The organism is Alicyclobacillus mali NBRC 102425, assembly GCF_001570745.1.
Lineage (GTDB): Bacteria > Bacillota > Bacilli > Alicyclobacillales > Alicyclobacillaceae > Alicyclobacillus > Alicyclobacillus mali.
The window spans coordinates 1-57671 of the sequence record NZ_BCSG01000017.1; the positions used below are offsets into that span (position 1 = coordinate 1).

The 57671-nt window shown below is 61.7% G+C and carries 45 protein-coding genes and 2 CRISPR repeat arrays (1 of these 47 running past the window's edge); of the genes, 21 read left to right on the top strand and 24 right to left on the bottom strand.

Going from position 1 to position 57671, the window contains the following annotated elements:
- Together AMA01_RS06475 and AMA01_RS13820 are read right to left on the bottom strand one after the other, a co-directional pair.
- The coding region (locus AMA01_RS06475; RefSeq protein WP_156468421.1) for a hypothetical protein at positions 1-800 on the bottom strand (800 nt) is incomplete at its 3' end.
- 357 nt (positions 801-1157) lie between these two features.
- Positions 1158-1307 carry a hypothetical protein gene (locus tag AMA01_RS13820; protein WP_156468422.1) on the bottom strand — a complete coding sequence of 50 codons (150 nt, stop codon included), beginning with the start codon at positions 1305-1307 and terminating at the stop codon, positions 1158-1160.
- A 242-nt stretch (positions 1308-1549) separates the two neighbouring features.
- Here AMA01_RS13820 and AMA01_RS06480 point away from each other — a divergent pair, with 242 nt between their 5' ends.
- The 5 genes from AMA01_RS06480 (at position 1550) to AMA01_RS06500 (ending at position 13103) form a co-directional block, all read left to right on the top strand.
- Positions 1550-4885 carry an ATP-binding protein gene (locus AMA01_RS06480; protein ID WP_067849130.1) on the top strand — a complete coding sequence of 1112 codons (3336 nt, stop codon included), beginning with the start codon at positions 1550-1552 and terminating at the stop codon, positions 4883-4885.
- On the top strand, positions 4882-5499 hold the full coding sequence (locus AMA01_RS06485; RefSeq protein WP_446698015.1) for a DUF7680 family protein: 618 nt from the start codon (positions 4882-4884) through the stop codon (positions 5497-5499). Before AMA01_RS06480 ends, AMA01_RS06485 begins: the two co-directional genes overlap by 4 nt.
- An 18-nt stretch (positions 5500-5517) precedes the next feature.
- A complete protein-coding gene (locus AMA01_RS06490) occupies positions 5518-8712 on the top strand; it encodes a DUF1156 domain-containing protein (RefSeq protein ID WP_067849133.1) in 3195 nt (1064 codons plus the stop codon).
- Positions 8709-12659, top strand: coding sequence for a helicase-related protein (locus AMA01_RS06495; RefSeq protein ID WP_231862860.1), 3951 nt, complete (start codon positions 8709-8711; stop codon positions 12657-12659). Before AMA01_RS06490 ends, AMA01_RS06495 begins: the two co-directional genes overlap by 4 nt.
- 144 nt (positions 12660-12803) lie before the next feature.
- Complete coding sequence (locus AMA01_RS06500) at positions 12804-13103, top strand: hypothetical protein (protein ID WP_067849138.1); 300 nt, start codon at positions 12804-12806, stop codon at positions 13101-13103.
- A gap of 88 nt (positions 13104-13191) precedes the next feature.
- Here the strand turns inward: AMA01_RS06500 and AMA01_RS06505 are convergent, their stop codons facing one another.
- On the bottom strand, positions 13192-14166 hold the full coding sequence (locus tag AMA01_RS06505) for a beta-ketoacyl-ACP synthase III (protein ID WP_082744034.1): 975 nt from the start codon (positions 14164-14166) through the stop codon (positions 13192-13194).
- A gap of 169 nt (positions 14167-14335) precedes the next feature.
- On the opposite strand from AMA01_RS06505, the gene AMA01_RS06510 reads away from it, so the two are divergent.
- Complete coding sequence (locus AMA01_RS06510; RefSeq protein WP_067849141.1) at positions 14336-15271, top strand: ADP-ribosylglycohydrolase family protein; 936 nt, start codon at positions 14336-14338, stop codon at positions 15269-15271.
- 3 nt (positions 15272-15274) lie between these two features.
- On the opposite strand, the gene AMA01_RS06515 is transcribed toward AMA01_RS06510, so the two are convergent.
- The 3 genes from AMA01_RS06515 to AMA01_RS06525 all read right to left on the bottom strand — a co-directional run bounded on the left by AMA01_RS06515 (position 15275) and on the right by AMA01_RS06525 (position 19004).
- Complete coding sequence (locus AMA01_RS06515) at positions 15275-16123, bottom strand: hypothetical protein (protein WP_067849145.1); 849 nt, start codon at positions 16121-16123, stop codon at positions 15275-15277.
- A gap of 149 nt (positions 16124-16272) precedes the next feature.
- A complete protein-coding gene (locus AMA01_RS06520; protein ID WP_067849148.1) occupies positions 16273-17640 on the bottom strand; it encodes a glycosyltransferase family 4 protein in 1368 nt (455 codons plus the stop codon).
- Positions 17637-19004 carry a nucleotide sugar dehydrogenase gene (locus AMA01_RS06525; protein WP_067849151.1) on the bottom strand — a complete coding sequence of 456 codons (1368 nt, stop codon included), beginning with the start codon at positions 19002-19004 and terminating at the stop codon, positions 17637-17639. The genes AMA01_RS06520 and AMA01_RS06525 overlap by 4 nt, the downstream gene beginning before the upstream one ends.
- A 452-nt stretch (positions 19005-19456) precedes the next feature.
- Here AMA01_RS06525 and aceA point away from each other — a divergent pair, with 452 nt between their 5' ends.
- Positions 19457-20740: an isocitrate lyase gene (aceA, locus tag AMA01_RS06530; protein ID WP_067849154.1), complete on the top strand. Its 1284-nt coding sequence runs from the start codon at positions 19457-19459 to the stop codon at positions 20738-20740.
- A gap of 432 nt (positions 20741-21172) precedes the next feature.
- A CRISPR array of direct repeats spans positions 21173-22297; the repeat unit is 37 nt; unit sequence GTTGATCCGCCGAGATCGTCGGCGGCCCCATTGAAGC.
- A 63-nt stretch (positions 22298-22360) separates the two neighbouring features.
- On the opposite strand, the gene AMA01_RS06535 is transcribed toward aceA, so the two are convergent.
- From AMA01_RS06535 to AMA01_RS06560, 6 genes are all read right to left on the bottom strand, one after another.
- Positions 22361-23584: an MFS transporter gene (locus AMA01_RS06535; protein ID WP_067849157.1), complete on the bottom strand. Its 1224-nt coding sequence runs from the start codon at positions 23582-23584 to the stop codon at positions 22361-22363.
- 196 nt (positions 23585-23780) lie between these two features.
- Entirely contained in the window at positions 23781-24698 is a 918-nt protein-coding gene (locus tag AMA01_RS06540; RefSeq protein WP_067849160.1) for an ABC transporter permease, read from the bottom strand.
- Between the two features lie 42 nt (positions 24699-24740).
- Positions 24741-25814 (bottom strand): ABC transporter permease, encoded by a 1074-nt coding sequence (locus tag AMA01_RS06545; protein WP_067849163.1) that lies wholly within the window; start codon positions 25812-25814, stop codon positions 24741-24743.
- The gene (locus AMA01_RS06550) at positions 25811-27331 is read right to left on the bottom strand and encodes an ABC transporter ATP-binding protein (protein ID WP_067849166.1); all 1521 of its coding nucleotides are present in this window, start codon (positions 27329-27331) and stop codon (positions 25811-25813) included. Before AMA01_RS06550 ends, AMA01_RS06545 begins: the two co-directional genes overlap by 4 nt.
- Before the next feature lie 63 nt (positions 27332-27394).
- A complete protein-coding gene (locus AMA01_RS06555; protein ID WP_067849170.1) occupies positions 27395-28468 on the bottom strand; it encodes a BMP family lipoprotein in 1074 nt (357 codons plus the stop codon).
- A 382-nt stretch (positions 28469-28850) separates the two neighbouring features.
- Positions 28851-30176: an MFS transporter gene (locus tag AMA01_RS06560; protein WP_067849173.1), complete on the bottom strand. Its 1326-nt coding sequence runs from the start codon at positions 30174-30176 to the stop codon at positions 28851-28853.
- Positions 30177-30338: 162 nt separating this feature from the next.
- On the opposite strand from AMA01_RS06560, the gene AMA01_RS06565 reads away from it, so the two are divergent.
- Together AMA01_RS06565 and AMA01_RS06570 are read left to right on the top strand one after the other, a co-directional pair.
- Positions 30339-30908: a cysteine hydrolase family protein gene (locus AMA01_RS06565; protein WP_067849176.1), complete on the top strand. Its 570-nt coding sequence runs from the start codon at positions 30339-30341 to the stop codon at positions 30906-30908.
- Between the two features lie 18 nt (positions 30909-30926).
- Positions 30927-31559 (top strand): MBL fold metallo-hydrolase, encoded by a 633-nt coding sequence (locus AMA01_RS06570; RefSeq protein ID WP_067849179.1) that lies wholly within the window; start codon positions 30927-30929, stop codon positions 31557-31559.
- 53 nt (positions 31560-31612) lie between these two features.
- On the opposite strand, the gene AMA01_RS06575 is transcribed toward AMA01_RS06570, so the two are convergent.
- On the bottom strand, positions 31613-32032 hold the full coding sequence (locus tag AMA01_RS06575) for an acyl-CoA thioesterase (RefSeq protein ID WP_067849182.1): 420 nt from the start codon (positions 32030-32032) through the stop codon (positions 31613-31615).
- A 219-nt stretch (positions 32033-32251) separates the two neighbouring features.
- On the opposite strand from AMA01_RS06575, the gene AMA01_RS06580 reads away from it, so the two are divergent.
- Positions 32252-32671: a hypothetical protein gene (locus AMA01_RS06580; protein ID WP_012809497.1), complete on the top strand. Its 420-nt coding sequence runs from the start codon at positions 32252-32254 to the stop codon at positions 32669-32671.
- Positions 32672-32717: 46 nt separating this feature from the next.
- On the opposite strand, the gene AMA01_RS06585 is transcribed toward AMA01_RS06580, so the two are convergent.
- The 7 genes from AMA01_RS06585 to AMA01_RS06615 form a co-directional block, all read right to left on the bottom strand.
- Positions 32718-33797 (bottom strand): ABC transporter ATP-binding protein, encoded by a 1080-nt coding sequence (locus AMA01_RS06585; RefSeq protein ID WP_067849185.1) that lies wholly within the window; start codon positions 33795-33797, stop codon positions 32718-32720.
- Positions 33794-35443, bottom strand: coding sequence for an ABC transporter permease (locus AMA01_RS06590; protein WP_067849189.1), 1650 nt, complete (start codon positions 35441-35443; stop codon positions 33794-33796). The genes AMA01_RS06585 and AMA01_RS06590 overlap by 4 nt, the downstream gene beginning before the upstream one ends.
- Complete coding sequence (locus tag AMA01_RS06595; protein WP_067849192.1) at positions 35440-36450, bottom strand: extracellular solute-binding protein; 1011 nt, start codon at positions 36448-36450, stop codon at positions 35440-35442. The genes AMA01_RS06590 and AMA01_RS06595 overlap by 4 nt, the downstream gene beginning before the upstream one ends.
- Before the next feature lie 114 nt (positions 36451-36564).
- A complete protein-coding gene (locus AMA01_RS06600) occupies positions 36565-37365 on the bottom strand; it encodes an ABC transporter permease (RefSeq protein WP_067849195.1) in 801 nt (266 codons plus the stop codon).
- Positions 37365-38375, bottom strand: a complete 1011-nt coding sequence (locus AMA01_RS06605) for an ATP-binding cassette domain-containing protein (RefSeq protein ID WP_067849198.1) — start codon at positions 38373-38375, stop codon at positions 37365-37367. Before AMA01_RS06605 ends, AMA01_RS06600 begins: the two co-directional genes overlap by 1 nt.
- Before the next feature lie 80 nt (positions 38376-38455).
- Positions 38456-39451: an aldo/keto reductase gene (locus AMA01_RS06610; RefSeq protein WP_067849201.1), complete on the bottom strand. Its 996-nt coding sequence runs from the start codon at positions 39449-39451 to the stop codon at positions 38456-38458.
- Positions 39452-39511: 60 nt separating this feature from the next.
- The gene (locus AMA01_RS06615; RefSeq protein WP_067849203.1) at positions 39512-40363 is read right to left on the bottom strand and encodes an aldo/keto reductase; all 852 of its coding nucleotides are present in this window, start codon (positions 40361-40363) and stop codon (positions 39512-39514) included.
- A 130-nt stretch (positions 40364-40493) separates the two neighbouring features.
- Between AMA01_RS06615 and AMA01_RS06620 the strand changes: the two genes are divergently transcribed.
- From AMA01_RS06620 to AMA01_RS06640, 5 genes are all read left to right on the top strand, one after another.
- Entirely contained in the window at positions 40494-41444 is a 951-nt protein-coding gene (locus AMA01_RS06620) for an AraC family transcriptional regulator (protein ID WP_197459977.1), read from the top strand.
- Between the two features lie 82 nt (positions 41445-41526).
- On the top strand, positions 41527-42201 hold the full coding sequence (locus AMA01_RS06625; RefSeq protein ID WP_067849209.1) for a response regulator transcription factor: 675 nt from the start codon (positions 41527-41529) through the stop codon (positions 42199-42201).
- Entirely contained in the window at positions 42198-43307 is a 1110-nt protein-coding gene (locus tag AMA01_RS06630; RefSeq protein WP_067849212.1) for a sensor histidine kinase, read from the top strand. The genes AMA01_RS06625 and AMA01_RS06630 overlap by 4 nt, the downstream gene beginning before the upstream one ends.
- A 60-nt stretch (positions 43308-43367) precedes the next feature.
- Complete coding sequence (locus tag AMA01_RS06635) at positions 43368-43559, top strand: hypothetical protein (protein ID WP_067849215.1); 192 nt, start codon at positions 43368-43370, stop codon at positions 43557-43559.
- Between the two features lie 33 nt (positions 43560-43592).
- Positions 43593-44213, top strand: a complete 621-nt coding sequence (locus AMA01_RS06640) for a LysE/ArgO family amino acid transporter (RefSeq protein WP_067849218.1) — start codon at positions 43593-43595, stop codon at positions 44211-44213.
- Between the two features lie 145 nt (positions 44214-44358).
- Here AMA01_RS06640 and AMA01_RS14040 read toward each other — a convergent pair whose 3' ends face one another.
- A complete protein-coding gene (locus tag AMA01_RS14040) occupies positions 44359-46005 on the bottom strand; it encodes a hypothetical protein (RefSeq protein ID WP_231862851.1) in 1647 nt (548 codons plus the stop codon).
- A 44-nt stretch (positions 46006-46049) separates the two neighbouring features.
- A complete protein-coding gene (locus tag AMA01_RS14045) occupies positions 46050-47249 on the bottom strand; it encodes a hypothetical protein (RefSeq protein ID WP_231862852.1) in 1200 nt (399 codons plus the stop codon).
- Positions 47250-47423: 174 nt separating this feature from the next.
- Between AMA01_RS14045 and AMA01_RS06650 the strand changes: the two genes are divergently transcribed.
- Positions 47424-48437, top strand: coding sequence for a LacI family DNA-binding transcriptional regulator (locus AMA01_RS06650; protein ID WP_067849221.1), 1014 nt, complete (start codon positions 47424-47426; stop codon positions 48435-48437).
- Positions 48434-48985 (top strand): glycerol-3-phosphate responsive antiterminator, encoded by a 552-nt coding sequence (locus AMA01_RS06655; protein WP_067849224.1) that lies wholly within the window; start codon positions 48434-48436, stop codon positions 48983-48985. Before AMA01_RS06650 ends, AMA01_RS06655 begins: the two co-directional genes overlap by 4 nt.
- Positions 48986-49003: 18 nt before the next feature.
- Here AMA01_RS06655 and AMA01_RS06660 read toward each other — a convergent pair whose 3' ends face one another.
- The gene (locus tag AMA01_RS06660; protein WP_067849227.1) at positions 49004-50725 is read right to left on the bottom strand and encodes an MFS transporter; all 1722 of its coding nucleotides are present in this window, start codon (positions 50723-50725) and stop codon (positions 49004-49006) included.
- On the bottom strand, positions 50722-51195 hold the full coding sequence (locus AMA01_RS06665; protein WP_067849230.1) for a helix-turn-helix domain-containing protein: 474 nt from the start codon (positions 51193-51195) through the stop codon (positions 50722-50724). The genes AMA01_RS06660 and AMA01_RS06665 overlap by 4 nt, the downstream gene beginning before the upstream one ends.
- 186 nt (positions 51196-51381) lie before the next feature.
- Positions 51382-52813: direct repeats of the CRISPR family, unit length 37 nt; unit sequence GCTTCAATGGGGCCGCCGACGATCTCGGCGGATCAAC.
- 408 nt (positions 52814-53221) lie between these two features.
- Here AMA01_RS06665 and AMA01_RS06670 point away from each other — a divergent pair.
- The 4 genes from AMA01_RS06670 to AMA01_RS06685 all read left to right on the top strand — a co-directional run.
- Positions 53222-54205, top strand: coding sequence for an inorganic phosphate transporter (locus tag AMA01_RS06670; protein WP_067849233.1), 984 nt, complete (start codon positions 53222-53224; stop codon positions 54203-54205).
- On the top strand, positions 54202-54837 hold the full coding sequence (locus tag AMA01_RS06675; RefSeq protein WP_067849237.1) for a DUF47 domain-containing protein: 636 nt from the start codon (positions 54202-54204) through the stop codon (positions 54835-54837). The genes AMA01_RS06670 and AMA01_RS06675 overlap by 4 nt, the downstream gene beginning before the upstream one ends.
- 192 nt (positions 54838-55029) lie before the next feature.
- The gene (glpK, locus tag AMA01_RS06680; protein WP_067849408.1) at positions 55030-56535 is read left to right on the top strand and encodes a glycerol kinase GlpK; all 1506 of its coding nucleotides are present in this window, start codon (positions 55030-55032) and stop codon (positions 56533-56535) included.
- A 153-nt stretch (positions 56536-56688) separates the two neighbouring features.
- On the top strand, positions 56689-57671 hold the 5' portion of the coding sequence (locus tag AMA01_RS06685) for a glycerol-3-phosphate dehydrogenase/oxidase (RefSeq protein ID WP_067849240.1). 712 nt of this gene lie beyond the right edge of the window; 983 of the gene's 1695 nt are visible here — the first part of the coding sequence; the start codon lies at positions 56689-56691; the stop codon falls past the right edge of the window.

Below are 57671 nucleotides of genomic sequence, written 5' to 3' on the forward strand. Positions count from 1 at the left end.
AAATTAACTGAAATTCCAACTAAGCTTGTTTTATACCCATACGTCATTATTTCGTAATTTGCACACACGGATTCACCATTGTTCTTTTCATACTCGAACGAAAGTTTCCGGCGTCGTTCTTCGAGATATTCGCGAAACAGCCTCTTAAATACCCTAAAGTTGCTGCTGCCGAATACGACGATAAGTTCCGGCGCTATGTAGGTTATCAAATCCCTGAGGAAGTTCTGCGCCCATTGATTCTGAAACAAATCTCGTTCCGCCAAACCTCTTATCTGGCTATAGTCACTCACTGTGACAAACGGGAACAAATCTAGATGGATGGCTGTATACTGCACATCTGGAATCTCGTAATAGGATCCATTCAGGTTTTGTAGCAACCGCTCTACTAGATATGGATCTTCCTTTTTTCCAAACCACTTTACGTACGGCTGCTTCTTAAAATAGAAGTTATAACTATTCAAGATTTCGGTGGAAAGAGCCTCGTTTTGCAGAATGTCTTGCAAGGATTCATTGTTCTCCAGGACTCTAAAACGGTTTTCGTTTGGCGGTTCTAGGTAGATAAGCTTCGTCTGATCGCCGGTATCCGCCAACAATTTCAGAGCCTGTTTTTTATTCAGCTTGAGAAATTCACTTCGCGACGGATTTGCCCCGATTGTGACTATCTTCGGTTTCCGTGATTGGGTATTTCCAAACCAAATCACAGGAGGGGCTCTGTCCAAAAGTTCGTGTCCCCACTTGCCACGGAGTTCAATTTGCTTTCTTACGGCGCGGTGAAGCATCTCGATTTCGTAGCTGGACAAGGGAAGTGTCTCCTCTCAAAAAGATTCCAGTTCAATGAGTCCGGTCAAAAAATAATTCGCCAAGAACCAGTGTAGTCGCGTCATGCCGTGGAGGTGATACTCGGCTCATAGAGGCGCGGTTAAACTTCTCTCCACATTCAGTCGCTGATGATAGTTGCCCGAATTCAATTCTATGTAGTATATTAAGCATTCATGCTCCTTTGGATACCAAATCGAATGGTTCTTGAACACTCAGTCCAACAACTTACAGACATTTGTTCCGATATATCTAGGAGAGGCAAATGGCCTCTGTCATTCAACTACTGCTTATTTACCAGTTTCTTTGTCCTGCGGCAAGCTGTTATTTCGTGATTTTCGCTATCTTCTCCAGAAGGACCAGCGCGGAAACAAGTAGCGACCGTCGTTCATGCCACGATTCACGAGATAGCGTTTTAACGCGGGTGATATCACCAGCTTTTCATCGGCCTGCCGAAGTTCTTTGCGCAGGCGAAAGATCTCGTCTTGCATGTCACCCTCGTACGCTGAACTCATATCGTCTTGCCACGTGTTCGACCCTTCTAAGGCGTGTTTCACCAATCGTCCTATGAATTTCTTGCCAAGATAGCAAGGAGAACGTGGAACTGCGGCGAATATACATCTAGGATGTCATTCTTATCGCTGTGTGAAATGCAAGCACGCGATGAGTGCTGATACGCATAAGCGTGACTTGTGTTCGTGAAGCCTACCAGCAAGACAGGAGGACGCTTTGCGTGATCCACGTGAGGGACGCATGTAAACCTCGTCAAGAAATTATCCAGGGAAACCTAAATCTCGAGGTATTTACGGCTTCGCTTCGTCCCGTACTCGAGTTTTACCGCACGGGCGAGCGACGGTTGGACGATGTTTACTTAGATGCTCATCGGTTTTTTAGAGAAGCTACCTATCCAACCAAAGGACTCTTAACGGTACTACGCCAAACGATGCAGCGTCTTGCAGGAGACATGGGGGTCCCAGCCATTCAACGCCTGGAAACGGGCTTTGGCGGTGGCAAGACGCACACTCTCATTGCTTGCACACACGTCGCTCATTTGGGCCGTAACATCGCCGACGTCCTCAAGGCGTCACTTCTGCAGAACTTCGGCGAAGAAGATATGGAAGCTTTCCTTCGCGCGCTGCCGGAGCCTGGTGAAGTGACTGTCGTCGGCGTAGCTGGTGACGAAATCCCCGTACACAAGCCGCAGGGCACAGAACTCGTGCCTTACACGCTTTGGGGAGAGATTGCGCGTCAAGTTGGTGGAGACGCGCTCTATCTTGCACTCGGCGATGAGGCCACCTCGTTCGCTGCGCCAGGCGGTACGTATTTCGATCGCGTCTTTGGCGGTCGCAAGGCGCTCATCATGCTGGATGAGTTAGCACAGTATGCGGCGAGGCTCGAAGCCGCGCGGCCAGATGGTGCATCTCAGTTGGCGGCTTTCCTGATGAGTCTTCATGGATACGCCCGTACACATCAGGGTGTCTCCATCTTGCTGACACTAGCGAGTTCTACGGACGCATTCTCTCGTCAGACCGAGATGTTGAAGCGCCAGCTGGGCGATGTCGCTGGACGCGATATAACTGAGGACGAAGTTGTCGCAATCGCAGAGCGCGCTCAGAAGAGCGCAAGCAGTGTTGTTGCACGGGATGCGGTAGCGGTGACTCCTGTGGATCAAACGGAACTCACAGCCGTATTGGCGAAGAGGTTATTCGAAACCATTGATCGGCAGGCCGCTGAGCAAGTCGCTGTCGAGTACATGCAACTTTACAACAAGAATATGCACATGCTTCCCGCCGATAAGGTGCCATCCTTGCGGGAACGAATGGTAAGCACGTATCCATTCCACCCGACGTTCATCGATTTTCTGAATCACAAACTCGCGGAAGCAGAGAATTTCCAAAAGACGCGTGGCGTTCTGCGAGTGCTGTCTTTGGTTGTGCGCAATCTGTGGATGAGTACGTTTGATGCTCCAATGATCCACGTATGTCACGTGGACCTGCGGTCCCGCGACATTGTCGACGAGATTTTAGGTAGAACGAGCAGTGCGGATCTTCAATTCATCCTTCACGCCGATATCGGGAGTTCACAGTCAAGTCGCTTAGAGAGCGGCCTGAGCAATGCCGAGCGGTTAGACCGCGAATGGATGAGCAAAATCCCGGCATGGGATGGTTCCGGCCGCGGACACATTCCTGTGCACGAGTTTACGTGGAAGACCGTTTTTTTGAATAGCCTTGTGGGCCGGCACGAGGGGCTGAACTCAAACGTATTTGGTGTTACCGAGGCCGAGGCTATCCTGCAAACGGCCTATCCTGGGCTCCCGCCCTACAACGTTCGTCAGGCGCTCGAGGCCATTCGGGAGAATGCGTATTATCTACGCTTCGATCAGGGTAAGTACTTTGCGAGCGAAGAGCCTACGATTAACAGCGTGTTGGCCCGAATCCGCCAATCGTTGCCGCTGGGACAAGTTGAAGGGAGGTTAGACGATGTTGTTCAGCGGATGATTCAAGATCGTACGGGTCTGTTCCGTATTGTTCCTAATGTAGACGCGCCAGAGCAGATACCGGATGATCCGGAACATCTCTTGCTTGGAATTGTTTCGCTATGGACAGACGACTTCGATCTTGATCTGGTCTACACATTTGCAGGTGAGAATCGGCCCCGCCAGTTCCAGAACCACTTGTATCTGCTCGTCCCGAACACGGTCAGGCTGAAGGGACGAGAAGTCGAGCTCTTTGCAGACCAGCAGGCGTTAGAAGCGAGAGATCGTCTGCACGATCTTGCTCGTCAGGTGATCGCAATGGACAAGTTAAATCGGGAGCCTGAGAGCTACGGTGTGAACCCGCGCTACCTGCAGTCGCAAGAATTCACACTGCGCAGAAAGGAGCGCGAACAAGCGCTTCAGAGGGCGGTTGTGGCATCTTATCGGCTGCTCGTGCTGCCTACACGGCATGGACCAGAAACGATTCAGCTATCCGCGTCCTCTGGCGCCGAGAGCGGAGGGGCCATCCTCAATCTGGTAAGAGAACAGCTGATTTCTGCTGGGAAATTGGTTCTATCAAACGCGGTGAAGCGCGAAACGGTCGTCGCGCTATCTCAACTGCTCTTTGGTGATGGATCGGACCATATCATGATTGACCAAATTGCCCAACGAGCAAAGACCAATCGAGCCTGGCCCGTGTTCGAGACAAAGCAGCTTCTTGAGCAACTTATTCGCCACGGGGTCGAAATTGGCCATTGGTGCGTGTTCAGACAGGTCGGTGCTGAAGAGGATCCTCGCGTCGAGCTTTATTTCATGCATTACAAAGACTATCCTGACCAACCTCTGCCGCTGAGTGCAGAGATTATGAATGGCGATTATGGCATTGTGACGTTCCAGGGCGCTATTCAACGCGCTTGGTTAAAACCTCGCATTGACTTACAGGGGATTGCGGCGAGAATCATTCAGGAGAATGGTTGCTTGCGATTGGCAGACCTGAAGGAGAAGGTGTCGGCCGAGATCGCCAAGCAGACCGGAGACGCATCGGAGATACGGGAGCAGAGTATTGAGGCAGCCGTGCAGCAGCTTCTCAGGTCTGGCCAGATTTGGGCGTATGAAGGCTCGCCGGAGCAAACAGAGCGGCCGGCAAAGCAGTGGAAGGCCCATGATGTGCTGTACACGCCATGGCCAGAACACGTTCTCATTCTCCCGGATGAGGCCAAGCGCCGAGGTTGGGATGATGTAGAGCAAGCGCGCGGCCCGCGCATCCTACCGGTTCGCGGTCACGACGCACTGGTCAAGCTGTGGCCAGAACTTCCTAAGCTCGAGAGGATGTACATGCGTGGAGGCTGTAGCAAAATTCAGAGGCTCGAGCTGTCCGAACTCTCTGGTCCGGGCGCGTGCCGCGTCACGCTGTCGTTTGAAGACCTCGATCCTGATGCACTAAAGAGTCTAGGAGCCACGTTCCAGCATCTAAGGGAAGTCTTTGAGATAGATGATTCGTCCGAGATTGACATGCGCATAGAACCGCAGGAAGGTTGTCCATTCGTCCAAAGGCTTGTAGATCTAGGTCTTGTGCACGAGGTGAGGTTGTGAAGGGTACTAAATCCCCCAAATTACACCAGAGAGAGATACAAGAACGGTACAGCCGATATGTAGAACCCCTCGTGCGGCAGATGCCATGGGTGTTAAGAATCACGGAGCGCAAAGGAAAGCCAAGCCCAGTGTTCGTCGTCAAAGAGCGAGTTCATGTTCTAGACGAAGGCACGAATCCGGGCTCGCGCAAGGTTTCGTCCGTGCTTAAGGAGCGGGGGACTTTGTACGGCCCCGCACTCTGGCGATGCAGGCCTGTGTTGCGGCTGATTCTCGCCGAAGTGAAAGATGGACTTGGCATTCCACTCGAACTGCAACAGTTTGTCGCTGACCAACGCGTTTCGTTTCGTGGCAATCTTCCTCTGGATGCAGAAGCTGGTGAAAAGCTTGCCTTGCTATTCAAACTGCAGGAGCGAGTCACCGATATGGATCGCGTCGAGCTCATGGCGTGGCGGATCGAACGATGCACAGCGGAAGAGGCTGGATACTGGTGGTCTCGTATCACACAATTCAACGAGGCTGCGAATCGGTGGGCGCAAGCAGGATTGCGGCTCCTGTTGGGTGGTCAGCCGGGCGATCCCGCCGTGATCGAGATGTTGCAAGAAATTCGGAGATGACGAGAACGGAGGATTTGCATGTCAACGGGTGTGACGATTCAGGACAGGCGACTCATCGAGGCAGGATTTCCTTGTCATCAAGTTGGAGCGGAGACGCAGCGGGAGCGGGACACGGGGCAAGCCCCGCCGACTCATCGTTTGCACGTGTGGTGGGCACGGCGCCCGCTTACGCCGAGCCGCGCCGCCATCCTTGGGTCTATCTTGCCGGCCGATACCGATCCAGATTGGTTCCTGAGGCAGCTGGGCATTGAGAAGGCCGTGGCGATTGTAAATGGGCAGGAGTGGACGTTGGATCCTGACCTCTGGGAAAAGATTCAGGCGACGGCCACGGGCGAGGAATATATCGAGGTAGATGCAGCCGTGGTGCGAGCCTATCACAGGGAGTGTAAGAGAAGGAATGAAAATCAAAAACTGCTATCGGACTTAATCGCCAAGGAGCCGCGACTGGCTTCGGATCCCGTGGTGGTGAGATGGATGCGTGAAGACGCTCCATTACCCGCAGAGCCTCCGTTAGTCGGTGCAAGGTTGGTTGTCCACAGAATCGCCGCTGATCCGAGTTGGGCAAAGCAGAGGATAGAGTGGGAAAACGAGCATGGTATCCGGACAGCTGATGACAAGTATGGCTATCCAAGAGCGTTCACCGTAACTAACAAAAAAGTACTACCTACTAATACTAAGCTTACAATTTTAGATCCAACAGCTGGAGGTGGATCTATACCTTTTGAAGCGCTGCGATTGGGCCAGCACGTGATAGCGAATGATCTCAATCCAGTGGCCGCAGTTATACTCCATGCAACATTGGAGTATCCACTGCGCTTTGGTCGGGAACTTGCCGGTGACATTGAAAAGTGGGGGAATATATTGCGCGAGAGACTCGTGGAGGCTATTGGCGACTTGTTTCCCGCAGCTTCCACTGATGGATTAGCAAGTTCATTGCAAAGCGAAACACCGGATGGCTACATCTACTGCCGCCAAGTCACCTGCCCGCACTGCGGGGGAGAGGCTCCGCTTCTCAACACTTGCTGGTTGTCTAAAAACGGAGATAAGTGGGCCGTGCGGATCGTCCCGGACGGCAAGGCGCAGGGCGGAAAGGTCCACTTCGAAACATATCGATTGACTGGAAACAAGGGACCGAATGGCGAAGATCCCGACTTTGCGACCGTAAAGGATGGCGTCGGGCTTTGCGTGCACTGCAAACAAGCCGTTCCCTCCGAAGAGATCCGGGCGCAAGCACGAGGTGAGTCGCCGAGAGGCAAATGGCGCGATCGCCTGTATTGCGTGGTCGCCGTGCGTTATCAACCGAAGCTCGACAAGAACGGGCAGCCCATACGCTACAAGAGCGGCAAAAATGCGGGCGAGATTCGCACGGAGAAAGTAGTGTATTATCGCCCGCCGAACGAAGCCGATCTCGCCGCTCTCGAGGAAGCTGAACGGCGGCTGATGGAGCACTGGGATGAATGGAACGCCAAGGGGCTCATCCCAACAGAGGCGATTCCAGAAGGACATAAGACGAGCGAACCACGCAGGTACGGCATGACGCGGTGGTGTGACATGTTTACGCCGCGGCAGTTGCTTGGACACTTGACGCTGATCGAGGAGCTTAATCGGCTAAAGCCGCAAATCCTGGCCGAGTTAGGGGAAGAGCGGGGCAAAGCGGTCGTAACATATTTACAGTTCGCGATCGACAAGGGGCTGGATTATAACAGTAAGCAGACGAGATGGCATTACGGACGAGGCGTTATCGTAAATACTTTTGGACGGCATGATTTCTCTCTTAAGTGGACCTTCGCAGAGATGGTACTCACCGGCCCCAATTCGGGTATTGCCTGGGGCCTTACGCAGGTGATAGACGCTTACAAGGGTGTGAGCGGTCTTTTACCTCACAAGGTTGACGGAGGTCTCAGGGATACTAGGGCTCGTGTCCTATGTGGTACAGCAGCTTATTTGGGCGGCGAGTCGAGCTCAGTTGACCTAATATGCATGGATCCTCCATATTACAATAATGTACAATATGCTGAATTGTCCGATTACTTCTACGTATGGCAGCGTAGGACATTGAGAGACCTCTATCCCGGATACCTTTCTCGTCCGCTTACAAATAAGGACGATGAGGCTGTCGCCAATCCGGCGCGCGACGGCTCATCGAGGAACGCGAAAATCGAATATGAGAGGTCCATGTTAGAAATTTTTTCTGAATGTCGGCGAGTCCTAAAGAACCAGGGCATCATGTGTATTATGTTTACTCACAAAGCACAAGAAGCCTGGGAGGCTCTCACGAAGTCGCTCATTGAGACGGGATGGACGATCACAGCCTCCGTGCCCGTTGACAGCGAAGCTAGCGAGTCGATTCATCAGAAGGACAATGCCTCGGCCGCCAGCTCCATCTTCCTCACCTGCCGGAAGCGAGACACGGAGAATCAGGCTCCGTCGGTATGGTCCGGATTTGGCGGCACCGGTGTGGCCGCACAGATTCGTGAGGCTGTGCGCGAGGCTTTGAAGGAGTTCGAACCCCTTCGTCTAAATCCGGTGGACGAGATGGTCGCGAGTTACGGGCGCGCCTTGCAGGTTTTGTCGCAGAACTGGCCGGTACTGGACGGAGACGAGATGGTCAGCCCAATACGCGCGATGAATGAGGCCAGTGCGGTGGTGGCGCAGTACCAGATTGCCCGCATGACCAACGGCCGTATTCGCGTCGAAGACTTGAGTTCCGAAGCGGCCATGGCGCTCACCTTGTTTGGCATTTTCGGTACGCAGCAGTTTCCTTATGACGAGGCGTTAAGCCTGTCGAGATCGCTCAACATGAGCCTTGAGACGAAGACGGGTGGATACCGGGTCGAGCCTCGGATGATTGGTATCAATAACGAGTTGTCCGGGCGTCGCCGGGAAACCACTGAGGAGTCAGGCTACTACGCGCCGCTTGTCAAAAAGGGTTCGAAGCTTCGCTTGGCACTGCCGGAAGAGCGGAATCCGAAACGCCTTCAGGCGCCTCAGACAGAATGGGACATGTTGCAGGGACTCATCATGGCGTACCGAGAGGGCGATATCCCGGGAGCACATACCTACTTGCAGCGACATGCGGAAGGTAGGGCGTCGCTCGTCCTTGATCTCTTGGCCGTTTGGGCTTCGCGCGTCGCGGACGACAAGAAACGAAAAGAGGCAGAGACCATCCTGTACAGTCTGCGCGCTGACTCGGGAGTGGCTTCGGCTTGGTGAGAGAGATGCAGGAAAACGCGAAACGAGGCTTTCAATCGCGTCTATGGCAGCATAGGTACCGCACATCGGCCGTGATCGACGGGCGGCCGATGGATATCCTTCATGACTTCTACCTGCCAGCGCTCGAGCTGGCGACTCGATACGATAGGGTGGCGGGGTACTTCCGCTCCTCGTCCTTGGCCGCGGCTTCCCGCGGCTTTTCGAGCATGGTGGGCCGCAAGGGCACCATTCGGATGGTGGTCGGCGCGGATCTTGACCCGGAAGACGTGCGTGCTGTTCTGCGCGGCGATCAGGCTCGTTTGGCGCGCGCGCTAGGTCGGGAACTGGAAGATAGCTCGCTTTGGCCCGCGCCTGTGCAAGACGGGGTGACGCTGCTGGCTTGGATGGTTGCGCAGGGAGTGCTTGAAATACGCGTGGCTCTGCGCCGCCATGCTGAGACCGGGGAACCCCTTCCGTTTGACAGCACGGAGGATGGGTATTTTCACGACAAGTTTTTTATCCTGACGGACGATGAGGACTGTCGAATTTACGGGACGGGATCGCTCAATGAATCGCGCACGGCGCTCGTGCTCAACGCGGAGAGCATCGACATTCACTGCGATTGGTGGAGCGACATTGACAGGATACGTTGCGATGAGGCGCAGGCGGACTTCGAGAGGCTTTGGGACGGAAAGGCGCCTCATTTTGCCGTCTGCCCACTTCCGGACGCGGTTCGTCGTCGACTGATTCGTCTCGCAGAAGGGGTGACGGTGGTTCGCGAAGTCGACGGCACGGAGGTGGAGGTAGCTCCGGAGCAGGCTTCTTCGCCGAGTGCTCCGTCTGCGCTCGAGTGGCTCCGGTTTGCGGTCATTCGCGACGCGCCGCGCATGCCGGGTGGGGAACAAGTCGGGATTGAAACCGCGCCGGTTGCGCCGTGGCCGCACCAGCGGGTGGTGGCGGAGCGCCTGGTCGAGGACTGGCCCTATAACTACATGCTGTGCGATGAGGTTGGATTAGGAAAGACGATTGAAGCAGGTCTGGCTTTTCGGGCGTTGTATTTGTCTGGCTGGATTCGGCGGATCCTTGTGGCTGCGCCGGCCAGCTTGACCGAGCAGTGGCTGCAGCAGATGAAGACGAAGATGCTCTTGCCGTTCGCCCGGCTGCGCATGTCGCCAAGCCCCGAACATCGTTACTTGCTTCCCTACGAGCACAGTGTTCCAGCCCGAATGCCATACGGTGCGGATCTCCTCATCGTGTCGACCGGCCTCTGGCAACGAGAGGGTGCCGCGCGAGATCTCCTCGCTGCTCCACCATATGATCTCGTCCTTGTCGATGAAGCTCACATGGCGCGGCGCCATAATGCATCCGCTGGAATGGATGAGGCGCCAGACTACAGCAACCTTTATCGGCTGCTCGATTCGTCTGTTCGTCCACACAGTCGTAGCCTGTGGCTCGCCACAGCGACCCCCCTCCAACTGGACATGGTGGAAGTCGCCGATCTCGTCCGGCTCGTCGGTCGGGTGAGCGGATTTCAGTACGAACCGGCGCTCTTCCGCACGTATTATGAATCGCTGGCCAAGTTGCTGCACGAGGAACGATTGTCCGACTGGGAGTGGCGTTTTGTTCGGGATGCGCTCCAAGCATTGAAATCCCATGATCCTGCGCTGTGGCATTTCATCACAGAGCACGTCTTGACGAGGATGCAGACGCGGGCGCTGGACGCTTGGTTTGAACAGCCGGAGGCAGGCGAGCCTTCGCGCCGCGCGCGTGATAAGATGCCCATCGTTGCTCGGATGGCAGCGCCTCTTTCTCGGGTCATGCTTCGGCATACGCGCGAGCTGTTGAAGGTGTACAAACAGCATGGTCAGCTCAATGGATCATTGGCAGAGCGCGAAGTTCGTCCCGTGGAGGCGTTGGAATACACGCCGGAAGAGGCTCACGTGTACAAGTTGCTCAATCGGTATTGTGAAGGGCTTCGTGACAGGCTCGGTTCCGACAGCAGCCGAGGAGCTTCCGCGCGTTTCTCGGTCCGATTCCTCGAGAGCCTACTTCGCCTACGATTTGCATCGAGCCTGTACGCATTCGCCAAGACTGTTGAGAGGCGACTCAAGCGCGTCATCGCGACTTTGGAACACGCGGAACGCGAAGAAACTCCGCTCGCTACGGACCTCGAGACGGAGGATGTCTACGAACCTGAGGTGGAGGACACGGAGGTCTTCGAGGTAGAGCTCTTGGCACATCGCGATCCCGAAGTGTTGCGCTGGGAGCGCCGCCAGCTCGAGCAGTTGAAGCAAGTCCTCCAGGCGATCACGACTACACCTACCAAGACCCGAAAACTACTCGACGTGCTCGATCAACGCCGCCTCGGAGACGGACGTCTAAAGCAGACGGTCATTTTCACCCGGTTTTACGACACGCTTGTCCACTTGCGGGAGAAGTTGTTTGAGCGGATGCCAGGCGTGCGGCTCGGAGTCTACTCTGGGCGCGAGGCTGGTTACTTCGACGTTGAGCTTCAGATGTGGATCGAGACGGATCGCGAGGAAGTCAAAGAGCGGTTCTTGGCGGGAGAGATAGACGTACTGCTGTGTACGGACGCCGCGGCTGAGGGGCTAAACCTCCAGACAGCTGACATGCTGATCAACTTCGATCTCGGCTGGAATCCGATGAAAATCGAGCAGCGTATTGGGCGCATCGATCGAATCGGGCAGCGCCACAATCGAATCTACGTCCTCAACTTGTGCTATGCACAGTCGGAGGAAGGTGAGGTGTACGCTCGCCTCTTAAAACGACTGGCAGAGGCCAAACACGTTGTAGGCCCGCAGCAGCTGTCCCTCTTGCCGGTGCGGACGGAAGAATTCGAGCAATTGGCGAAGGGTGAACTCGCGCTCGATGAGTTGCATCAGCGGGTGATGAGTCGCCTGGAAGCCGAAGAGAGACAAGCTCATCTGATGCAGCTCAGCGCAGACGAGATGTACGAAATGTACGAGCGCATGTTAGCTACGTCCTCTGGACGCACCACGCCCCTGCGCCTGCAAGATATCTGGGACACGCTTGCCGGTTCCGCTTACTTGAAAGGCCTAGGTTGCTACACGGAGGAAACGCCATATGGCCCCGTGTTTGTGGTCCAAGGCGTTCCCGGTGTGGAAGACGGTACACGGCTTACCGTTTCTCCAGAGCTCTATGAGCGGGGACTTCCCGGACACCATATCCATTTCGCCTCCTATGGCGATACCGTCTTCGACACCATTGTCGAGCACGTTCTGTCTCATCCGATGCCGTCAGGTGTGAGACGCGTATCTGTGCCAGGAGGCGAGTACGGGCCGATTGAGCGCTGCGGCTACGTTGTCCTGTGTGATAGTCAGGAGGGACATGAGGCACGTTTTACGGTCCATCACGTCACGAGCTTCCAGGACACCTTGCATGTACGCGATGTCGCGACAGACGTCGACTGGAATGTGGTTGCGCCAGCAGCCGAGAACGTGTTGCGCGAGCGGCTCGCTGACGAACTCAGCAGGGCTATCCGAGTACGACAGGAGAAACGAAACGCCCAATCGGTAAATGAGAAACTGGGGTTCTATCACGCTTGGCTGAGTGTTGTGACCGCGGACCGGCTGTTGCGTGAGGTACGTGGGTCTAAAGATGAAGCGCAGATTCGCGCGACGGCTGCCATCCGCGAATATGAAGAGCGATTTTGTGATCGACACGCCATTCGGATCCCGCTCGTGCCAGTACGTATTCTCGCGTCTTGGTTTCCGCATGCCATGGCGGTGGATAGGGAAAATGCCTGGATAGAAGGAGATCTAACGCAGCTTGTGGTGGGTTTTCCGTACATTCAAGCGGGGTTAAGCGTCGCTCGACGAGCAGTGGACGCCTTAAAAAAAGAAGAGGGTTCGGTCACCTTGCAGAAGCTTCAGCATCGGCTCGTCATTGAGGAAGAGTCGTGGATGCGAAAATTAGCTTCCGGCTGATTCTAGCTCTCCTCCCATCTGGGACACTGAGGTATCCGTTCTACGGCGGGGCGCACATCAACGGGTTGCGCCCCTCCCGCGTGGGACCAGGTTGCTTGTCCGAAGATCCTTTGCAACCATTCTATCGAGAGGATGCGATGGTCCATGTTCAAGGCGAACAAATGGCTGGTCATCATGGTCTGGTTGACGGCCCTTGTCGTGTACGGCGTGTTTGAAATCGACAGGGCGATTCGAGCGACTATAGGTGTTCAAAATTTGCAGTTTTCGGATACGCCTGTCCCTGTAACGGTCAATGACCCTGCCCTTGATAATGTTTCGGTAATCCCCATGGGGGGCAACACGGTTTGGATTCTGAACCGAGCCAACATGGAAGTCACCGTCATTACGAGGGATCGGGACGGCCAGTTCCATATGGAGGGCCCCATGAGCATCCTTACTCACTAACGCCCCTCCCACGAGGCAACGTCCCACGAGTCAACGAGGAGCGACGCGCGAACGAAGACCGTCCTCTGTCGCCGCTCCCCGCTCATACTCAATACTCCACCATCGCGCCGCCCCACACCAAACCGCCGCCGAACGCCACCAGCATGAGCAGATCGCCGCGCTGAATGCGCCCGTCGCGGATGGCGGTGTCCACCGCGATGGGAATCGTCGCCGACGAGTTGTTGCCGATGTTCTGGATGGTGCTCACGACCTTCTCGGGCGGGAAATCGAGGCTCTCCGCCACCGCGTCGATGATCCGCTGGTTGGCCTGGTGCGGGATGAGCCAGTCGATCTCGTCCTTCTGCCTTCCGGTCTTCTGCAGCAGTTCCTCGGCGGTGGCTGCCATCACGTTCACGGCGAGCTTGAAGATCTTCCGCCCGTCCATCACAATTTTAGCCTTCGCACCCTCGCCGTACGGCGTCCGGCTGCCTCCTCCGGGGATGTAAAGATTCTCGAAGTAGGTGCCGTCCGTGTGAATGGCAGTCGCGAGCACGCCGCCGGGTTCATCTGGCTCGCCACGCGACACGACGAACGCGCCCGCTCCATCCGCAAACAGGATGCACGTGCTGCGGTCCGTGTAGTCCGTGAAGCGCGACAGCGTGTCGGCGCCGACGATGAGCACGTGCTGGTGCAAGCCCGATTTCACGAACTGCTCCGCCACCTGGAGCGCAGACAGAAAGCCGGCGCACGTGGCATGGAGATCAAACGCGCCGATGTTGCGGCAGCCAAGGCGCGCCTGGACCTGACAGGCGACGGGCGGCAGCAGGTGGTCTGGGGTCTCCGTGGCGACAATCAGAAGATCGATGTCCTTCGCGTCCAGCTTTGCGTCGGCGAGCGCCGCCTGGGCCGCGAAGTAGGCAAAGTCCGAGGTGGCCTCGTCCGGCCGCGCAATTCGCCGCTCGGCAATGCCCGTGCGGGTCTGAATCCACTCGTCAGAGGTCTCCACCATCTGTTCAATTTCGACATTGGTCAGGCGCGTCTCCGGCAGGTAGGAGCCCACGCCGCGAATGACGGCTTTATACAATCCATTCACCTCTCCGCCAGTATAACAGCCAACGACATGGCCCATGTGGGCCAAAGTGCGCCAGAATCGTGACGAAATTGGCGATCTTACGCGGGTCGCTACCCAAACTGGATAGCGGTTACAATGGAGATCAACGCGGAGCTGAGCTCATTTGGGGGTGGCTGGCTGGATGATCGCACTGGAAGACAGGTTGCGCGGCGGCATGTGGGGGTTGCTTGTGGGCGATGCGCTCGGCGAGCCCTATGTCGGACTTCAACCCGAAGAGATGCCGCCTGAGGGCGAGATAGACATGGAGGGGCCGCCTGGGGAATGGGTGGCCGTGGTGCCCCCGGGCACGTGGACCGACGATGGTGCGCAGGCGCTGTGTCTGCTCGACTCGCTTCTCACGTGCGGCCGGTTCGATCCGGCGGACTTCGCCGCGCGGCTCATCGCGTGGCATGACGAAGGACTTTGGACGGTGGACGGACAAGCATTTGGCATTGGGTGGCAGACCAAACTGGCCATTCAGGAGATGAAGCGCGGCGTGGAACCAGAACGCGCGGGGCTGGTGCTTCCGGAGGGGAAGGGCAACGGCGCCCTGATGAGGGTCCTACCGCTCGCGCTATGGCATCGGGGCGATGATGCAGCGCTTGTCGAAGATGCGCACCGGCAGGCGCGCGTGACGCACGGCCATGTCACGAATCAGGTGTGCTGCGCTGTGTACTGCTTGTGGGCGCGGCGCATGTTGGATGGTCAAGCGCCTAGCGAGGCGTACGAGAACGCCATCGCGGCGCTGCGCGGCCTTTACGGGAAGGAATCGCCGTACCGCCGATCCCTCGAAGATGAGGTCCGTCCAGACCATTCGCCTGTCACGAACGGCGATGGCTACGTCGTGCACACGCTTAACGCGGCTCGCCTGGCTCTAAACGAGACGAGCTACGAGCGGGTCGTCAGGCGCGCCATTCAGCTCGGTCGGGACACGGATACCAACGCGGCCGTGGCGGGCGGGCTTGCCGGGATCGCATTCGGCGCGTCGGGCATTCCGGAGAGGTGGCGTCGCCAGCTCAGGGGGAGGGACAAGGCGGAGCCGCTTGTGGAGTCCCTCGTGCGATGGCGCCTCGGCTGACGATCAGCCGTTGACGGTCGGGTAGATGGCTGTCGGATCGCCCTTGAACTTCGTCTCCGTGTAGAGCGCCGGGTTGGTCAGCTCGTATCCGGATTGGCCCTGATACGTCAGACGCAGCGCGGGCTGGAAGTACACGTTTCGGTAGGCGGATGGCTGGCGGAACGTGCAGTAGAGCGCCAATGTGTGGCCGGGCGGGACGGTGATGGGCGAGACCAGCGTCTTGGCCTGCGTCGGAATCGTGATGGGCGCCTGCTTGGGATCCATGACGTACGCGGTGCGCCCCAGCTCCACGCCGCCACCCACAGCAAAACCATCGAATGTAACGGGGTGCGGGAGCGGGTTTGCAACCACCATGGCGAACACGTGGGACGTCGTGAACGTGCCACTCTCGCCGGCAAAGCTGCGCAACTGAAGCAGCCAATTCACGCGCTTCGGCACGAGGGTGACGTCCATTTCGCCGAATGAGAAGGTGTGCGTCCAATTCGGTGTCGCGATGGTGAGCGTGGGTTCGGCGCCGCGCATGGAGCGCGTCGCCATCGACGTGAAATGCAGCTGAAATTCGATGGAGTCGTTGGTGAGCTCAAGCTCCTGCTGAGAGAAGCTGCGCGTGTGCAGGCCAGGCGTCTGGAGCTGCGCGGACGACACAACGCTCTGCGTCGTGGGATTTGCATCGATGAGCAGGCATTGCAGCGCAAGCGGTGCCTGCTTGGTGGTCACGGCGTCGATCATCCAGTGATTCACGAGCATCCACTGCGAGCTCGCGGGGGAGGAGCCGCAGGCGGTGGACACCGCACAGACACCGACGAGGGCCGCGGAGGCGGCGGCGCGAGAGAACCATGCCCGGAGAGCCACGCTATCATCCTTGTCCATGAAAGGTTGGAGAAATTATAGCACGTGAAGCGCGAGGATGCTCGCGAGCATGCGAGCGAGGGCTCGCGCCAGGACAGGCCCTCGCGCTGGGCGAACGGCGCCGGGGCTTCCCATGGACGGATCGACCGCCGTCACACGTCCCAGGACATGGACGACCAGGCCGTGGACTCGGTTTGAACCGCCAGCACGTCGTCCATCAGGCGGGCGAGTTGCTGCGCCTGCGCTCGGCGGCTGTAGGCCGGATTCCACGTGCGCCGCTCGGTGACAGGCTTCTCCATAAGGTGGAGCATGGCCTGCGCGATGGCGTCAGGATGATCCGGCGGCACGACGATGCCCGCCTGCTCCCGGCGGACGAGATCGGCGGCTTCGCCTTCGCGGAGCATGGCGAGGATGGGGCGGCCGGCGTACAGGTACTCGTACAGCTTGCCGGGCACGTAGTCCTTGGCCTGCGCCGACTGATCGCCGATGAGGAGCGTCGCGTCGGCGGCCAGCATGCGGGCGAGTGCCTCGCGGCGCGGGAGGTAGCCGAGCGGCTCGATCACGGCCTCAAGCCCAAGCTCCCGGATGAGGCGCGCATGGTGATGGTGGCCGGGGTAGTCGAGGACGCCCGCGAACTGAATGCGGAGGCGCTGGGGAGTGATGTGCCCGTTTTGCAGCAGTCGATGCACGGCCTGAAACAGGGCGTCCGCTGACCGCCCGGGGTACAGGATGCCGCCGTAGAAGAACGTGAACGGCTCTTCTTCGCCCTTGCGCCTGGCGGGCGCAGGCGGAAAATCCGCCTCGTCCACGCCGTTTCGGATGACGTGAATGTCGAGCGCGCGATGCGGGTACTTCGCCGCAAAGAGGCGCCAGAAGCCGTCGGTGACCGTCACGATGGCCGATGCGCGGGCGAAGACCGTGCGCTCGAGCCGCCGCTCAAGGGCGGCGCGCCAGCCGCGATGGTGGAAGTGCAGGTTGTCCGTCCACGGATCCCGAAAATCCGCAATCCAGGGCGTCCGCGCAAACGCCGAAGCGATGAGACCTGCAAGCTGCGTGCTCTGCGGCCCCGAGGTGGTGTAGATGCAGTCGACGACGCGCTGCCGCACGATGCGCCGGGCCGCGAATCCGGCGAGCATGGCCCACGCCACGGATTCGTCCGGGATGAGCGCGTGCGCTTGGGCCCACTTCCACGCGCTCCAGGCGAGCCGCTTCCACAGCGGGCGCCGCGCCTGGGCGGACGGCTGCTGCGCCGGAGCCGAGCCGTCGCCCACCATGCGCCCCGACCAGCGGGCGAGCTGCTTCGACACAACATCCGTGACGCGCACAATCTGCACGTCCTCGGGGATCTCGTCGAGAAGCGACGGATCGGGCGTGGCGCTGTAGACGTGATCGGCCGTGAGAACGGTCACCTTCCAGCCGAATTCCCCGAGATATTTCGCGAATTTGAGCGGGCGCTGCACAGCGATCCCGCCGACCGGCGGGAAGTCGTGGCAGATGATGAGGGCGTGGCGGCGCTTCATGGCACCATCTCCACCGCGCAGTCCCGTTCGGCGGATGCGTGGGGCGCGGGCATGGCGATGTAGGGCAGGTGGCTGTCGCCGCGGATCTGCCAACCCGCCTCCTTGAGGCTCGGCACGAGGCGGCGCTTGAGATCCAACACGACGAGAGGCTGACGCGCGAGGGCGAGGAGGGCGGGCCAAGGCGCTGCATCAAACGCCGGCTGCCAGGCTGCGACGGCCACGGCATCCGCGTCCGCCAGGCAGTCTTCGAGCGACGCCGCCTGGAAGGGGAAGTACGGATCGACGGTCGGATCGAACGCCATAACGCCGGCCCCGCGCTCGGCGAGGATCTCCGCGAAGTGGACGGCCGGGCTCTGGCGGATGTCGTTCGATCCGTCCTTCATGCCGAGGCCCAGAAGCGCCACGCGCGCACCCGACAGGCGCTTGCCGATCTGGCGCAGCGCGTCGTCGAGTTGGCGGGCGGCGCGATGCGGCGCCGTCAGGTTGATTTGGCGGGCCAGTGAAAAGAGCGGGATATGCTCGTCGGATGTGAGCGAAGCCGCGAGGTACGCGTACGCGTTCGGGATGCAGAAGCCGCCGACGCCGATGTTGGGCTCGAGCAGGTGCACGCGCGGGTGCGTGTTGGCCATGCGGATGAGCTCATAGACATCGACGCCGTGCTGCTCGGCGACCATCTTGAGCTCGTGCGCCAAGGCGATATTGACGTCGCGCTGCGCGTTTTCCACGACTTTGGACAGCTCGGCGACGCGGAGGCTGGTCTTGTGCAGCCGGCCGTCCGTGAGGCGGGCGAGCACGGCCATGGCGCGATGGGCACACGCGTCCGTGAGTCCCGCGACAACGACATCAAGGGTCTGGAACTCTTTCATTGCGCGGCCCTCGGCGACCCGCTCGGGCGCGTACGCCACGTGGAAGTCCCGGCCCGGCACCAGGCCGCTCGCCGACGCGAGGCGGGGGACAATTTCGTCCTCCATCATGCCGGGGACAAGCGTGCTGCGGATGAGGACGAGGTCGCCCCGGGAAAGGGCCTGGCCAAGGTCGTTGACGCAGGCGAGAAGCGGCGCCTTGTCCACGACGTCGCCCGCCACCGGCAGGCCGACGGTGACGATGAAGGTGTCGGCGCGCTCGGCGGCTTCGGCCAGCGCTGTCGTGGCGGTGAAGCGGCCGCTTTCGAGGTGCCGGCGCAGGATGCTTGCGAGGGATTCGCCTCGGTAGGGCTCCATGACGTGCGTCACGCTGGCGCGGAGTTCGTTCACCTTGCGCTCGTCCACATCGACACCGATCACCGTCTCGCCGCGCTCACAGAGCGCGAGGGAGAGCGGCAAGCCAATATAGCCAAGTCCAATGACTGCAATCTGCGTGCGCATGCGGGTTCCTCCCGTAGGTTCGGATCTGGCATGAGAACGTGCGTGAGGCGTTTATGCGCAGTGTAGCAAGCCAGCATGAACCGACTGTGAGGAGTTTGCAAAGATTTGGTGTACAAGTTGCAAGGAAACTGCAGCGAAGAAGCGCGATCTCGGCGGGCTACAGCAAGCGATTGTTTTCAGACTCGTCACAAATTTGTCACATAAACTGTATCAAAACACTATTCACAAGTACGGTATTGTTTTAATACAATTGTGCCAGAACAGAAACACAGGCCGAGGGGAGATGAGAGAGACAGACACACGGTGATGAGCGAACCACCTCGCATCAGCAATATGCACCTCGCGGACTTGTTCTCGGAATCTTGGCTCGACTTGAGACGGATCGACATGAAACAGGAATGAGACAGGCGCATGGCAAACGCGCCGCATATGGAACCTAGGGGGAATGGAAGATGACATACTTCAAGACGGCTGCGGAACTGGAGCAACATTGGAATTCGGATCCGCGCTGGAAAGGCGTCGAGCGCGCCTACACCGCCGAGGATGTGATTCGGATCAGGGGTTCGGTGCATATCGAACACACGCTCGCGCAGATGGGCGCGGAGAAGCTGTGGCGGCGCCTGCATGAAGACGGCTTCATCCGTGCGCTCGGTGCCCTGACGGGCAATCAGGCTGTGCAGCAGGTCAAGGCCGGCCTGAAGGCCATCTACGTCAGTGGCTGGCAGGTGGCGGCGGACGCGAACCTGGCTGAGCACATGTACCCGGACCAGAGCCTGTACCCGTCCAACAGCGTGCCGAGCCTGGTTCGCCGCATCAACAACGCGCTTCTGCGCGCGGATCAGATTCAGACTTCCGAAGGCAAGGGCGACACCGACTGGATGGTGCCGATTGTGGCCGACGCGGAGGCGGGATTCGGCGGTCCGCTCAACGTGTTCGAGCTCATGAAGATGATGATTGAGGCCGGCGCCGCGGGCGTCCACTTCGAGGATCAGCTGTCGTCTGAGAAGAAGTGCGGCCACATGGGCGGCAAGGTGCTCATCCCGACATCGCACGCGGTCCGGAATCTGACGGCTGCGCGCCTCGCCGCAGACGCGCTCGGCGTTCCCACGGTCATCGTGGCGCGCACGGACGCCAACGGCGCTTTCCTCATCACGAGCGATGTGGACGATCGCGACGCGCGGTTCATCACCGGCGAGCGCACACCGGAAGGCTTTTATCGCTTCCGCGGCGGGCTGGAGGCCGCCATTGCCCGCGGACTCGCCTACGCGCCGTACGCCGACATGATCTGGTGCGAGACGTCCGAGCCGAACATCGAGGAGGCGAAGCGCTTCGCCGAGGCCATCAAGGCCGAATTCCCGGATAAGCTTCTCGCCTACAACTGCTCGCCTTCGTTCAACTGGCGGAAGAAGCTCGATCCGAAGACCATCGAGGAGTTCCAGGAGACCATCGCGTCGTTCGGCTACAAGTTCCAGTTTGTGACGCTCGCTGGCTTCCACGCCCTCAATTACAGCATGTTCGAGCTGGCATACGGCTACAACCGGCGCGGCATGGGAGCGTACTCTGACTTGCAGCAGCAGGAATTCGCTGCGGAGGACCGCGGCTACACGGCGACTCGCCATCAGCGGGAGGTGGGCACAGGCTACTTCGATGAAGTGGCGCAGGTGGTGTCTGGCGGACTTTCGTCCACGACAGCGCTCACCGGCTCCACGGAGGAGGAACAGTTTGTGGAGGCGTGACGGCTCAGCCCGACGGGCTGATGAGCCCCGCGATCTCGGCGCTCTGCGAGGATGGTTCCAACTCGGCATGGCACTCACTTTGGGGCCCGGTGTGGCCCCGTTTTTTGTTGCGTGGTTGCAGGGTAGCAGGTGAGAACATAAGGAGCAGGGGAATTCGGACGGCCCCGTTCGCAGACGAGGTCTGGGGCGAAGCGGGGCGTGTGGTGCCATGGATCACCACACTGAGAAGCGGCGGGGTGAGGAGCGCGAACCTGAATCGATGGCGAAAACCCGGGGGGTTCGCGAAATGCGAGAATTCCGCATGGGGGCTGGATTTTTGAGCATAGACAGGGTATGATGATGGCAGTTGGAAGGCGCGTGAAGGACGCGCGTTGCGTAGGTTCGCGATTTTCGCCCGGAAGGCCGCGCCAGGAGCGGGCTCAGGGGCGTAGAGTTGATCCGCCGAGATCGTCGGCGGCCCCATTGAAGCGGATAGAGTCCGTCTGCTGTTGTGGCTCCAGCAAACGTTGATCCGCCGAGATCGTCGGCGGCCCCATTGAAGCTCCATAATCGCCGCCACATGATCACGCCGCAAAGTGTTGATCCGCCGAGATCGTCGGCGGCCCCATTGAAGCTTGCGTTGCAAGATCGTGATCTCCGCTGTGTTATGTTGATCCGCCGAGATCGTCGGCGGCCCCATTGAAGCCCGGTCTTCCAGACGGCATTCGGGATCAGGATGTTGTGTTGATCCGCCGAGATCGTCGGCGGCCCCATTGAAGCAGCGCGTCGTCCCACATGTCGTAAACCGCGCCCTGTTGATCCGCCGAGATCGTCGGCGGCCCCATTGAAGCTACCCGGCGTCGTAGATGGACTTGGCCGTGGCCTCCGTTGATCCGCCGAGATCGTCGGCGGCCCCATTGAAGCATCTTGTGGGAATATACGTCGTTCCCCGCAGGAGGAAGTTGATCCGCCGAGATCGTCGGCGGCCCCATTGAAGCAATCTCTTGCTCAGCCCGCTTTGCTCGATGTCCCACGTTGATCCGCCGAGATCGTCGGCGGCCCCATTGAAGCTTTACAGACCTCCTTCCAGTCCTCATCTCTGCAGAGTTGATCCGCCGAGATCGTCGGCGGCCCCATTGAAGCGTGAGCCGTAACCCATATATGTCTGGGTGCGTTTGGTTGATCCGCCGAGATCGTCGGCGGCCCCATTGAAGCGTGACAACGAACGCATGGACGGAACTGCAATACGAGTTGATCCGCCGAGATCGTCGGCGGCCCCATTGAAGCCGACACCGGTTTCTTATTCTCCACCTATAAATACCGTTGATCCGCCGAGATCGTCGGCGGCCCCATTGAAGCTCGAAGCCGTGTTGACAGGTGGCACCATCTGCATCCGTTGATCCGCCGAGATCGTCGGCGGCCCCATTGAAGCTACCTCGCCGTAGTATCAGAAGCCATTGCTGTCCATGTTGATCCGCCGAGATCGTCGGCGGCCCCATTGAAGCAATCGCAGGATGTCTCGTACCGTCAACACCGAGAACGTTGATCCGCCGAGATCGTCGGCGGCCCCAATCACGACAAAGAGGGCGGTAATCACCCGCCCTCTTCGAACATCTTTAATCGTGGCGATGCATTCCGCTTTTAAGCTTCTATCCTCCGAAAGTCATCCCGTGAGCCAAGCCAGCATCCGAGTGCCACAACGGCCATGCCGATCAGGGCGATGGCGTCCGAAGGACTGCACCATCTGTCCAACATGCCACCGAGCCACGAGCCGAGCGGCGGGCCAAGTGCAATCAGTGAGCCCCGTAGGCCCATGATGCGTCCCATGACCTGTGTCGGCACAGAGCGCTGGACGACGGTCCGCGCCAATGGTGGATACCCGCCAAACAGGAGTCCGGCGCAGGCGAGGAACACGTAGATGAGCGTGAAGGCGTGGATCCAGAACACCGGCGCGAACGTCGCGCCCCATCCGATGATCATCATCGCCATGACGACGCCGGTCCTGCGTCTCTTGGAGATCCAGCCACTGAACGCCGCTCCAGCAATGGAGCTGATGGCATAGGTGGACCAAAGGCTGCCTAGGATCCAGGCACTTCGGCCAAACTGTCGGTGGGTCAGGAGAGGCAACTCGATGTCAAGTGCACCGTACGCCACATTGAGCGCCCACGCGCCGACGGTGATCCACCAGACCGGGCGCAGGGCGTACAAAGTCTTCATGGCCTCGAGGGTGTTTTGCACAAACGATCGCGCCACTTCACACATCGTCATCGGCGCATGCCTCGCCTGCGCGGGTACCTTCGCCATTCCAACACATAGCGCCGCGAGCCAAAACGAAATTGCGTCCGCGAACAAGGCCGCGGAGCTACCTACGCGCGCGATGGCGAATCCGCCAAGGGCCGGTCCCAGAATGGTTGCGCCGTTCCACAGGATTTCCATGAGCGCATTGACGGGGCCAAGCTCACCATCCGCTATGATGTTGGGGATGACGACGCTCCAGCCAATGGTCGAAAACGGCGTAAGGCAGCCTGCCGCAATCGCGAACATCAGAAGCGCCCACACAGGAAGCGCGTGCATACGTTGCAGCACGGCGGTGGATGCGAACAAAGCGCCAAGCATGACTTGGGATGTCATGAGCACCCGCTTGTGCGAAGTGTGGTCCAGGACATGCCCAACGGTGGGGCCGAGCGCGACGGCTGGCAGGCCGAAGGCAAGGCCCAGCCATCCCATGATTTGCGCGCTCTTGGTCATGGTCATCGTGGACCACAAAAGCCCCATCCAGCCCGCCTGATCACCCAAAACGGACACGCCATCCGCAATCATGAAAAGTGCCAGACTGCGGCGTTGAAACCACCCGTATGTTCTCATGTTCAGTTGTCACCTCGTCAGGAGCCCCCTGCTGGAAGCTCGCAAATGGTTGCAGACGGGGCTTCCCCCGACGAGATGCATCAAATGGGCCTGTGCATCCGAACGGCTCCTCTCGGCAATCTCCAGAACATTTTAACACGCGCCCACAACAAAAGCGCCGCTCGTGTGGAGCGACGCCTCTGCTTGACTCTCCGCATTATCTCCGCGGTTCGTACGGAATGCCATCCGCCGCTGGCGGCGTGGATCGGCCGATGAGCCCGGTCAGTGCGAGAATGGTCAGCGCGTACGGGATCATCTGCAGAATGTTGGACGACACGCCATGGCCTTGCAGCACAATGCCGAGCGCGGTGGAAAAACCGAAGATGAGCGCCGCGCCGAACGATCCGAGCGGCGTCCACTTGCCGAAAATCATGGCGGCGAGCGCGATGTACCCGCGGCCACTCGTCATGTTGGACGTGAACCCGTTCAGGATCCCGATGGACAAATACGCTCCGCCGATCGCGGAAAACACGCCACTCAGCACCACGCCGAAATACCGCAGCCGCCACACCGGGATGCCGAGCGTGTCCGCGGCGAGCGGATTCTCGCCGACGGATCGCATCCGCAGGCCAATCCGGGTGGAGAACAGGAACCAGTGAGCGAGAAAGACCAGCACAATGCCGATGTACATCAGCACGCTTTGATTGCGGAAGATGATGCCGATGTACGGAATGGCGTCGAGGCCCGGGATGCTGAACGACGGCAGCTTCGGGGTGTTCACAGGCGTGCCGCTGTAGCCAAACAGGGTGTTGAGCAAAAACGTGGTGAGGCCCGCCGCAAACACGTTGATGCCCATGCCGAGCACGGTCTGGTCCGCCGAGACGTGGATGGCGCCCCACGCGAGTGCCAGGGCCGTGAGGGCGCCGCAGATGATGGCGGCCAGAAGCCCAATCCATGCGCTCCCCGTCCAGTATGAGAACGCGACGCCAAAAAAGGCGCCGATGAGCATGATGCCTTCCATCGCGATGTTGACGACGCCAGTGCGTTCGGAAAACGTCCCCCCGACCGCCGGCAGCGCGAGCGGAATGGCCATGGACAAGGTGAGCGCCCAAATCTCCGGATTGGAGAAGATCATGCATCCATCCTCCTTCGCTTCGCGGCTCTGGGTGCCTCTGCTTCAGCTCGCTGGCGTCTGGGCGCGCAGAGATCGGCGGCGCCGATACCAGCCGATGACCTGCGGAATAATGCGCTCACATCCAACGAAGAAGATGATAAGGCCCGTCAAAACGTCGGTGAGCGACGCAGGGACGTTTGATGCAATCTGCATGTTCTGGCCACCCGTGGTGAGCGCGCCAAAGAACAGGCCGGCAATGACGACGCCAATGGGGTTGTTGCGGGCCAGGAGCGCCACGACGATGGCTGTATAGCCGTAGTTCGATGAAAAGCCGTCCAGTAGCTGATGATCCACGCCCAGCATCTGCACAGATCCGGCCAGGCCGGCGAACAGGCCCGAGAGCCCGAGGGCCGTGACGATGGAGGACTTCACGCCGATCCCGGCGTAGCGCGCGGCACGCGCGTTCAGGCCCACGGAGCGAAGCGAAAATCCAAGCGTCGTCTTGTACAACAAAAACCACGCTGCCGCGACGGCAATCACCGTGATGACGATGGAAATGGGCGAGAGCTGCGCCTGCTGAAATCCCTGCGCGAAGTACGGAAACTGGGTGTTCGGCGCGATGGGCGGCGACTGCGGGATATAACCCTTCTGCTGCATCGGGCCGCCTTCAATCAGGTAGCGCGCGAACAAAATGGCGATATAGCTCATCATCATGGTGGTGATGACCTCGTGCGCGCCGACGAAGGCCTTGGTCAATCCAGGGATCACGGCCGCCCACAGCGCCCCAGCGATCATGCCGGCCACCAGGCACAGGATCATGTGCACCACGCCCGGGAGCGATGTGAAGTGGTAACCGACCCAAGCGGCGGCTGTCGCGCCCATCCAATATTGGCCGTCCGCACCGATGTTGAAAAGCCCGCTTTGGAATGAGATGGCGATCCCGAGCCCGATGATGATGAGCGGCAGGCTCGCTGTCAGGGTGTTGCCGATATTGACCGGGCTTCCGAACGCGCCGGATACGAGCGATGCGTACACCGACAACGGGTGGTAGCCCAGCGCCGCCACCAAGATTGCGCCGATGACAATCGCCACAAGGCTCGCTGCCACCGGCAGGAGAATGGATCGAAGCGCCTTCACGCGGTTCCCTCCTTTCTCCGCTGGCCCGTCATCATCAGGCCGAGCATCTCGCGCGTCGCTTCTTCGCCGCGCACAATCCCGACAATGTCGCCGTCGTGCATGACGGCAATCCGATCGGACAGACTCAGGATCTCGTCCAATTCCAGCGAGATGAGCAGCACCGCTCGACCCTCGTTTCTCAGGCGCACCAACTGCCGATGCACACCCTCGATGGCGCCGACGTCCAGACCGCGGGTGGGCTGGGCTGCAATGAGCAGGACGGGATCGCGCGAGACTTCGCGAGCCAGAATGACCTTCTGCTGATTGCCGCCGGACAGCTCGGACGCCCTGCGCCGGAAGTCGGGCGGGCGCACATCGAACGTTTGAATCAACTGTTCCGCCTGCGACTCGGCGGCCCGCCGATTGAGAATGCCGCGCCGCGAAAACGGCGGCCTGCGGAAGTCGCGGAGAATCAGGTTGTCGGCGAGATCGAAGGACAGCACGAGCCCGTCCAACTGCCGATCCTGTGGCACGTATGCGATGCCGAGCTCCGTCCGACGCGCCGGGGACAGGTGTGTGATGTCGCGCCCTTCAAGCCGGATCTCGCCGGATTCGGCCCGCAACAGCCCCGCGATGGCGTCGGCAAACTCGAACTGACCATTGCCGTCGATCCCAGCAATGCCGAGGATCTCCCCGCGTCGGACCTCCAGGTTGACACCCTTGACGCGCTCATGGCGATCCGCCGAGCGCACACGCAGGTCGCGAACCTGCAGGACGGGTTCGCCCGCCTGAAGCGGCGGCTTCTCCACGCGCAGCACCACCTCGCGCCCCACCATGAGGTTGGCGAGCATCTGCGGCGTTGCGCCTTTGGTCTCGAGGGTCTCCACAGTCTTGCCCTGGCGCATCACCGTGACGCGATCGCTCACCTCGAGCACCTCGTCCAGCTTGTGGCTGATGAAGATGACGGGCACGCCGTCTTCCTTCAGCGCGCGGATGATACGAAACAGCTCGCGCGTCTCCTGGGGCGTGAGGAGCGCCGTGGGCTCGTCCAGGATGAGGACGCGCGCTTTCCGGTAGAAGGCCTTGAGGATCTCGACGCGCTGCTGGAGGCCGACCGTCAGGTCGCCGACTTTCGCGTCGGGATCGACGGCGAGGCCATAGCGTTCGGACAGCTGGCGAACGAGCCTGGACGCCTCGCGACGGCGGAAGCGAACGCCGCCGGGTTCGTCGCCGAGGACGACGTTTTCTGCGACGGTGAACGCCGGGATGAGCATGAAGTGTTGGTGAACCATGCCGATTCCGGCCCGAATGGCGTCGCGGGGGCTGCGGAAGTGGACCGGCTCGCCAAACAGCCGAATCTCGCCAGCCGTCGGCTCGAGCAGGCCGTAGATGACCTTCATGAGTGTGGATTTGCCGGCGCCGTTTTCGCCGAGGATGGCGTGCACCTCGCCGGATCGCACCGAGAGGTTGACGCCGTCATTGGCCTTGACGCCCGGGAACCACTTCTTGAGGTCGATGACCTCGAGCACGTTCTCCAAGGTCGGGATCGCCTCCTGTCGCAATGGAAAGGGGGAGCGCAGCGTCGGCCGCGCTCCGCGGAATCACTTCTGCACGGTGGTGGACACCTGGATCTTGCCGCTCAGGATCTCCTGCTTCGCCTGGTTCACAGCGTCCGTCACCGACTTCGGCAGGCCCGAGATGATCGGTGCGATACCGACGCCGTTGTTCGAGAGGTCGAAGTTGTTCACGCCGCTCTTGAAGGTGCCATCCTGCACGGCCTTGATGGTATCAAACACGGAGGTATCGACGCGCTTGATGGCGCTCGTGATGACGGTGCCGGGCGCGAGGTACGACTGGTCCGTGTCCACACCGACGGCGTAGACCTTGGCGCTCTGCGCGGCTTTGATGGAGCCGATGCCGGTGCCGCCCGCCACCGGGAAGATGATGTCGGCGCCCTGCGAAATCTCGTTCTGCGCGTACTGGCTGCCCGCCGCCTCGTCGTTAAACGAGTTGGTGTATTCGACGATGACCTTGCCTGTCGGATCCACGCTGTGGAAGCCCTGCTGGAAGCCGGCAATGTACGTGTCCACGGGCGGGATCTCCTGACCACCGACCACGCCGACGGTGTTGTGGCTGTTGATGTTCTTCAAAAGATGATTTCTCTGCACCATGCCGGCCACGACGCCCGCGAGATAACCGGCTTGCTGCGACTGGAAGATGGCGCTCGCGACGTTCGGGATGCCGGTGATGCTGTCGTCGATGATGAGGAAGTGCGTCTTGGGATACTCTTTCGCCACCTGTTGGACGGCGTCCGCCATGAGGTAGCCCACGGCAATGACGAGATTATATCCGTCCTGCGCGAAGTGGCTGAGGTTCGGGACGTAATCCGACTCGGACTGCGACTGCACGACGCTCGTCTGGATGTTGGGCAGATCTTTCTGCGCCTCCTGCATGCCGACGTACGCCAGATGGTTGAAGCTGTTGTCGTTGAGTCCGCCGGTGTCGGTGACGAGGCCGACCTTGATGGTCTTGCCGCTCGTCGAGGTGGTGTTGCCAGTGCCGCCGCTGTTCGAGGTGTTGGTGGTGCCGGACGACGAGTTGTTGGTGCCGCACCCCGCGACAAGGGCCGCCGCGGCCAGGATGGAGAGGCCGCTCTGCCAAATTCGCTTCTGCATGTGTCTAACCCCCTTGAGAATGGATCCGATCAACGCAAGCATTTGCTGCCGAGCACGTTTCCATGCTCGGAACCATTCGACGCAGATTCGACACCCGTCGACAGATCTCCTGTGTCAATTTGCTGGATCTCACTTTGGATTCGAGTCCATGTTGCACAAAGGAATTGAAGACGAAAGAGTGTGAAAGGACAGGGAGTTTCGAGGGGGATGATGGCCACGCGAGGGGCGGCGCCGCGCAGCGGTTCCGTGCTTGGTGCCACCCCTCGGGCAAGGCAAACCTGAGGAAATCGCCGGAGTCGCACCTCGGCCAGAGGACAGCGCGGGGTCGCCTGACTGCCCGGGATGCGAACTGGCGCAGCGGCTGGGACGACGGGTGGCGTGGTTACGTGTCCAATTCGCCTGAGGCCACGTCCAGGCTGGCACCCTTGCCGGTTTCGTATCCGCCAATCCACCACGCGACGGCTCCGGCGAGCCCGATGGCCCAGACGAGTGCGTTGAACATGGTGTACGCCGTGATCCCGAAGTTTTGCGTGATGTAGATGGTGGCGATGTACAGGCCGATGCTGATAAACCGAACCAGCGCTGTGTATGTGCCACGCCGCTGCGTCGGCCACACCTCGCCTTTCAAGGTATCCTCGGTCAGATACCCAATGTTCACGAACACGTTCAGCACAATGAGCAACAACCAGAAGAGCGCCAGGCTCTTTGACCAAGCTGGGATGGTGGCCCAGATGACAAGCGTCATGACGAATGAACCCAGATATCCTATCAGGAGAAGCGACTTGCGGCTCCATCGGTCAGCCCAAAGGCCGAAGAAGCCAGAGACGAAGCCTGTGCCGGTCGCCACCAGAATGATGGCGGCGTTCAATTTCGGGAAGAAGTGGGGGCCGAGCACATAGGTCATAAGGCCGAAGCCGGCCGATCCCGCAAACGAGATGGTGAGCGTCGTGAACAGTTTCAGACCCAGACCCACGCGCTTGGCGCGCGAAGCGTCCGACGCTTGCGCTGCCTGCGTGGCCCGCCGAGCCGCCTCTTGCCGCGCCTGATACTCCTCGAAGCCATAGAACCTTTCGATCTCGGCACGGGCGCGATCGTGCTGGCCTGTTCTTTCGAGCCAGCGGATGGACTCGGGGGTGTTGCGGCGAGCGAAGAACAGGATGACGAGCACCGCGAGCAGCGTCACGGCAATCATCGCGCGCTGGAAGGCGACATGTTGATATGCAGTTGAAAGCGCCACGACGCCGAGAATGACGCCACCCAGGTTGATGAAGTTGAGTTCGAGCATCATGGTCTTGCCCCTGTGTCTGTGCGGCATCATCTCGTGTGATACGGCCATGATGGTGTTCATTTCACCGCCTGCGGCGAACAGGAGCATGGCGAGAAACAAAAGGATGAGGGCGTACTGGTTGCTGAAGACAAGTCCGATGGCGCCAAGGCCATAGAGCGCCATGGTGGTGTAGAAGGTGTTCTTCCGCCCGACGCGATCGGCCAACGGCCCGGCGACTGCAATGCCGATGATGAGCCATATGGGCGACCACGCCAGGAGAAGCGACTGAAGCGACTTCGGCATCGGCACCCACTGCGTGGCGACGCTCGAGAGGCTGAAGATGTAGTTCTCGAGCAGCATGCCGAGCCCGAACGACCAGAACAGCCAGCTGTCGGTTCGCGTCCAGTGTTCGTCGCGAACCGTTTGCGGTGCGCTTGACATCGTTTCATCTCCCTTCGATGAGGACAGCTCCATTGTACCCCTTTCCACAGGCGTGCAAGTGGCAATTTGGGTCGGCGCCCTGTTTGGGCGTATGATGGCCTTGATGAGGTCGGGGCTCGCGGGCGAAGCGGCCGGTCGTGATAGCATGAAAGGAGAAGGAACATGGCATTGGATGTGAAACACACGGCGCTTTTGGTGATGGACGTCCAGAACGGCATCGTGTCGCGATACCTGCAGGGTGAGGAAACGCTTCGACCCTTTCAGCAAGCCGTGTCGGCTGCGCGCAAGGCGGGCATCCAGGTCATCTTTGTGCGCGTGGCGTTCAGCGAAGGTTTCCCTGAGGCGAGCCCGCGCAACAAGATGTTTGCGCACCTCGCGCAGGCCGGCAACATGACGGTGAGCGCCGACACCACCCAAATTCACGAGTCGGTGCGGCCAGAGCCGGGAGAGCCGGTGGTCACGAAGTACCGCGTCAGCGCATTTGCCGGCAGCAACCTGGAGGTCATCCTGCGCGCGAAGGACATCACGAACCTCGTGCTCTGTGGCATCGCCACCTCGGGCGTGGTGCTCTCCACGCTGCGCGCGGCCGCGGACAAGGACTACGCGCTGACCGTGCTGAAAGACGCCTGCCTGGACGCCGATCCCGAGGTGCACCGGGTGCTCGTGGAGAAGGTGTTCCCGCGGCAGGCCGACGTCATGACCGTCGACGAGTGGGCGAAGACGCTCGCCTGATGTGGGGAGGCGTGAGGCGTGGAAATCGCGCCGAAGATTCACCTGTTGGAGTGCACCAAGGGAAGCTACAGCTATCTTGTGCTGGGTGACGAGCCCGTGCTGGTCGATACCAGCATGCCCGGGCGTGCGGACGCGATGGTCAAGGCGCTTGCGTCCCTCGGTCTGAAGCCGGGCCACCTCGCCCACATCGTCCTGACGCACCTGGACGTGGATCACATCGGCAATGCCAAGCGGCTAAAGGAGCTCTCCGGCGCGACACTCTGGGCGCCCGCGCCGGACATTCCGTACATTGAGGGTAACGCGAAGCCGAAGGGCGTGCGCCGCGCGATTGCCGGGCTGATGCGCGTCGAACGGCCGAAGGTGGACCGCGCGCTCGAGCCGGGCGCACACGTGGGCGGCCTGGAGGTGGTATCCGCGCCCGGTCATACGCCCGGCCACGTCTGCCTCATCGCGCGCGACACGCTTCTGGCGGGCGATCTCGTCACCACTCGCGGGGGCCGGCTGAAGAAGTCGCCGTCCTTCCTCACCTGGGACAAGGCGGCGCTCAGGCAGTCGCTCGCGGACGTGGGCAGGTTGTCGTTTGACTGGGTCTGCCCCGCGCATGGCGATCCCGTCCGGCGCGGATCCCTGTGGGAGGCGCTGCTGGAGTAGTCGGGGGTTCTGGGCTCGTGAAGGCGAGGCGCGGGTGACGCGCCTCGTTCCGCTCACACGCCGACGTTCGATTCCTCGCGCTCGCGGACGTAGGGCAGGAGCTTTTCGCGCGCCCAGTCCGGCAGCGGGGCGGATTTGCGCTTCTCGAAGTCGTAGTGGACGACCACCGCAGTGCCTTCGCACATCACCTCGCCGCGGACGCTTACGATTTGACAGAAGAATTCGAAGCTTGATCTCCCGAGCCGCGTGAGCCAGGTGCGCGCCACCACGTCGGTGTGCTCGGGATAGCGCGTCTCCTGGCGGAAGTCGATGTGCAGCGAGGCGATGACGAGCGGCAGACGCTGGCCGGGGAACACCTCCTGCAGAAAGGAGATGCGGGACTCCTCCATATAGGTGGCGTAGACCGCGTTGTTCACGTGGCCGTTCAAGTCGGTGTCGCTGTAACGGATATGAATCGGCGTTTCATGGATCAAACTGCATTCCCCCTGTCGGTTTTGTCGCATTTCTCTGCAGTCCATTGTAACCGAAGTCCGCAGGCAAGGAGGAATCCCTGTGCGCCGAATTCACCGGCTCCGCATGGCAGTTGTCATTGTCGCCTCCGGTCTCGCTCGTGTTTGTTCCCGTTGCTTCCTAAACGAGGGGTAGGCTGAATGTTCCCGCCTGCCCACCACGCGTGACCCGGGGAGATGCGCATGGCAGTTGTGACCGACATCCTTTCAGGGCTGTTGATGGCGTGGTTTAGTCTCTTATTCATAGGAATCAACCGGTTCTGCGGGAGAGTCAAGTGGAAGGATCGCGACGCTTGGCAGTACATCCTGCTCGAATGCATGCTGATCCTGTACTTTATCGGGAGCTTGAAGCGATGGTATTTCGTGATCCCGATCATGGCGTTTTTGTTTCCTGTGTGGGATTTTCTCCAGTTCCGTGCTCATTGGCTTTCGTGGATCACCGGTGCCTCGGATGAAAGGCTTCGACGTTATGACGACGCATTCGGTGACAATGTGTACTTGCTTCCCAAATCCGACAGGAGGACTGTGCCGGACGCTTACCACACGGTCCAACACGTTTTGATGGCGCTAAACACGATCGCGGTCTTCGCCATGTTGCGTTGAGGCTTCGAAGCATGCGCGAGCGCGCAGGGCACCGGGCCCTGCGCACTCATCCTTCCATCACGCAGGCGCGCCGCACTTTCCACCCCACGCGCTGCCCTTCCTGGTATTGCGGCGGGCCCACGTGACTCGCCAAGAGCCGCCCGGCGAGGGACTCGAGTTCGTACAGCGTCCGGTGCCCCACGTACTGCACCCGCACCACGCGGCAAGGCAGGGACGCCTCGTCGTCGGCGGTGAGTTCGCACCACTCCGGCCGCATCATGAGCGTCCTGCGGCCGAGATCGGCCGAGCGCGGCGCGGACGTCAGTCGAACCGTCTGCTCGCTGTCCGCGATTTGCACAAGCGCCTGCCCGCTCCCGTTCACCTCGCGCACCACGCCCGTCGCGCACGCGGCCGGCCCCAAAAGCCGGGCGATCTCGGCCGTGCGCGGGTTCTCGTACACCTCCGCGGGAGATCCCACCTGTAGGATCTCCCCGTGCATCATGACGGCCACGCGGTGCGCCAAAGACAGCGCCTCGTCCGCTTGGTGGCTCACGTACAGCGCGGCCGCCCCCGTCTGTCGAATCCGCTCGCGCACCTCGTGCATGAAGGTTTCGCGGTTGGCCGGATCGAGGCTCGCGGTGGGCTCGTCAAACAGGTACAACTCCGGCCTCGACGCGAGCGCCCGCGCCAGGCCGACCCGCTGGCGCTGACCGCCCGAGAGTTCCGACGGATAGCGCGCGGCAAACGCGTCCATGCCGACCGCGGCGAGCACCGATTCCGCCTCGCGCCGCGCCAGAAGCCGCGCCATGCCCCGCCTGCGGAGCGGATAGGCCACGTTGTCCACCACCATCCACTGCGGCCAGAGCGCGTGCGACTGAAATACCACGCCCACGCGCCTGCGCTCCGGCGGAAGAGAAAGCGTCGGCGAGGCCACCATCTCCTCGCCTATCCAGATGGCCCCCGACTGAATGGGATAAAACCCCGCGATGGCGCCGAGAAGCGTGCTCTTGCCCGATCCAGACGGCCCGACGAGCGCGACGATCTCGCCCGCCTCTATGGTCAGCGACGCGCGTCTGACCGCCACCTGCTGGCCGTGTGCCACGGTGACGCCTGCCACGGAGAGGCGATGCGCTTTCGAATCCTTCATCCGAGCTTCACCTCCTCGAGGGGTGCGGCCGGCACGGCCATGCGAAGCTGCGACAGTCCCTGGCTTCGCCGCCCCCTCGGCTCGCGCAGCGCCAAGAGGCCGAGGGCGAAGCTTGCGGCCGTCATCCACACGGCCAGGACCGCGACCGTACGGACATCCCCGCCTTCGCTCGCGGACAGCACGGCCACGGCGATGGTCTGGGTATTCGGGCCGTAAAGCAGGCTCGCGAGTGTCACCTCGTACAAGCCAGACATGAGCGCCTGCAGCGCCACCTGGCGCGCCGCGGGCCGGATGGCGGGCCAAATCGCCGCACCATACGCCCCCGCAGGCCCTGCGCCAAACGATCTCGCCGCGCGCCACGGTTCGGGCGGCGCATTCCCGCGCGCCGCCACGATGGCGTCGGCGAGGCCGTAGAACTTCGCTACGTACGCGAGACCCAGGATCCACCAGGTGCCGTACAGCACGTGCCCGAAGGCCACCAGGATGGCGACGGCCACGGCCGTTCCAGGCGCCGCGTACAGCAGCCATAAGGCGAGATGGGCCGCCCGCGCCACCGCGGAGGCTGGCACGGCTTCTGCGGCGACAAGACCAAGCAGGGCGATCACGGCGGCGACCAAAACCGCGAGGACGACCGTGTGCACGAGCGCCGGCCACGCACTGACGAGCGGCGAAAACAGTCCCGCCGCGTCCCAGTTCCTGGGTGTGGGCGGCAGGCCGTAGGCTCGCGTGAGGGCGGTGAGCACAAGGGCGGCGAGCGGAAGGCCGCTCGTCGTCGCCACGTACAGCCCGTATGCAGCGAGCGAAATCGCGCGAACCCGCTTGGGAAACAGGGGCAGCGGTGTTGCGCTGGGGGCAGACGTGCCGAGGCCGGGATCGAACCGCATGGCCGCTCGGCTCACGGTCACCGCCAGCGCGCCGACGGCCATGAGTTCAAACGCCTGCCATGTGGCGGCCGTGAAACCCTGCGTGCCGCCCGTGGACAGGTTGGCGAAGATGGAGGTGGCCGCCGTGCGAAACCCGCTCGGCTCGCCGAGTTCGTACGGGACGCCAAAGTCACCCAGGGAAAACGCGAACGACAGCGCGCAGGCCGCCAATAGCGGGCGCAGCGCCACCGGCCGGAACGCGGCCCAGAAGGCGCGCCAAAGCCCGGCCCCGCAGGAGCGCGCGGCCCACATGGGTTCGACGTTCATGGCCGCAACGGCGGTCAGTCCACTCAGATAGCCGATGGGGGCCGCGTGGATGGCGAGGGCCGCCGTGACGCCCCATGGCCCGTACAGCCAGCTCACGTGGACGTGCGCCAACTGGTCCAAAAGGCCCGCCCGGGCGTAGGCGTCGCCGAGCGCGAACGCGCCGATGAACGGCGGCGTCCACAGCGGCAGGAGGCTGATGGCGTGAAGCGCCGCCTGACCCCGGCGCACGGCGCCAGAGAGCATCACGGCCCAGGCCATGCCGACGACGCTCGCGATGGCGCTCGATACGGCGCTCGTCCACAGCGAGTTCCAGAGCGGGCCGAGGGTCGAGGCGATGCCCGCCGCCGACGGGAGTTCAAGGGCGAGATGGAGCACGGGGTAACCGCATAGAACCGCGGCGGCCGCGGCGAGCACCAGCGTGCCAACCGCGGCGATCCACGAGATGCGCGATTTCATCGGAAGATCTGGGCGAACTGGTGGAGGATGTTCGCCCGGTCTCGTTCCAACTGCGCCCAGGGCACCTGCATCAGCGCCGCGCCCTTCGGCACCGTGGGGGACGCGCCGACGACCGGGGACAGGCCGACGGACGCCACCACCTTCTGACCGGCCGGGCTCAGGAGCCAGTTGGCAAACGCCTTGGCCACCGGCGTCTCGTGTCCTTTGACGAACGCGAGAGGCCCCGGCACCACGATGGCGCCGTCCTCTGGCCACACCACGGCGATGGGCGATCCTTGCTTCACAAGCGTGAACGCGGCGCTGTCGTTGGTCATGCCCACGTCCACCTTGCCGCTCGCGACATCATCCGCGACGGTCTTCACCGACGACTGCACCGCCGCGCCGTTCTGCTTCAGCGTTTTAAAGTAGTTCCAGCCGTATCGCGTCTCCATCATGCCGACAAACGCCATGGTGGTGCCGGAATAGGACGGATCGCCGATTTCCACCTCGCCCTTGTACGCGGCGCTGGTGAGGTCGCGCCACGAGTGGGGCACAGGCACGGACATGCCTTTGTGGTACACGATCACGTCGTGAAACACGTACGCCCCCACCCAATCCGCGCCCTGATCCGCGCTCGGCAGATGGCTTGCGGCAGACGGCTTCTCGCGCGAGAGAATGCCCTGGGCGGCCAAGGTGTCCGCCGCGGTCGGATCGGCCAAGAGCACCATATCCGCGCCGATGGCGTGCGCCTTCGCCTCCGACTCGAGCCGCGTCACGAGCGCGCCCGTGCCCGTGGTCACCATCTGCACGCGCGCGGCCGGATCGTACGCCTCAAACGCCTGTGCCAGCGCCTGCGCGTTCTGCTGGGTCAGCGCGGCGTACACCGTGACGGTGCCCGCGGGCTTCGCCCCTTGGGCGCTCGCCGCGGCCTCTGCGGGGGCATGGGGATGTTGCTCGGCGTGCCACGCTGCGACGCCCGCCGCGACGACCACCGCCGCCGCGGCGACACTCAATCCCTTCATGAGCATGCGTTTCACCCTCCATTCGTCTCCTTGCTCCGATGGTACCGAGCGTGTGTGGAGATTCGATGAAGGGAAGCGCACGCAACGGTAAAAGATTGGGAACCTTGTGTTGAGATTTCGTCACGCTTTGCGCATGTACATCCGCACCGCGAGCGGGGCAAAGACGAACATGATGGCCGCGGCGCCGGCGAGCGAGATGGCGATGTCCGGCGTCGCCTGGCCCTGATTGGCGAGCGATCGCACGGCGGCAATCAGGTGGGAGAGCGGATTGACGTTGACGAACACCTGCAGCCACTTGGGCATGGTGTTGACCGGCGCGAACGCGTTCGACAGGAACGTGAGCGGGAACAGGATGAGCATCGAGATGCCCTGCACGCTCGCCGCCGTCCGCGCGACGACGCCGAAGAACGCGAAGATCCAGCTGAGGGCGAACGCGCACACGATGACGAGCAGCGCGGCGGTGGCGACGTGCGCAAGGCCCCCGCGCGGGTGATAGCCCATGAGGTACCCCACGGCGAAGATGAGGACCGTGGCCAAGAGGTACCTCACCATGTCGGCGAGGAGCGCACCGGCGAGCGGCGCGATGCGGGCGATGGGCAGGGCGCGGAAGCGATCGAACACGCCCTTGTCCATGTCTTCGCGCAGCTGGACGCCGGTGACGACCGATGCGGTGATGACCGTCTGCACGAGGATGCCCGGGATGACGAGCGGCAAATAGTTCTGTGAGTTGCCGGAGATGGCGCCGCCGAAGATGTAGGTGAACATGAGCGTGAAGATGATGGGCTGCAGCGTGACGTCGAACAGCTGCTCTGGCGTCCGGCGCATCTTCAACAGGCCGCGGTAGGCCATGGTGAGCGACTGGCGCAGCGCAGTCGCCATGGAGGCGCGCGCCGGGATGACTGCGAAGGCTGTCTGTTGCATCAGGCACTCTCTCCTTCGTCGGCGGTTTCGGCCTCGTGACCGGTGAGGGCGAGGAACACCTCGTCTAAGGTCGGCTTTTGCACGCCGAGTTCGGTGATGTCGATGCCGGCTGCCTTCAGCGCCACGAGCAGATCCGGCACGACGCTCGTGTCGGCCACAGGCGCGATGATCCGGCGCCCCTCGGGCGAGGGCGTGGCCTGCGCGCCAAGCGCCGCTTCCACGATGGCGCGCGCCCGCGGCACATCCTCCGGGTTGGCGAAGGTGAGGTGCAGGGACGACCGGCCCACCGACGACTTCAGCTCGTCCGGCGTGCCTTCCGCAATGACGCGGCCGCGATCGATCACGGCGATTCGGTTCGCCAGCTGGTCCGCCTCGTCCAAATATTGCGTGGTCAGGAGCACGGTTGTGCCTTCGCGCACGAGCTGGCGGATGGTGTCCCACATCTGGGCGCGCGTGCGCGGATCGAGCCCGGTGGTGGGTTCGTCGAGGAAGATGAGCGGCGGCGTGGCGATGAGGCTGGCCGCGAGATCCAGGCGGCGCCGCATGCCGCCGGAAAAGTGCTTCAGCGGGCGATTGCGCGCCTCGGTGAGGCCGAACTGCTCGAGCAGGCGCTCTGCCGTCGCTCGCGCCTCGCGGCGGCTCTGTCCGAGGAGGCGCGCGAAGAGCACCAGGTTTTCCGCGGCGGTGAGTGTCTCGTCGACGGAGGCGTACTGACCAGTCACGCCGATGAGCTGGCGCACGCGGTGCGCGTCCTTCACGACGTCGTGGCCGAAGATGCGCGCCTGGCCTGCGTCTGGGCGGATGAGCGTCGCGAGCATGCGCACGGTGGTGGTCTTGCCGGCGCCATTGGGGCCGAGCAGGCCGTACACCGTGCCGGCCTGCACGGACAGGCTGATGCCGTCGACGGCGCGATGGGGGCCAAAGGCCTTGACGAGATCGACCGCTTCGATGGCGACGGACGTTCGCCGTGCGGCGGCCGACGTCTGGGCTTGTGTAATTATCAGGGACATGCGAAAAAACCTCCTTTCGCGCTCATCGTAGCGGCGGAAGATGAACGGACGATGAACGGAAAGGAGGTCGGTTTTTCGCGTCAGCGCGCGGACGCGTCGAGCGCGCCGACCACCGGATGCGGGACGTACGGTTCTTCCAAGTAGCGCATCTCGTCGTCCGAGAGCTTGACGTCGATGGTGGCCACCGCGTCCTCGAGGTGGTGCATCTTGGTGGCCCCGACAATCGGGGCGGTGACGCCCGGCTTATGCAGGAGCCAGGCCAGCGCAATCTGGGCGCGCGGAACGCCGTGGCGCTCCGCGAGCTCGCCGACGCGATCCAGAATGGCCTGATCGACCTCTGCCATGCGGTCGTACTTGGCGCGCTGCACCTGGTCGGTCTCGGAGCGAAGCGTCGATTCGGACCGCCCCCGCGCCAGGCGGCCAGCGGCGAGCGGGCTGTACGGGATGACGCCGATGCCCTCCTCGCGGCAGAGCGGCATCATCTCGCGCTCCTCCTCGCGGTAGATGAGGTTGTAGTGGTTCTGCATGGAGACGAACCGGGTGAGCCCGCGCCCATCCGCCACGGCCAGCGCCTTCATGAACTGCCACGCGTACATGGCCGACGCGCCGATGTAGCGGACCTTGCCGGCCTTGACGAGATCGTGCAGGGCCTCGAGCGTCTCCTCAATGGGCGTCTGGTAGTCCCAGCGGTGGATCTGGTACAAATCCACGTAGTCCGTGCCGAGCCGCTTCAGGCTTTGGTCGATGGCTTCCATGATGGCCTTGCGCGACAGGCCGCCGGCGTTCGGCCCCTCGCGGAGCGGGAAAAACACTTTGGTGGCGATCACGACCTGATCCCTCGGCACCGCTTCCTTGAGGATCTTGCCGACGATTTCTTCGCTCGTGCCGATGGAGTAGACGTTCGCCGTGTCGAAGAAGTTGATGCCGAGATCGAGCGCGCGGTGGATGATGGGCCGCGCGTCCGCCTCGTCGAGCACCCAGGGATGTTGCCAGGTGCCGGGCTTGCCAAAGCCCATGCAGCCGAGGCAGATGCGAGAGACCTCAAGGCCAGTTCGGCCGAGTTTGACGTATTCCATCGCTGAAACCTCCTTTTGTGCCGTGGGTGTGACCCCGCCCGGCGTCCCGATGGCTTGGCCTCAGACGTCCAGGTGGCGCGAGCACATCCACTTGACAATCTCGGGGTCGGTCTGGGAGAAAAACAGGCTCTTGCCCGTGTCGAGCGCCCGGATTTCGTCCATCTCTTCCGCGGAGAGCTCGAAGTCGAACACGTTGAAGTTCTCCTGAATGCGCTCGGGGCGAACGGACTTGGGGATGACGACGACACCCCGCTGAATGAGCCAGCGCAGGACCACCTGGGCGACCGACTTTCCGTGCCGCTTGCCGATCTCGGCGAGCACGGGGTTTTCAAACAGCCCGTTTCTCCCCTCCGCAAACGGGCCCCAAGATTCGATTTGCACACCATACGCCTGCATGATCTTGTGAGCCTCAATTTGTTGGCAGAAGGGGTGCGTTTCCACCTGATTCACCGCGGGCGTGATCTCGTGGTGCATGATGAGATCGATCAGCCGATCCGGCGCGAAGTTGCTCACGCCGATGGCGCGGATCTTCCCGGCTTTGTACAATTCTTGCATGGCGCGCCACGCGCCGTACACGTCGCCGAACGGCTGGTGGATCAGATACAGATCCACGTAGTCGAGCTGCAACCGGTCGAGCGATCGCTGAAAGGCCGCCAACGTCGATTCGTAGCCCGCGTGCTCGACCCAAAGCTTGGTGGTGACAAAGAGTTCTTCCCGCGGGACTCCGCTCTTGCGGATGGCTTCGCCAACCGCTTGTTCGTTTTGGTACGACGCCGCGGTGTCAATCAGGCGATAGCCTACGCGGATGGCGTGGAGGACCGAGCGCTCGCACAGGTCCAAATCCGTAATCTGGTACGTCCCGAAGCCCAGCATCGGCATGCGAACGCCGTTGTTCAACGTCACATACTCCATGGGCGGACCTCCTTTCCGTCTATGGAGATTGTCCCACACAGACCGCATCCCGGCGACGCACATTCTCGCGCGGGCTTGCCAGATCCTCGCGCGTGTGAGTAGGAACCGAGCGGCGGGAGGTCGAATGCTCATGACAGCAGGTGAGGTGAAGATCATGCAGAAGGTCACCCAACGAGGCGCGAGCGCGCCTGGTAGCTCCGAGCTCCTGGGCCGCATCAGGGCGGCCATGGCAGAAGCTCTCTGCGAAGACGGCGCCCATTCGACGCCTGTGCCGGGTCTCACGCTGTTCCGCTGGTCCGAGACGTCCTCCCCGCGGCACGGGGTGTATCGCCCGTCGCTTTGTGTGGTCGCCCAGGGCGAGAAGCAGGTGTGGCTCGGTCAGCAGGTCCTCACGTACAATCCGGCCACGTACCTCGTCTCTTCCATCCACGTTCCGGCGCAATCGCGCGTGAGCCGCGCGTCTGCCGCACAGCCCTATCTGGCACTTCGCATCGAGTTTGATCCGCAGGAGTGGCTGGACCTGCTCGAAGGGGGCGCGTTGGGCCGCGAAGACGAAGTCGAGCCCGAGGCGGGTCTCTGGGTTGCGCGCATGGAGGAACATCTCCTCGATGCCATCGCTCGCTACGTCGATCTGGTGCGTCACCCTGAGGACGTGCCGTATCTCGCGCCCCTCTGGCGCCGCGAGATCTTTTATCGCGTCATTCGCGGCGAAGGCGGCCAGCGGTGGGCGCGCCTCCTCGCTGCGGCCGGCCAGGCCAACCCCGCGCACCGCGCCGTGCGCCACCTCGCGGAGCATTTTCGCGATCACGTCCGCATCGACGATCTCGCCGCTCTGGTGAACATGAGCCCTTCCACCTTGCACCGCCACTTCAAAGCGCTCACGCACATGACGCCCATCCAGTATCAGAAGCGGCTGCGATTGCTGGAGGCCCGCAGGCTCCTCCTCGGCGGCGCGCAATCCGTGACGGAGGCGGCGCTCTCCGTCGGCTATGAGAGCGTGTCGCAGTTCACCCGCGACTACGCCCGCCTCTTTGGCTTGCCGCCGAGCAAGGACGTGGAGCGCCTCCGCCTCGCGCCGTGACGGACAGGCCCGCTCTTCAACAGGCCCGCCGTTCACGCGCCGTTCATCTTGGCGAGGTATCCTTGCGCGTGAGGTGATGAACATGGCAACCATCCTCGTGGCCGACGACGAGCCTCACATCCGCGAACTCGTGCGCAGCACGCTCGAGCGGGAAGGGCATCGGGTGGTGGAGGCGGCGGACGGGCGCGAGGCGGCGGATGCACTGGCCCATGAGCCCGTGCAGCTCGCCGTGATCGACGTGATGATGCCCGAGGTGGACGGGTTCGAGCTGACGCAATGGTTGCGCGAAGAGCGCGATGTGCCGATTCTGCTCCTGACCGCGCTCGGGGAGACAAGCCACAAGGTGCGCGGCCTTCGGCTCGGCGCGGACGACTACCTCGTCAAGCCCTTCGCCCCCGAGGAGCTTGTGGCGCGCGTCGAGGCGCTTCTGCGCCGCTATCGCATGCGGGCGGACGGCGCGCTCGATCTCGCCGGACTCCGCCTCCTCTCGGACACGTATGAAGTCGAGGCGAACGGGGAGCGCACGTCGCTTCCGCCGAAGGAGTTTCAGCTTCTGTTCACGCTGGCCGCGTCGGCGGGCAGGACGCTCTCCCGCGACAAGCTGATTGAAGAGGTGTGGGGGTACGACTACGCGGGGGACGAGCGGACGGTGGACGTGCACATCAAGCGGTTGCGCGACAAATTCCCCGAGGACATCTACCCGTTTCGCATCCGCACCGTGCGCGGGTTGGGGTATCGCCTGGAGGTGAACGCGTGAAGGAGCGAGCCGCCTCGCGGGGGTCTGACGACTTCCGCGCCCGTCACGTGCGCTGGCAGTGGCGCGAAGCGTTGGATAGGCTAATCTGGATGTCGTGTTGGTCGTTCGTATTGCTGAGCGCCTCGTACGGCGTGGTGCGCCTCATCGGGCGCGCATTCGGGTGGCGGCCCGTGCCGTATGGCCAGCTGATGATGATTGGCGGCGTGGGCCTGGTGATGCTCGCGCTCGTCGCGCTTCTCTGGAATGCGCTTGGCTTCGACCGCGATGATCGCCTCTTTTTCCGCATTCTCGACTCCTTGCGCGAGATTGGCCGCGGGAATTTCAGCGCTCGCGCCATGCTGGAGGTCCGGCGTGGCTTGCCGGATCACCCCATGAACCAGCTGGTGCTGCACGTTCGCGAGATGGCGGAAGGGCTCGAGCGCATCGAACAGATGCGCCAGGAGTTTGTGGCGAACGTTTCCCACGAGATGCAGACGCCGCTCACGTCCATCCTCGGTTTCGTGAAGGCGCTCAAATCGGACGGGCTGTCGGAAGGCGAGCGGCGCCACTATCTCGACATCATTGAGGCGGAGAGCGAGCGGTTGTCCCGCCTGGCGGACAACCTGCTCAAACTCACCTCGCTCGAATCAGGCCATCACCCGATGACGCTCAAGCGCTTCCGTCTCGACCGCCAGCTGCGCGAGGTGGCGATTGCTTGCGAGCCGCTCTGGACGGAGAAGGGTCTCCTTCTCGACATGCAGGTGGAGCCCGTCGAGTTGGAAGGCGACGAGGACCTCCTCGGCCAGGTGTGGATGAATCTCCTGTTTAACGCCATCAAGTTCACGGAGCCGGGCGGCCGAATTCAAGTGCGCCTCGAGAAGGAAGACACAGGCGTCTGCGCCTCGGTTGCGGACACCGGCATCGGCATCCGTGCGGAAGATATGAGCCGCGTATTCACTCGCTTCTTCAAGGCGGACCGGTCGCGCGGCAAACCGGGCAATGGGCTTGGCCTCGCCATCACCAAGCGCATTGTGGAGATGCACCACGGGGACATCTCGGTCGAAAGCGAGCCAGGGCGTGGGTCGACATTCAAGGTGCACCTGCCGTATACTCAGGGTGGAAGATGAGGATTGGCGTTCCATCGCCGAAGCTTATGAATTCGGGTGTCCTTCGGGGAGGCGTGATGCGTGCTCGCCGCCGAAATTCTCCTTCTTCTCCTTTTCGCCGCGATTGAATTCGCCGTTGGACTGTTCTTTGCCTGGGCGTTTGCGCGCATGTTTCAGGTGAGGTTGTCGAAAAGGACGAGGCTGTGGATGGCGACCGTCTGGGCTGCTCTCGGCGTGATGCCCACTGTGCTTGGAATTAACGGAGGATTGTGAATCGGTTGATCGAACGCCGGAAAGGAGTTTCGCATGGTCGGCGCGTTTTGGCACGGCCTGATTTTGGCCTTTGCGCTCATCCTGCCGATTGGCATGCAGAACGGATTTCTCCTCAGCCAAGGCGCGCTGCACCGGCGATGGCTGGCGGCCCTGCCGGCCGTGGTAACGGCGGCCCTCTGCGACACGTTTCTCGTGGCGCTCGCGGTCTTTGGGGTGTCGGGCGCCGTCTTTCACATCGTTTGGCTGCGCGTCGCGCTTGGCATCGTGGGCGTGGCCTTTCTGTTGTACATGGGCTTTCAGACGTGGCGCGAGAATCCTGACCATGACGCCGTCACATCCGAGGTCTGGTCGCCGCGTCGGCAGATGGGCTTCGCGATGTCGGTCTCCCTTCTGAATCCGCACGCGCTCATGGATACGCTCGCCGTGATCGGCGGGAGCGCGGCCGTGTACGGCACTTGGGGCGAGAGGGCGTCGTTCGCGGCGGCGTGCGCACTTGTCTCGTGGGTTTGGTTTTTCTTCCTCATGACGCTCGGCCATGTGGCGGGCCGCGCCGCGGCGGGGGTGGGGCTGAAGCGGGTCATCAACCGCATCTCCGCCCTCATGATGTGGGCCTCCGCGGGGCTCCTCATCCACATCCTGCTCACGTTCCGCTGACAGAAGGTTCCGGTCTTCATCTGTCGAGGCGAGCGCATGCCCGTGGGCGATGGGCCCGATGCGCGCATTCGCGCGACGGCAGGAAGCCCGGGCGCGCAGATGGCGCCCGCGCGGGCGCCATCCAGCAATGGCCGGGGCGAGCGGGTCAGCTCACGACAAAGTTGACCACGCCGCCGTTGGTGAAATAGCAGTTGCCCGTCCAGTTGCTCGTGTCAAACGCCTGGAAGTTGAGCGGATACGTGCCCGCGGTCACCGACGACGGCACCTGCCAGGTGGCAGTCACGGTCTGGGTCTGGCCGGGAAGGAGCGTGGTGCTCGGCCAGTACTTTTGGAAGATGGCGCCGCTCTGTCCATCCACCTCCACGTCGATGAGCCCGTTCTGGAGCGCGTCGGTCGACGAGACGTTCGCGAACGTGGTCTGGATGGTCACCGTGTCACCCGGCGCAATGGAGATGTTGGTTCCCGACGGATAGTGGCCGCTCGCGTCCGGCGCCGGCACGTTGTACGTGGTGCCGTTCACCGTGATGACCGTGTTCTTCGTGACAATGTCGCCGTACTTGGCCGCGGGCGGCTGATTCACGGTTATGGTTGCGCCCGCCGTATCGGCGTCGTACGTGGCGCCTGTGGCCGGATCGAACGCGAACGCTTCGACGGTGTAGGTCCCGTTGGCGGATGGGGCCGCAAAGGTCCAGGATTCGCTCGCGGGCGCGCCTGGCGCAATCTCCACGCCTGTCACCTGGTGGCTCGCGACGAGATCGCCCGTCGAGTCGTACAGCTCGAGTTCCACCGTCGCGCCGTGCAGGGGCCTATCCGAGTTGAACGACGCGGTCACGGTCTCCGAGCCGCCGGCGTTCACGGTGGGCGAGGAGAGCGCCAGGGTGTCCGTCACCGACGCGGCGGCGTGCGGCGCGGGGATGAGCGGATGCAGGACGAGATCCACGCCACTGTACGGCATGAGTTTGATCGACTGGGCGGTCGGCAGCGTCAGCGCTGCGGTGACGGCGCTCGATCCTTCGCCGTACACGAGTGCCTTCGTGATGGCGTAGGGCCCCACGCCGAGCACGTTCAGATTTGCGCTGTAGATGGTCGAAGGGCTGCGGTTGACGAGCATCAGGGAGATGTCGCCGTTTGGCTCCCGCACCGCGTGCACGTCGATGTCGCTCTGGGACGACGCGGAGCCCAGGAAGGTGTCGCCTGGCCGTGCGAAGTCGGACACGAGCTGGAAGCCGTAGTACGGCGGCAGCGAGGTGTATTCAGGCGGCTCCTGAACGCCCTTGGGCGTGGTCTGCCCGGACGACAGCAGCCCGTAATCGCCGAACAGGTTCTGGCCGTAGAGGCTGGGACTCGTGTAGTTGTCCTCGGCGCCGTTCAGGAGGTCCCACCAGTCGACGTTGGCCGCGCCCGCTTGCACGAAGCCGGCGAGATCGTCCGCTAGGAACAGCGCCTCGGGCAGGTTCGTCGACTGCTGCCCCGGATTGTAGGACACGCTGTTGGTCTCGGTCACGAAGATTTGGATATTTTTTGCGTTCGATCCGGCGTATGCGTTGATCTCGCGCTTGAGCTCCGCCACCATGGCGGGGATCTGATCGGTGTCGGCGAGGAGCCCGGCGTCGGTCTCCTGGCCGGGGGTCTCGGGGTACCAGTGGACGTCGACGAAGTCGATGTACGGGCCGAGCGCCTTGAGCACGACGGTGTTCCAGTCGTCGTTGCCGTTCACGGTGGCGCCCCAGGGCCAGTTGTACGGCATGGTGAGCACCGCGCCAATTTTGATGTTGGGATCGACGGCGCGCATGGCCTGGATGAACTGCAGGGCGTTCTGGGCGTAGGCCTGCGGGCTCAGGCCAGGGTTGCCCTTCTGCGGCTCGTTCGGGACGGCGTGATCGTCCGCTTCCCAGCCGTTGCCGTTGTAGTAGCCGTTGCCATAGGTCTCGTTGCCGAGCTCCCAATAGAGGACGTTGTGTGATGGGTGACGTCGGCGTACTTGACCCAGTCGGCTGCGAGCTGGGGCGTGCCGGTGCCGTAGTTGACGGTGATGATGGGCGTGGAACCTACGGCGTTCACGAACTGCATGAAGTTGTCAAAGGTGTCGCTGGGGTTGACGTAGCCCCCATCGTTGCGCGTGTTGGTCTCCCAGTTGTACACGTCCGAGATGGAGCCGCCGGGCCAGCGGATGAGCGCGGGATGGAGCGCCTGCACCTCGGAGATGACGGTCTGCGAGTTGAGCCCGCTGTCCCACACGGCCGCGTTCAGGCCAAAGGCGGTGGCGGGGACGGCCTGGAGGCGGGCGGCTGCGTTCACGGTGATGGTGGCGCTGGCGGTGGGCGCGCCGAAGCCGAGCGCGTTCGTGCAGATGCGGGTCATGAGCGCGGTCTGCGCGGCGCCCTGCGGATCGACCTGCGTTTCAAAGCTCGACCAAGTGCGGGCGAGATCGGACGGAGACAGCCCATTCTGGCGCAGGTAGGCGGAGATGGTGGGGGACAAGGACGCGGCCTGCGCGAGCGCGTTTCCGACGGTCGAGCTCGAGGCTTGGCCGGCCAAGATGGCTTTGGACGATTGACCGATGACGGTCAAAAACGATTGATAGAAGAGGCCGACGGCGGGCGAAGAGAGCAGGGGAGAAATCGACTGAAGCGTCTGTAAAATCTGCGCGGCGTTGCTCCCGCGAGTCGACACGGCGCCGTACGTTGCCAGGTTGAACAGGTTGGAGACGGCCTGTGCTACCTGGGACTGCGCGCTCGTCGCCGGGGACGCATTCGGATACAGCCACTGGAGCCACTGCGACGTCGACAGGTTGGACGCCGCTTGTGCTGCGGCCTGGACGGCTGCGAGCTCGGGCACCGTGAGCGCGTCGTGAATCACCTGCATCTCCGTGGCCATGGACGTCGAAGCGAAGTCGTCGGCGCGCACGCGGGCGGCAATGCTCGGGCGATGTTGCGAGGCCAGATGGGCCGTCGGATGGGCCGCGGCCCACGCGGGTGACGCCCCGGTCCACAGCGTGATGACGGCGGCCAGCGAAGCAGACCAAGTCTTCTTCAAAGCGATCCCCCCCATAGCAGAAAGCGGTTTCAAAAACTTCAAAACGATTTAGTAAAATCGATTTACTTTCGTTATAGCGTCGGTTGTCTATAATGTCAATGAGCATCTTTTTCTCGATTCCGACAGCGGCGGTTTCCGCGTTTCATAGAATCGGAACACCGGGAGGGATTCAAGGTGGCCACGGTGAAGGACATCGCGCGGCTGGCCGGGGTGTCGCCCACGACGGTATCCTGGGCGCTGAACGGCAAGCGCGTGAGTGAGGAGTCGCTGCGCAAAGTGCTGGAAGCCGCGCGCGAACTCAACTATCACCCGAAGATGAGCGCTCGGAGTCTGCGAGCGGGCAAGGTCTTTTCCATCGGATTTTACATCGTCAACCCGAGCCTGGATCCGCGTTTGAACGGGTATTTGTTTCCCATGCTCGCGGGCATTTCGAAGGTCCTCGCCGAGGACAACTACGCGATGCAGTTCGATATCGTCACGCCCGACAAACTCGATATTTTAGCGAAGAAAGCGCTTGAACATTCTGTCGACGGCATGCTCGTGTTGCCCCAGTTCAGCGGCGTGACGGAGCGGTTGTTGAAGGAACTGCCCGACAAATTCCCCGTGGTCTATATGCAACAGGATCCGGCGTCGAGCCCCGGGCACTGCGTCGTGATCGATCAGGCCGCGGGCGTGGAACTGGCCATTCGGCATCTGCATCATCTTGGCCATCGCGCCATTGGCGTCATCGCAGGGCCCGCGGAACACGTGGACAACGTGCTTCGCCTGCAGGCGGCGCAGGCAGTGTTTCGCGATCTCGGCCTCAGCTGGCGCGACGAGTGGGTGGCGCACGGGCAGTTCGACATGGAGAGCGGCGAGGCGGGCATGCGGCACATTTTGCAGGCGCCGGATCGCCCCACGGCGGTCTTTTGCTTCAACGACTATATGGCCATCGGCGCCCTGCGCGCGGCGGCGAGTGCGGGCCTGCGTGTGCCGGTCGATGTATCCATCCTGGGTTTCGACGACACGGACGTGGCCGAGGCGAGCACGCCCGCGCTGACGACCATTCAGCAGCCGGTGTTTCAGCAGGGCCAGCAGGCGGCCGCCATGCTCATGCGGCTCATCAAGGGAGAGGAGTTGCCCAAGCATGTGGAGCGCATCCGGCCGGCCGTGATCGAGCGGTCGTCCGCGGAACGGAGGCGGGCATGAGCGCGTTCGAGGGCCGGCGCGTGCTTCCCGCTGTGCGCAGCCCGAAGGACTTTGAGGAGCTGATGCAGGGACCGCACCCGGTGGTGGTGCTCTTGGAGACGAATCTCACCGCGCTTCCGAGCCTGATGCGCCTGGCGAACAAGGCGGGAAAGCATCTCATCCTCCATGCGGACCTGATTCAAGGGTTGAAGCACGACGAGGCGGGGACCCAGTTTCTGTGCCAGATGATCCGGCCGTACGGCATCATTTCCACGCATGCGAGCGTGATTGCGACGGCGAAGAAGCAGGGCGTGATCGCCATCCAGCGCGTGTTTCTCATCGACTCGCACAGCCTGCGCACGAGTTACCGCGTTCTGCAGCAGGCGAAGCCGGATTACCTGGAGGTCCTGCCGGGCGTGGTGCCGCAGCTCATTGCGGAGATTCGCGAGCAGACGGGCCTGCCGGTGCTTGCGGGAGGGTTTGTGCGGACGAAGGAGGACGTGGAGCGGGCCGTCGCGGCTGGCGCGACGGCGGTGACCACCTCCGTGAAGGAACTGTGGCAGATGTAGGTGGGTTGTACGTCGGCCTCACTTGGCGATGCGCTCCGCTTCGCGCGTCGGCATGGCCTGCGGCTCTTGGTACGTGCCTCGAAATATCGACGCGACCGCGCCAATCACCATGAGGATGGCGGAGATGACAAACGCGAGCGCGAGGCCGGTGTGAAACGGCGACGAGATGAGCGTCGGGAAGAAGTGCTTGCCCGTGATCACGGCTGCCTGGGACGCGGGCAGCTTGTTCAGGATGTTGAGGCCGCTTGGGCCGAGCAGGGACTCGAGTGGATTGTACCCGAGGAGCGCCGCGAACAGTGACGAGGTGGGCGGAAGCTTGGCGAGGGCGTCGGCGGCCGTCGCGGGCACGCCGTGGGCTGTGAGCCCGGATACGAGCGCGTGAGGCAGCTTCGCCGCGAGCCCGGCCACCACGATGGAGAAGAAGATCCCCATGCTCATCATTTGCCCCGCATTGTTGAAGGTGGAACGCATGCCGGACGCCACGCCCCGGTACTGCGCCGGCACGGAGCTCATGATGGAGGCGTTGTTCGGCGACGCAAACAGTCCCATCCCCACGCCGATGACGAAGATGTCCGCCCAGAACGCAAAGCGGTTGAAATCGATGGGAAGTGCGGCGAGCAGCAAAAATCCGGCCGCGCTCACAAGCAGGCCGCCCGTCGCAAAGGCCCGCTGCCCGAACTTGTCGGACAAGTAGCCGCTGAGCGGTCCGGCGGCGAGAAATCCCACCATCTGCGGCAGCGTATAAAGCCCTGCGATAAGCGGTGTGTTCTGGTATGACACGCCGTGCAATGGCAGGTAGATTCCCTGCAGCCAGATGATCAGCATGAAGCTCAGGCCGCCCCGCGCGAGAGAGCCCATGAACAGCGCCACGTTACCCAGCGTGAACGGCCGGATGCGGAACAGCTCCAGGCGAAACAGCGGATCCGACACGCGGCGTTCGATCGCGCCGAACACGCCGAGCATCACCACGCCGTCGACCAGGAGCGCGATGACCATCGGCGACGACCAGCCCATGCTGTGTCCCCCGTACGGCATGATGCCGTAGGTCAACGCGAGCATCATGGCCAGGACGCCGAGGGCCAAGGTCGCGTTACCGGGGATGTCGAGTTTCGCGTCGCGCTGCGGTTTCGCAATCTCCTTCAGCATCAGGTACGCCCACACGGTCCCGACGATCCCGATGGGCACATTGACGAGGAACACGTAACGCCAATGCCCGGTCGAGGCCAGGATCCCACCCAGCACCAGGCCCACGACGCTGCCCGCCACGGCCGCGATTTGGTTCAGGCCGAGTGCAAGACCGCGTTGGTTGTTGGGAAACGCATCGGTCAAAATGGCGGCGCTGTTGGAAAAGAGGAACGCGCCGCCGATGCCCTGGATCATGCGGAAGATGATGAGCTCCAGTTCTCCCGCCCTGCCGTGGCTCCACGTCAGCGAGCAGAGCACCGAGCCGACGGTGAACACCAGGAATCCCAGGTTGTACAGGCGAACGCGGCCGAACATGTCGGACAGTCGGCCGAACGTCACCAGCAACACCGTCGTCGCCACGTTAAAGCCCATCAGGACCCAGAGCAACAAACTCGTCTGTCCGCCCTGCAGCGGATTGACCTGAATCCCTGCAAAGATGACGGGCAGTGCGATGATAAGAATCGTGCCATTGATGGAAGCCATCAACACGCCGAGCGTGGTGTTGGAGAGCGCAATCCATTTATAAGCAGGACTTCTCGCATCCAAAATCCTCACTCACCCTTTTGATCTTGAAATTCAACCGCCTTTGTCGCTTCCTCCTCGCGCTCCAGTCGGGCCCGGATGCGCGTCAATCGGTCCATGTAATGTTCGCGCATGGCCGCAAGTCTCATCATCTTGTCATCAATGTGGCGAACCACGTCCTCAAGCAAGCGCACGGATTCCGAAAGCATTTGGACGTTGTGTTCGGGCTCCCGACCTTCTGCGATGCGCGCCCGATAAGTCTTCAACTGGTCTTCTGTGGAGAGAATGGACCGAATCTCTTGCAGCGAGTAGCCCAGGGCTTCCTTGAGGCGAAGAATGTGTTCGATGCGTTCAATCGTGTCTTCGTCATACACCCGATGTCCACCCGGCGTTCGCGGAACCTCAGGAATGAGACCCTTCTCTTCGTAATAGTGGAGCGTGCGCGGGGTGACGCCCAGTCGTTCCGCCACGGCTTCCACGGTCCACAGTTTGCCGCGCTCCATCTTCCACCTCCTCAGCTTCTGCCGCACCCCAGTGTACGCCAATCAGAAACTCACGTCAACGTGAGGTTTAGGGCACGCATACTCGCATCATCTGAATCGGGTAGAAGGGACGCTACAAGGCGGGCCCGCCGACCGTCTTGGCGGATCAACGGAAGACCTCGAGCACCCACTCTTCGCCCGCAAGCCGCTTCAATGGGGCCGCCGACGATCTCGGCGGATCAACTTAGGCAATCAAGTGCAGGAATGTCTTCGCGCCCGGCTTCAATGGGGCCGCCGACGATCTCGGCGGATCAACGTTGATCACCCCGCGTATGTTGTGCAGGTTACGATTGCTTCAATGGGGCCGCCGACGATCTCGGCGGATCAACCCGGGTAGCATTTCGTCCGCAGTCGTGGAGCTGTGGCTTCAATGGGGCCGCCGACGATCTCGGCGGATCAACGCACGGGTTCGGGCTCTTTATGGAGCCTGGAACAGGTAGCTTCAATGGGGCCGCCGACGATCTCGGCGGATCAACGTTATACGAGCTTGGCATGATTGGCCTTGTCAAAGCTGCGCTTCAATGGGGCCGCCGACGATCTCGGCGGATCAACAATTATGATAAATACTGTTACTATCTGAGCCAAAGTAGCTTCAATGGGGCCGCCGACGATCTCGGCGGATCAACTGACTTCGATCTTTACGGATCTCTGTTTACTGCACAGCTTCAATGGGGCCGCCGACGATCTCGGCGGATCAACGGTGCTGCCTTTGTTCGCGAGCGCCAACAGCGCCTCGTAGCTTCAATGGGGCCGCCGACGATCTCGGCGGATCAACGGCCTCGAAGTCTGCTTCCTTGCGCTTGATATTTTCGCTTCAATGGGGCCGCCGACGATCTCGGCGGATCAACTTGTACGCACCCATGGTCAATAATAGCTACCAAATTCAGGCTTCAATGGGGCCGCCGACGATCTCGGCGGATCAACCAAAGCCCTGCAAAAGTTTGTGGAGCTCGCCGCGCCGGCTTCAATGGGGCCGCCGACGATCTCGGCGGATCAACCCGCCCCTTTTTTGCTGGGTATTTCTGCGGCGGAAGGCTTCAATGGGGCCGCCGACGATCTCGGCGGATCAACCGCACACGGTCGTACTTCGCGAAGAAGTTCTCGAGGCTTCAATGGGGCCGCCGACGATCTCGGCGGATCAACGCGTCCGACAGCGACGGCGAAGTGTTCTCTGGCGGTGCTTCAATGGGGCCGCCGACGATCTCGGCGGATCAACTGTGACTGCGGATCTTGCGATCCGGAGATCTTCATGCTTCAATGGGGCCGCCGACGATCTCGGCGGATCAACTGATCCTGGATGTAGTAAACAGCCCAAATCCAGGAAGCTTCAATGGGGCCGCCGACGATCTCGGCGGATCAACGGAGATGCAGGTAGCGACGAAGTGCTCGCATGTGCTGCTTCAATGGGGCCGCCGACGATCTCGGCGGATCAACGACTTCAGAGGTTGCGCGAACGTGACGGAGAGGTGGGCTTCAATGGGGCCGCCGACGATCTCGGCGGATCAACAACAAAGCGAAGAGTCCCTAAACCATTAACTCCACGCTTCAATGGGGCCGCCGACGATCTCGGCGGATCAACTCCACGCTTCACAGCCCGCTCTTGGCGCGGCTTTCCGGGCGAAAATCGCGAACCTACACGGCTCGCATCCTTTTCAGATGTTCCAACTGCCCTCATCATACCCTCTCACCGGTCAAAAATCCAGTCCCCATGCGGAATTTTCTTATTTCGCGAACCCCCTGGGTTTTCGCCATCGATTCAGGTTCGCGCTTCTTGAATCGTTGCAGGCAGACGCATGTACCATGCATCCCTACGCAGATGCATTCGTTCGATGAAGGTGCCCTTTTTAACTGCCCCTGTACCGAAGAACTCGAGTTATCGTGTGCCACACGTGCACCAAAAACACGTTCTCAAGCTCCCCATCGCGCGCTATAATATCTCTTCTACTCCCAATCTCAACATGGTGAGATCTAAGGGGGTGGCCAATGAGTGGTTGCTCTCGCTGCATACGTTCTCGTAGCGGTCTTTGCGGCGTTGTCTGGGTTGAACGATGGAGGCAATTTGCTCGCGGTGCTCGCGAGTTCGCGAATCTTGCCGGTCGCGGTCGTGATCGTCGAGATCGGCACATGCATGACCGTTGCTCCGTTTCTCATTGGAACGCGAGTGGCCCATACCATCGGCGCCGGCATCCTGCCGCTCGCCGAACTCAGCCTGCCCGTGGTGACGGCTGCGCTGGTGGCGACGCTTGTGACACTTCTGGCCTGTTATGCCTCTAGCGTGCCGACAAGCATCACGTTCGCACTTGTAGGCGCAATGGGTGGAGTGGGCGCGGTGATGCTGGGGATGGATCGGGTTCATTGGGCGAGCGTGGGGCGCGTGGCGGGATGGCTCGTCCTGAGCGTGATGCTGGCCGGCGTCGCGGGATATGTGGCTCACATTGTCGCGAAGCTCCTTCTGGGACGCGCGTCCGCACGAGCGGGACGATCAGCGCTTTGGACGGAGATTGCGACATCCGCTTGCGTATGCATAGGATACGGCGCGAACGATGCGGAAAAGACGCTGGGCCTTTTGGCGCTGGTGACGGGCGTGTCGCATCACCGCGGCGTATTTCACGTGGCGCCGTGGATGGTCGGGTTCTCGACCGCGGCCTTTCTCGTGGGACTGCTCGTCGGCGGCTGGCGCGTGGCTCGCATGATTCAAGGCCACGTCTTTCGTATCCGACCCATCCACGCGGTCATGAACGAGTTCGCCACGGCGGCGGTCGTGATCGCGGCCTCAAGCCTGGGCGGGCCTGTGAGCACGACGCAGGCGCTCGACAGTTCGCTGGTGGGCGTGGGGGCGAGCGCGCACGCGCGGCGGGTGCGCTGGCGGGTGGTGCGGAAGATGGCTGGGGTGTGGATCATGACCATGCCGCTGGCGTTTGTCGTCGGGTGCGTGACGGGACAACTGTTTGTTTGGGGGGGATACCGATGAGCAAGCTGGCGCAGTGGCTTCGCCCGAATGAGTCAAGGTTCTTCGCGCTGCTCGAGGCGCAGGCGCGGCAGGCACAACGAGGGGTGCATTTGCTCGGCGAGATCGTGGAGATGAAGCCGGGTGAAGACGAGCTGCGCCGATACGCAGAGCGGATGCGAGCGTTGGAGCAGGAGGGCGATGCCATTCGGCGAGCCGTCATTGAGGAACTGATTCGCAGCTTCATGACGCCGATGGATCGGGAGGATATCTACGATCTCTCCCGCAGCCTGGACGACATTCTCGACTATGCACACACGACGGTGCAGGAGTTTCTGGTGTACGCGATTCCGTTTGAGCCCGCCATTCATGAGATGGCGGAGGCGCTGAAGGAAGGCGTGGATGCCTTGGCCGAGGCGGTCGCGGGGCTGGTGAAGCCGGGGCCGTCTGTGCACGCTGCGATTGTGCGGGCGAAGAAGATGGAAAACCGGATGGAGGAACTGTATCGGGAGTCGAACGCCGAGCTGTTCCTGAGCCAGGACGTGCACCACATCTTCCGCATGCGCGAGGTGTATCGGCACATGAGCAATGCCGCGGATAGGCTCGACAGGGCCGCGGACATGGTGGGAGGTATCTTGATCAAGGGGCTGGGGTAGGGGGGCGTGACCGCCCGCAAACCAACTGAGACCCTTTACACGAAGCGCGCGGCTGCGTTACAGTGAAGGCAAGTTGATAGTTACGCCTTTTGAGCGTCTGAGACGGCGGCAATGACGTGTGGATTTCTCCATGCGTACTTTGTCCGCCGTCTGTTTGTATCGACCGCAGACTCGTTTTTTGTGGAGGGTGTTATGGACGCACGAACGTTCATCCTCGCCTTCGACCAAGGCACAACCAGTTCCCGCGCGATTTTGTTCGATCGCGCCGGGCGCATTCACAGCGTCGCCCAGAAAGAGTTTACGCAGATTTATCCGAAGCCGGGATGGGTCGAACACGATCCCATGGAGATCTGGGGCACCCAGAGCGGCGTCGCACGCGAGGTGCTCGAGAAGGCGGCCGTGTCTCCGCAACAGGTGGCGGCCATTGGGATTACGAACCAGCGCGAGACCACCGTGGTATGGGAAAAGGAGACCGGCAAACCCGTCTACAACGCCATTGTCTGGCAGGACCGCCGCACGGCCGACATTTGCGACCAACTGAAGGCGGCCGGGCACGCCGATTTCATCCGCGACAAGACGGGCCTGGTCATCGATGCCTACTTCTCCGGCACGAAGATCAAGTGGATTCTCGATCACGTCGAGGGTGCTCGCGAGCGCGCTGAACGCGGCGAGTTGCTTTTCGGCACCATCGACACGTGGCTTGTGTGGAACCTGACGCGCGGCAAGGTTCACGTAACGGACTACACGAACGCGTCCCGCACCATGCTCTTCAACATTCACACGCTCGACTGGGACGATGATCTCCTGAAGCTCCTCGGCATCCCGCGCGCCATGCTGCCCGAGGTACGGCCCTCCTCGTCTGTCTACGGCCACACCGACGAGCACACGTTTGGCGGCGCAAACATCCCCATCGCCGGGATCGCTGGAGATCAACAGGCGGCGCTCTTTGGACAGACGTGCTTCGAACCGGGCATGGTGAAGAACACGTATGGCACGGGCTGCTTCATGCTTATGAATACGGGTGAAAAACCCGTGGCATCGCCGTCCGGGCTCTTGACGACCATCGCCTGGGGGCTCGATGACAAGGTCACGTATGCGCTCGAAGGAAGCGTCTTCATCGCGGGCGCGGCAATTCAGTGGCTGCGCGACGGGCTGCGCTTCGTCGACGCGGCGGCGGATTCGGAATACTTCGCGAGCAAGGTGGAGGACACAGGCGGCGTGTACGTCGTCCCGGCGTTCGCGGGGCTCGGTGCGCCGTACTGGGACATGTACGCTCGCGGCGCCATCTTCGGCCTGACGCGCGGAACCAGCAAGGAGCACATCATTCGAGCCACGCTCGAGTCGCTCGCGTATCAGACGAAAGACATCCTGGACGCCATGCAGCGGGATTCCGGAATCGAACTCAAGTCGCTGCGGGTGGACGGCGGCGCAGTGGCGAACAACCTGCTCATGCAGTTCCAGGCGGACATTCTCGGCGTGCCGGTCGAGCGCCCGCAGATCACGGAGTCCACGGCGCTTGGCGCCGCATATCTCGCGGGGCTCGCGGTGGGGTTCTGGTCCAAGGACGAGATTACCCAGAGCGGAGACATCGAGCGCCGTTTCGATCCACAGATGGACGCGAAAACACGGGCGCGCCTGTATCGCGGCTGGCAGCGCGCCGTGGAGCGCACGATGGGCTGGGCCCAGGAGGACGTGTGACGGCTCGTAGATCCGCGCCTTCGCGGAAGATATAATAGACTTGACAAGTTCATCACGTATGGTTGAGACGATGAGAAAACCACAGGTCAGGTGCCTGAGAGGGCGCTTGGTTTGTGGTTTTTCTCTTGTTCGGATGTAAAGGAGGCATACAACATGGCGGAGGTGCGGTTTTCAACAATGGCGAGATCGGCCATCAAGGCGGAGATGGCCGGCGAGCCGTTCGATGTACTCATCATCGGCGGTGGCATCACCGGAGCGGGCATCCTGCTCGACGCGACGGCACGGGGCATGAAGGCGGCACTGGTCGAGATGCAGGACTTCGCCGCGGGCACGTCCAATCGGTCGACGAAGCTCGTGCACGGCGGCCTGAGGTATCTGAAGCAGTTTGAGGTGGGACTCGTTGCAGAGGTCGGGAAGGAGCGCGCCATCGTCTACGAGAACGGCCCGCACATCACGACGCCCGTGTGGATGCTCTTGCCCATCATCGAGGGCGGCACGTACGGCTGGCTTGCGACGAGCGTGGGCATCTACGTGTACGACAAGCTCGCGGGCGTCAAGCGCTCCGAGCGGCGCAAGATGCTCACCGCCGAGCAGGCGCTCGCGATTGAGCCGCTGCTTCGCCGCGATGGCCTGAAGGGCGCGGGCTATTACGTAGAATACCGGACGGACGACGCCCGCCTCACGCTGGAGATTCTGAAAAAGGCGGTGGAGATGGGCGGAATTGCGCTCAACTACGCGAAGGCCACCGGTTTTCTCTACCATGAGGGTAGGGTCGCGGGGGCCGAAATCGAGGATGTGTTCACCGGCGAAACCTTCGTCGTTCGGGCGAAGAAGGTCGTCAACGCCACCGGTCCGTGGGTCGATGAGCTCCGGGAGAAGGACGGATCGAAGTCCGGCAAGACCCTGCATCACACCAAGGGCGTGCACATCGTGGTGGACGGGAAGCGGTTCCCGCTTCGAAATTCCGTGTACTTCGACGTGCCCGACGGGCGCATGGTCTTCGCCATTCCGCGCGACGGCAAGACCTACATCGGCACTACCGATACGGATTATCACGGCGATCTCGTCCATCCTCGCATGACACAGGCGGATCGCGACTATCTCATCGACTGCGTCAATTTCATGTTCCCAAACGT

Bases quoted from the DNA above. Each gene is read 5' to 3' on its own strand.
- AMA01_RS06605 (WP_067849198.1), bottom strand. From the start codon at position 38,375: ATGTCCCTGATAATTACACAAGCCCAGACGTCGGCCGCCGCACGGCGA.
- AMA01_RS06620 (WP_197459977.1), top strand. From the start codon at position 40,494: ATGACAGCAGGTGAGGTGAAGATCATGCAGAAGGTCACCCAACGAGGC.
- AMA01_RS06665 (WP_067849230.1), bottom strand. From the start codon at position 51,195: ATGGAGCGCGGCAAACTGTGGACCGTGGAAGCCGTGGCGGAACGACTG.
- AMA01_RS06490 (WP_067849133.1), top strand. From the start codon at position 5,518: ATGTCAACGGGTGTGACGATTCAGGACAGGCGACTCATCGAGGCAGGA.
- AMA01_RS06535 (WP_067849157.1), bottom strand. From the start codon at position 23,584: ATGAGAACATACGGGTGGTTTCAACGCCGCAGTCTGGCACTTTTCATG.
- AMA01_RS06580 (WP_012809497.1), top strand. From the start codon at position 32,252: ATGGCAGTTGTGACCGACATCCTTTCAGGGCTGTTGATGGCGTGGTTT.
- AMA01_RS06610 (WP_067849201.1), bottom strand. From the start codon at position 39,451: ATGGAATACGTCAAACTCGGCCGAACTGGCCTTGAGGTCTCTCGCATC.
- AMA01_RS06640 (WP_067849218.1), top strand. From the start codon at position 43,593: ATGGTCGGCGCGTTTTGGCACGGCCTGATTTTGGCCTTTGCGCTCATC.
- AMA01_RS06625 (WP_067849209.1), top strand. From the start codon at position 41,527: ATGGCAACCATCCTCGTGGCCGACGACGAGCCTCACATCCGCGAACTC.
- AMA01_RS06585 (WP_067849185.1), bottom strand. From the start codon at position 33,797: ATGAAGGATTCGAAAGCGCATCGCCTCTCCGTGGCAGGCGTCACCGTG.
- AMA01_RS06500 (WP_067849138.1), top strand. From the start codon at position 12,804: ATGTTCAAGGCGAACAAATGGCTGGTCATCATGGTCTGGTTGACGGCC.
- AMA01_RS06655 (WP_067849224.1), top strand. From the start codon at position 48,434: ATGAGCGCGTTCGAGGGCCGGCGCGTGCTTCCCGCTGTGCGCAGCCCG.
- AMA01_RS06510 (WP_067849141.1), top strand. From the start codon at position 14,336: ATGATCGCACTGGAAGACAGGTTGCGCGGCGGCATGTGGGGGTTGCTT.
- AMA01_RS06600 (WP_067849195.1), bottom strand. From the start codon at position 37,365: ATGCAACAGACAGCCTTCGCAGTCATCCCGGCGCGCGCCTCCATGGCG.
- AMA01_RS06615 (WP_067849203.1), bottom strand. From the start codon at position 40,363: ATGGAGTATGTGACGTTGAACAACGGCGTTCGCATGCCGATGCTGGGC.
- AMA01_RS06520 (WP_067849148.1), bottom strand. From the start codon at position 17,640: ATGAAGCGCCGCCACGCCCTCATCATCTGCCACGACTTCCCGCCGGTC.
- AMA01_RS06560 (WP_067849173.1), bottom strand. From the start codon at position 30,176: ATGTCAAGCGCACCGCAAACGGTTCGCGACGAACACTGGACGCGAACC.
- AMA01_RS06675 (WP_067849237.1), top strand. From the start codon at position 54,202: ATGAGCAAGCTGGCGCAGTGGCTTCGCCCGAATGAGTCAAGGTTCTTC.
- AMA01_RS06525 (WP_067849151.1), bottom strand. From the start codon at position 19,004: ATGCGCACGCAGATTGCAGTCATTGGACTTGGCTATATTGGCTTGCCG.
- aceA (WP_067849154.1), top strand. From the start codon at position 19,457: ATGACATACTTCAAGACGGCTGCGGAACTGGAGCAACATTGGAATTCG.
- AMA01_RS06595 (WP_067849192.1), bottom strand. From the start codon at position 36,450: ATGCTCATGAAGGGATTGAGTGTCGCCGCGGCGGCGGTGGTCGTCGCG.
- AMA01_RS14040 (WP_231862851.1), bottom strand. From the start codon at position 46,005: ATGCGCGCCGTCGATCCCAACATCAAAATTGGCGCGGTGCTCACCATG.
- AMA01_RS06540 (WP_067849160.1), bottom strand. From the start codon at position 24,698: ATGATCTTCTCCAATCCGGAGATTTGGGCGCTCACCTTGTCCATGGCC.
- AMA01_RS06590 (WP_067849189.1), bottom strand. From the start codon at position 35,443: ATGAAATCGCGCATCTCGTGGATCGCCGCGGTTGGCACGCTGGTGCTC.
- glpK (WP_067849408.1), top strand. From the start codon at position 55,030: ATGGACGCACGAACGTTCATCCTCGCCTTCGACCAAGGCACAACCAGT.
- AMA01_RS06565 (WP_067849176.1), top strand. From the start codon at position 30,339: ATGGCATTGGATGTGAAACACACGGCGCTTTTGGTGATGGACGTCCAG.
- AMA01_RS13820 (WP_156468422.1), bottom strand. From the start codon at position 1,307: ATGCAAGACGAGATCTTTCGCCTGCGCAAAGAACTTCGGCAGGCCGAT.
- AMA01_RS06555 (WP_067849170.1), bottom strand. From the start codon at position 28,468: ATGCAGAAGCGAATTTGGCAGAGCGGCCTCTCCATCCTGGCCGCGGCG.